This is a genomic window from Geobacter sp. OR-1 (genome assembly GCF_000813145.1).
Classification (GTDB): Bacteria; Desulfobacterota; Desulfuromonadia; order Geobacterales; family DSM-12255; genus Geoanaerobacter.
Window position 1 is genome coordinate 115,344 of sequence record NZ_BAZF01000012.1, and the last position, 50,688, is coordinate 166,031.

36 protein-coding genes and 2 pseudogenes (1 of these 38 cut by a window edge) are annotated in these 50,688 nt (G+C 45.0%); 22 read left to right on the forward strand and 16 right to left on the reverse strand.

Annotated features, from left to right (window positions below; genetic code table 11):
• The 9 genes and pseudogenes from OR1_RS13320 to OR1_RS13350 form a co-directional block, all read left to right on the forward strand.
• On the forward strand, positions 1-672 hold the 3' portion of the coding sequence (locus OR1_RS13320; RefSeq protein WP_041972377.1) for an HNH endonuclease domain-containing protein. 363 nt of this gene lie to the left of the window's left edge; the window shows 672 of its 1,035 coding nt (coding positions 364-1,035); its start codon lies off the left edge, out of view; the stop codon is at positions 670-672.
• A 21-nt stretch (positions 673-693) separates the two neighbouring features.
• Positions 694-2,562 (forward strand): DEAD/DEAH box helicase, encoded by a 1,869-nt coding sequence (locus OR1_RS13325; protein ID WP_041972378.1) that lies wholly within the window; start codon positions 694-696, stop codon positions 2,560-2,562.
• Between the two features lie 275 nt (positions 2,563-2,837).
• Positions 2,838-3,011 (forward strand): hypothetical protein, encoded by a 174-nt coding sequence (locus OR1_RS22330; protein ID WP_160295250.1) that lies wholly within the window; start codon positions 2,838-2,840, stop codon positions 3,009-3,011.
• Positions 3,012-3,222: 211 nt separating this feature from the next.
• Complete coding sequence (locus tag OR1_RS13330; RefSeq protein ID WP_152609894.1) at positions 3,223-4,131, forward strand: hypothetical protein; 909 nt, start codon at positions 3,223-3,225, stop codon at positions 4,129-4,131.
• Entirely contained in the window at positions 4,128-4,376 is a 249-nt protein-coding gene (locus OR1_RS22105) for a hypothetical protein (RefSeq protein WP_152609895.1), read from the forward strand. The genes OR1_RS13330 and OR1_RS22105 overlap by 4 nt, the downstream gene beginning before the upstream one ends.
• Before the next feature lie 32 nt (positions 4,377-4,408).
• Positions 4,409-4,591: a hypothetical protein gene (locus tag OR1_RS13335; RefSeq protein WP_041972380.1), complete on the forward strand. Its 183-nt coding sequence runs from the start codon at positions 4,409-4,411 to the stop codon at positions 4,589-4,591.
• The gene (locus OR1_RS13340; RefSeq protein WP_041972381.1) at positions 4,591-4,851 is read left to right on the forward strand and encodes a hypothetical protein; all 261 of its coding nucleotides are present in this window, start codon (positions 4,591-4,593) and stop codon (positions 4,849-4,851) included. The genes OR1_RS13335 and OR1_RS13340 overlap by 1 nt, the downstream gene beginning before the upstream one ends.
• 17 nt (positions 4,852-4,868) lie before the next feature.
• Positions 4,869-5,093 carry a hypothetical protein gene (locus OR1_RS13345; protein WP_041972382.1) on the forward strand — a complete coding sequence of 75 codons (225 nt, stop codon included), beginning with the start codon at positions 4,869-4,871 and terminating at the stop codon, positions 5,091-5,093.
• 4 nt (positions 5,094-5,097) lie between these two features.
• A pseudogene (locus OR1_RS13350) lies at positions 5,098-5,710 on the forward strand (PolC-type DNA polymerase III).
• Positions 5,711-5,921: 211 nt separating this feature from the next.
• On the opposite strand, the gene OR1_RS13355 reads toward OR1_RS13350, so the two are convergent.
• From OR1_RS13355 to OR1_RS13370, 4 genes are all read right to left on the reverse strand, one after another.
• Complete coding sequence (locus OR1_RS13355; RefSeq protein WP_052440448.1) at positions 5,922-6,713, reverse strand: metallophosphoesterase; 792 nt, start codon at positions 6,711-6,713, stop codon at positions 5,922-5,924.
• A 196-nt stretch (positions 6,714-6,909) separates the two neighbouring features.
• Entirely contained in the window at positions 6,910-7,875 is a 966-nt protein-coding gene (locus OR1_RS13360; protein ID WP_052440449.1) for a tyrosine-type recombinase/integrase, read from the reverse strand.
• A gap of 513 nt (positions 7,876-8,388) precedes the next feature.
• Positions 8,389-8,583, reverse strand: a complete 195-nt coding sequence (locus tag OR1_RS13365; RefSeq protein WP_041972383.1) for a hypothetical protein — start codon at positions 8,581-8,583, stop codon at positions 8,389-8,391.
• Between the two features lie 137 nt (positions 8,584-8,720).
• Positions 8,721-8,984 (reverse strand): hypothetical protein, encoded by a 264-nt coding sequence (locus tag OR1_RS13370; protein ID WP_041972384.1) that lies wholly within the window; start codon positions 8,982-8,984, stop codon positions 8,721-8,723.
• A gap of 156 nt (positions 8,985-9,140) precedes the next feature.
• Here OR1_RS13370 and OR1_RS13375 point away from each other — a divergent pair, with 156 nt between their 5' ends.
• The 13 genes from OR1_RS13375 to OR1_RS13430 are packed head-to-tail and all read left to right on the forward strand — an operon-like array spanning position 9,141 to position 31,929.
• Positions 9,141-10,664 (forward strand): sigma-54-dependent Fis family transcriptional regulator, encoded by a 1,524-nt coding sequence (locus tag OR1_RS13375; protein WP_041972385.1) that lies wholly within the window; start codon positions 9,141-9,143, stop codon positions 10,662-10,664.
• A gap of 47 nt (positions 10,665-10,711) precedes the next feature.
• On the forward strand, positions 10,712-11,413 hold the full coding sequence (locus OR1_RS13380) for a VWA domain-containing protein (RefSeq protein WP_041972386.1): 702 nt from the start codon (positions 10,712-10,714) through the stop codon (positions 11,411-11,413).
• Positions 11,414-11,424: 11 nt separating this feature from the next.
• Positions 11,425-12,996, forward strand: a complete 1,572-nt coding sequence (locus OR1_RS13385; RefSeq protein WP_082002951.1) for a hypothetical protein — start codon at positions 11,425-11,427, stop codon at positions 12,994-12,996.
• A gap of 1 nt (position 12,997) precedes the next feature.
• On the forward strand, positions 12,998-15,130 hold the full coding sequence (locus OR1_RS13390; protein ID WP_052440450.1) for an AAA family ATPase: 2,133 nt from the start codon (positions 12,998-13,000) through the stop codon (positions 15,128-15,130).
• Positions 15,131-15,141: 11 nt separating this feature from the next.
• Entirely contained in the window at positions 15,142-16,902 is a 1,761-nt protein-coding gene (locus OR1_RS13395; RefSeq protein ID WP_041972388.1) for a Card1-like endonuclease domain-containing protein, read from the forward strand.
• Positions 16,899-17,477: a VWA domain-containing protein gene (locus OR1_RS13400; protein WP_041972389.1), complete on the forward strand. Its 579-nt coding sequence runs from the start codon at positions 16,899-16,901 to the stop codon at positions 17,475-17,477. The genes OR1_RS13395 and OR1_RS13400 overlap by 4 nt, the downstream gene beginning before the upstream one ends.
• A complete protein-coding gene (locus tag OR1_RS22580; protein ID WP_202812056.1) occupies positions 17,470-17,892 on the forward strand; it encodes a protein phosphatase 2C domain-containing protein in 423 nt (140 codons plus the stop codon). Before OR1_RS13400 ends, OR1_RS22580 begins: the two co-directional genes overlap by 8 nt.
• Positions 17,852-18,199 carry a protein phosphatase 2C domain-containing protein gene (locus tag OR1_RS22585; RefSeq protein ID WP_202812057.1) on the forward strand — a complete coding sequence of 116 codons (348 nt, stop codon included), beginning with the start codon at positions 17,852-17,854 and terminating at the stop codon, positions 18,197-18,199. The genes OR1_RS22580 and OR1_RS22585 overlap by 41 nt, the downstream gene beginning before the upstream one ends.
• Positions 18,196-19,692: an LPS kinase gene (locus OR1_RS13410; RefSeq protein WP_041972390.1), complete on the forward strand. Its 1,497-nt coding sequence runs from the start codon at positions 18,196-18,198 to the stop codon at positions 19,690-19,692. Before OR1_RS22585 ends, OR1_RS13410 begins: the two co-directional genes overlap by 4 nt.
• A complete protein-coding gene (locus OR1_RS13415; protein ID WP_041972391.1) occupies positions 19,689-23,069 on the forward strand; it encodes an ATP-binding protein in 3,381 nt (1,126 codons plus the stop codon). The genes OR1_RS13410 and OR1_RS13415 overlap by 4 nt, the downstream gene beginning before the upstream one ends.
• Positions 23,066-25,201, forward strand: a complete 2,136-nt coding sequence (locus tag OR1_RS13420) for a hypothetical protein (protein WP_041972392.1) — start codon at positions 23,066-23,068, stop codon at positions 25,199-25,201. The genes OR1_RS13415 and OR1_RS13420 overlap by 4 nt, the downstream gene beginning before the upstream one ends.
• A complete protein-coding gene (locus tag OR1_RS13425; RefSeq protein WP_041972393.1) occupies positions 25,201-27,693 on the forward strand; it encodes a chromosome partitioning protein ParA in 2,493 nt (830 codons plus the stop codon). Before OR1_RS13420 ends, OR1_RS13425 begins: the two co-directional genes overlap by 1 nt.
• A gap of 3 nt (positions 27,694-27,696) precedes the next feature.
• Positions 27,697-31,929: a DUF2357 domain-containing protein gene (locus OR1_RS13430; protein WP_202812058.1), complete on the forward strand. Its 4,233-nt coding sequence runs from the start codon at positions 27,697-27,699 to the stop codon at positions 31,927-31,929.
• A 130-nt stretch (positions 31,930-32,059) separates the two neighbouring features.
• On the opposite strand, the gene OR1_RS13435 is transcribed toward OR1_RS13430, so the two are convergent.
• The 12 genes and pseudogenes from OR1_RS13435 to OR1_RS13490 form a co-directional block, all read right to left on the reverse strand.
• On the reverse strand, positions 32,060-34,873 hold the full coding sequence (locus tag OR1_RS13435) for a DUF262 domain-containing protein (RefSeq protein ID WP_082002948.1): 2,814 nt from the start codon (positions 34,871-34,873) through the stop codon (positions 32,060-32,062).
• A complete protein-coding gene (locus tag OR1_RS13440) occupies positions 34,842-36,221 on the reverse strand; it encodes a DUF262 domain-containing protein (RefSeq protein ID WP_041972394.1) in 1,380 nt (459 codons plus the stop codon). Before OR1_RS13440 ends, OR1_RS13435 begins: the two co-directional genes overlap by 32 nt.
• Before the next feature lie 130 nt (positions 36,222-36,351).
• Entirely contained in the window at positions 36,352-37,323 is a 972-nt protein-coding gene (locus OR1_RS13445; RefSeq protein WP_041972395.1) for a hypothetical protein, read from the reverse strand.
• A gap of 62 nt (positions 37,324-37,385) precedes the next feature.
• Positions 37,386-40,562, reverse strand: coding sequence for an exodeoxyribonuclease V subunit beta (locus tag OR1_RS13450; protein WP_052440451.1), 3,177 nt, complete (start codon positions 40,560-40,562; stop codon positions 37,386-37,388).
• Positions 40,559-43,225 carry a PD-(D/E)XK nuclease family protein gene (locus OR1_RS13455; protein ID WP_160295251.1) on the reverse strand — a complete coding sequence of 889 codons (2,667 nt, stop codon included), beginning with the start codon at positions 43,223-43,225 and terminating at the stop codon, positions 40,559-40,561. The genes OR1_RS13450 and OR1_RS13455 overlap by 4 nt, the downstream gene beginning before the upstream one ends.
• Before the next feature lie 268 nt (positions 43,226-43,493).
• Complete coding sequence (locus OR1_RS13460) at positions 43,494-45,650, reverse strand: ATP-binding protein (RefSeq protein ID WP_052440452.1); 2,157 nt, start codon at positions 45,648-45,650, stop codon at positions 43,494-43,496.
• 107 nt (positions 45,651-45,757) lie between these two features.
• Positions 45,758-46,363 (reverse strand): metallophosphoesterase, encoded by a 606-nt coding sequence (locus OR1_RS13465; protein WP_052440453.1) that lies wholly within the window; start codon positions 46,361-46,363, stop codon positions 45,758-45,760.
• Between the two features lie 97 nt (positions 46,364-46,460).
• Positions 46,461-47,408: a hypothetical protein gene (locus tag OR1_RS13470; RefSeq protein ID WP_041972397.1), complete on the reverse strand. Its 948-nt coding sequence runs from the start codon at positions 47,406-47,408 to the stop codon at positions 46,461-46,463.
• Between the two features lie 81 nt (positions 47,409-47,489).
• Positions 47,490-48,494: a YafY family protein gene (locus OR1_RS13475; protein ID WP_041972398.1), complete on the reverse strand. Its 1,005-nt coding sequence runs from the start codon at positions 48,492-48,494 to the stop codon at positions 47,490-47,492.
• Positions 48,495-48,569: 75 nt separating this feature from the next.
• Complete coding sequence (locus OR1_RS13480) at positions 48,570-48,956, reverse strand: hypothetical protein (protein ID WP_041972399.1); 387 nt, start codon at positions 48,954-48,956, stop codon at positions 48,570-48,572.
• Positions 48,957-48,999: 43 nt separating this feature from the next.
• Positions 49,000-49,629 carry a hypothetical protein gene (locus OR1_RS13485; RefSeq protein WP_041972400.1) on the reverse strand — a complete coding sequence of 210 codons (630 nt, stop codon included), beginning with the start codon at positions 49,627-49,629 and terminating at the stop codon, positions 49,000-49,002.
• 3 nt (positions 49,630-49,632) lie between these two features.
• Positions 49,633-50,688: pseudogene (locus OR1_RS13490) on the reverse strand (hypothetical protein); the annotation flags it as partial.

Genomic DNA, 50,688 nt, shown 5'->3' on the forward strand with positions numbered 1-50,688 from the left:
GTTCCTACCCGATTTTTTGTTGATGAGCGCAATGAAAAATCGGGTATACGCCTTACTGACGATTTTTTTTCGCTTTCAGAAAATCCAACCATTCACGATCTTAATATTGAGACGGAAGCACGCTGGCGGCTGGTAGAGACTGCTTGGGACCTGAACGTATCAAGGCACGTTGTACAAATATCTCATGATGATACAAACAAGCTTCTTCATACGGTGACCGCCGAAAATCGCCGTGTGACGATTACATCTTCTCGTGATGCTCTGAATGGCTACCAGAAGGGGAGATGCTTTTACTGCTTCCGAAATATCACAGTTGATTCGCAATCATTTGATTTAGCAGATGTTGATCATTTTTTCCCCTACAAACTGCGGTTCTGCGCTGTTAATAAGCCAATTAATGGAGTCGCAAACCTTGTACTGGCTTGCAAAGAGTGTAATCGTGGCACATACGGGAAATTTGACAGGATCCCCAAACTTCATTTAGTGGACAGATTACACCGCCGCAATGAATACCTAATCAAGAGCCATCATCCTCTTCGTGAAACACTGATGCTACAGACAGGAATATCAGAGCCTGATCGTCGATCATTTCTCCAATCTGCCTACAATTGCTCAAAAACAACAATAATCTCCGACTGGGCTCCATCAGCCTGTGGGTCAGCAGTTTTTTAACATCCGTAAGGACAGGACAATATGCCCCTCATTATCCCCGACGACATAGAACATTACACCACCACCGGTGAAGAAGTCTTCTGCCGGTTTCTACGGAATGTCGCCAAGCCGGACGAGCGCTACATTGTCTGGTATTCGCCCGACATCAACGACTCTGAACCAGATTTTATCTTATATTGCCCAGATGTTGGACTTATAGTTTTTGAGGTAAAAGACTGGGCTATTAATCAAATCTGCGAAGTGAACCCTAAGACCTTTATAATCAAATCCGGTTCGAAGGAAGAATCCCGCACCAATCCCCACGAACAGGCGAGGGGATATGTTCACAATCTTCTGGAGTGCATTCGCAATGACGGAAAGCTGGTCAACAGGGATGGGTTCGCCCAAGGGAAGCCGAAGATCCCCATCTCGTACGGAGTCGTGTTTCCAAATATTAACTCATACGAATACAAAGAGCGCTTCTCCCACGATGGCATAATCCCGACCGCCAAGATATTCTTCTGGGATGACCTTGACCCCCATTCCGAACTGGGCGACCCTTCCGGAAGGGCTTTTCTGGATGCCCTCCGCGAAAGGTTTGAACCCAAGTTTCCCTGTCATATATCATCCAAAGAACTGAATCATCTCCGTCAGCTTCTCTACCCCACCATCAGGATCAACAGCATTGAGCGCGGCCCGCAGGATGAACTCAAGAATCACGAATACAATGTAAAACTGCTGGACCACCACCAGGAGGCTATTGCGCGGAGGATGGGCGACGGCCACCGGCTTGTCTCCGGCCCTTCAGGCTGTGGCAAGACACTGGTTCTGGTGCATCAAGCAATTTTTCTCAGGAAATACAATCCCTCAGTCAAACGCATCCTGTTTCTTTGCTACAACGTAACACTGGTGAACTACATCCGTCGCCTGCTGGCAGCACAGGGCGCACCGCTTGGCCCTGACGGAGTGGAAGTACTGCACTTTTACGATTTGTGTGAACGGTTGACCAGTGAAAAAGTCCTTCATGAAAACCAGGATATGGATTACTACAATATAGTGCTGGAGGATGCGCTATCAAAAGATTTGCCTGATTCACTGCGGTATGATGCAATCCTGCTGGATGAAGGTCAGGATTTCTCTGACCGGATGCTCCAGGTGGTAATGAAATGCCTCAACCGGAAAACTGACTTCCTAACCATAGCTCTTGATGAAGGGCAGGATCTGTACGGTCAGAAGCGCAGTTGGAGCAACGCAGGCATCAATGTGAAAGGTCGGAAGCGGCAACTAAATGTCATTTATCGCAACACGAAAGAGATCGCCGAGTTTGCCAACCGTTTTCGCAACAATAATTCAAAACCGTGTCAGGAAGACAACCTCCAACACAATCTCTTCCCAGATCCAAGAATCTCCAACGGCCCCTGCCCAACATTGAAGCAGTTTACTGATTTCGCCAAAGTCATTGATTATGTGGCAAAAGAGATTAAAACCCATGCCGAAGCAGGAGCGTTTCCCCTTTCCGAAATCGCTGTCATGTACACCATGAAGAAGCTTTCAAAAGAAAGCGGTAACACGATACCGGCCATGTTGGCATCCGCTCTTGACCGTAGAGGCATCCTCAACAAATGGCTTTCTGAAGACTACCGAGCCAAGCGTTCGCATGATATCACCGCCAACAGTGTAACCATCACTACCATCCACAGCGCCAAAGGACTCGACTTTGCCTACGTTTTCCTGATCGGGCTTGATTTGTTGGAACCGGGAGAACGCTGGCCCCGGGAGCAGATAGACAGCCTAGTGTATGTCGGAATCACCAGAGCACGGTATCAGCTTGAAATCCCATATGTCACTAACAGTGCTTTAATGGAAAGGATCGTGTCGGCTGAAAAGCCGTGCGTGAATAATAGACTCTGAAAATATTTTGCGGCATAGGGCGCTGGCTGGGGTAGGTCGGGAGTTATTCTGCCAATACTGAAATGTATTGAAGGAGACTCCATGGCACCTGACCTAGTTGAAGATCTTCTCGTGGTCATATTCGCCACACAAAAAAGTTGTGATTATTGTTCAGTCTGCGGAGCTATTCAGGAAGAGAATGGATGTGGAGGTATGTTCTGCCCTCAATGTGATTCGGAAAAGATTAATTGTCAGCCAAGCTAAAACTATTTCAGAAGGACAGGAAAGGTAATCTGATGAAATACAAACAAATTATCAAAATGTGGGATGAAATGTGTGATATCCCTTGGGATGAGCTACCAGAAAAACGCAAGGTTGAGTTTGCGTATGAAGAGGGAAGGCTTTCCGGATATATTGATATTGCCAAGATGGCTACAAAGATGAGTGAACGTAAAAATAAATATTTGTAGTAGTTATAAGGAAAGGACATTTCAAGCTAGAGGGTAGGAAGAAGGAAATAGCTCACACAGGCATAGTTTTAATCTCTCCGGGTAAATTCCCCGAAGCTTGCTTCGATGAGAGAATCAAATTACTGCTGTGATACCCTGTAGCTTGCTGCGGGGTGGTTCATTGTAAAAGAATAAATAATACAGATGCCATGGAGATAGGGGAGCAATCTTGTTGAGAGTTAGGACTTTAAGCATAACCATATTTATTATTGTGTATATCTCTGCTCATTATCTTGTTTCACCAAGCTATGGATTCATCACACAAGAGGAAATGGAACAATTCCCGTCTATAAAATTGAATGGGACTTCCGCTTCTCTTTATGAAGGTACAAAACTAATAATGAAAATATCTGCTGACTCAATGGGGTGGGCATTCCCTGTAGACGAGATAACCTTCCGTTGCGCAGCAGTCGGATATGTTGTGAATAAGGCAATGCCGTTTGCGTTCAATGACCCTGTGGAGATTAATCTTTCAAAATGGGATCAGAGTCACCCTCGGATTTTGTTCAATAGGGGGCCAAATAAAGAATATTTGGTGAAATTTAGTGATAAAGGTAATCAATCTCCATATATTGCTTTCGGATTTGGCCAAGAGTTGGGGCATGTATTAATTGACTATCTGAAGCCAGGCTCTCCTCAAATGTGGTTTGAAGAAGCTTTTTGTGAAGCGTTAGCTGTATGGTCGCTTCAACAACTAGCTTTGGAGTGGGAGAAATCTATAGACTTGTATTACTCAAAAGCATTTTCATCAGAAGCTAAATTCTTACTATATGATATTAATCCACCTACTGAAGGGTATCCACAATGGTTTGCCAAGAATAGAGGCTATCTAACTGGTAAAATTAATGATCGAGGCAAAAACAGTATTCTTGCCATTAAACTGATTGAATATGCGAATGCAGATCCAACCTTTTTTCAATCATTCTTCTATTTACGTAAAAACTACCCTGTAAAAGTAGTAGATTCCATGGAGTGGGTTTTGAAGCGATGGTGGGAAAACTGCCCGGATCACTTGAAATCAGGGCCAGAAAGAGTTGCTAAACTTCTTGGAATAAAATTCGCTGAGGAGATATATCGATGAGAAGAGATCATAATGAAGGATATCCTTGGGATCATAATATAATTCCAAATCAAGATGGTTTTATAAACTCATTGATTATGGATGGTAAATCGCTCAATTTATTAGTTGATGAGTTTGTTAAGAAATTTCCTGAATATAAAGGAAGTCATAGAGGCAGAGTCTTGAGACATGTCAATCATCTTGTGAAAGAGCATGATGATTTTCCTTATGTATTAGTTGAAGGCTACTTCAAAGTGAAAAACTAAATCTTGCACTCATATACACGGGGGAGTAAAAAATGGCGCTGACCGTCGAAATCAAAAATAACAAGCTCTGCATTGAAATCGACTTGGAAAATCCGACACCGTCAGCATCCGGAAAAACTCTCGTGGTCGCTAGCACCAGAGGGAATGCAGTAACTGATGCAATGGTTGATGGAAAGCCAGTTACCATCGGGTTGAATGCGTACATCAAACCGTAATGAAGGCAGAAGTCTATTCAATAACCTACCGGATGCCACTGACAAATACCCAGCAGGCCAAACTTGACAGAAAATGGCCTGATGGCTCGCCTTTCATCACCTACGAGAAGATTGATGCCCTGCTTGAGCCGCTTCCGGTAGAAGATGTCTATTGGTCAGCTCAGTCAGGGCAATTTCTCTACTTCACTGTTCGTGGAGATGATATAGAGGGTACGGTTGCAGAGATTATTTATCGCCTACAGGAAAAGCTTGGTAAGTAAAATCAGGAGTCAGTCTTATGGAAATCGATCGCCGCAGTTTGCGCAACCTTATAAGTAAACGAAGGAATGAGATTGAACAGGCTGTTGAAGGTACCGGTTATCTGGCACGTACTGTAATCGGTGTCGGAACCTTTTTGCTCGATAATGAAGTGAACCTCGATCTGCTGCCAGCAAAACAGCTGGCAACTTTTGAAAAATTCCTCAACCCTCTGCTGGAAAAACCCAATAACAGGACTGACTGATAACATGGGAAACTACACCACCATAATCATAGACTTTGAGACTACCGGGCTGTCACCGAATTATGGAGACCGGACGATAGAAGTCGGTGCTGTCCTTGTTTCCAATAATCAGATCGAGGAACGTTTCCAAAGTCTTATGAATCCTCGAATAAAGATATCAAGTTTCATCGAAGACTACACCGGCATTACCAACAGAATGCTGTCTAAAGCCCCGGATATCAACGACGTGATGAAGAAACTGAAGTCATTTATCGCGAGGCATCATCTCGTTGCTCACAATGCCTCTTTCGACTCAAGATTCCTTGATGCTGAGTTTAGTAGGATTAACCACAAAAGAGTCAATGAGTTTGCCTGTTCCATGTTGATTTCGAGAAGGCTCTACCCTAATGCCCCGAATCATAAGCTTGAAACACTTGTACGCTACAAAAACTAAAACAGACGGCATACATCACAGAGCGCTTGCGGATGCCGAAATGACAGCACACCTCTGGATCAATATGATTAACGACATAAAGTCAGACTACTGCCGAAAAGATGTCCCATTCGGACTCATGCAGCAACTGGCTAAGACAGCGAAAAAGAAAGTTCCCCAACTTTTAGCCGTGGCAGGAGCATAGCCTGACATGTGCGGACGCTTCGTCATCGACTTCAACCCAGAGATATTGACTGTAGTGTTCGGAGTTGCGGATCCCCCGCCAATTGCCACCGTTACAATATCGCTCCAACCCAAACGGCTCCATTCATTCGCAGTTACAGCGATAAAACCCTTGCCTCAGACATAAGGTGGGGGCTTGTCAGTTATATTAACATTAGAATGAAACCTTAAGACTACATTTCAATTACCAGCTGCCGGTCGTACTGCGGATTGACCTCCACATCCTTGTAACCATAGGGATTCACAACCACCCGGGTTTTGCCGAGAGAGTAGTCGAACGAGTTGTGGGTATGGCCATGAATCCAAAGATCGGGGCCATGGTCGATAATCTCATTGGAGAGATCGGTCATGAAGGCGCAGTTGAGGCTGTCTCCCCGGAACCGCTGATGAATCGACTGGGGTGATACGCCATGATGAGTCACCACGACCGTTTTCTTATCTCCGGCGATTGCCAGTGCCTCGAAGATATAGTGTTTTGATTTCTGAAACAGATTTACCGTCTCTTCCGGCATGAGTCGCGTTCCATCTGCCTTTTTGATCAAGACAAAGTCGTTCATGTTCTTCCGGGCGTACTGCATCTTGAAGAAATCTTTCCCGAGAAAATCAGTCCAAAGTGTTGTCCCGATAAACATGACACCATTGATTTCAACTGAATCGTTTTCAAGAAAATGGACGTTCTTGGGGAGCGACAGTTTGGCTTTCAGCTCCTCGATGCGCCCGAAAAAATCGTTGTGATAGAAGAAGTGGTTACCTTCGACATAGATGACGGCAAGGAAATGCTTGGCTAGGAGACTGACAACCTTGAGCCAGGTCTCTTGGCGGTGAGCCAGACCGATATCGCCGGCAACCAGGGCAATCGTTTCCTTATCAGTCGGCAGCGGTGGGATTACCATCTCCAGGATGCGGGGAATCTCGTTGGGCTTCCAGAATTCAGCATGAATATCGGAAAAGGGACGGACAAGCATTGTTCTCTCCAACACAATAAGCAGATGCCCAAAGTATCCGGTAATATACCTGAAAAAGGTGTGAGTTCTGGATAATTATACTAATGGAGCATGTCAGTCAAAAAAGCAATGCCGCATGAATGTACCATTTTTGTACTCGAAAATGCGGCATTGAGCAGCGTCAGTACCACCATAGCATATTGCAGAGACGGTATACTTAAATCACTACTTTAATTGCTTTTGTATGTCGTGCTTTTCGGCGTTCCTCAACATGACTGTACTTTGCCGCAGTTGCAGTATTGGAGTGTCGTAATGTCTCCTGCACTACCTTTATGTCTCTAGTTGCCTGATATAGCAGGTGACCGCAGGTGTGACGCAGTGCGTGGCAGGATAGTCCTTCTTTCTTTATCCCGGCTTTACGCAGATACCCGTCAATAACTGAGTTGACTCCGATCCGACTAATTCTACAACGCGAATTTCCACCCTTACTTATTGACACAAAAAGCGGCGTACCATCCGTGTCAGACTCTACATCGCCTAAATGCTCAAGATATTGGCTGATAACGAGAAGGGTATCCTCACATGGGTAGATGTAAGCATCTTTACCTTTGCCGTGAACGAGCATTCTGGCTTCTCCCGGATCTTCGATATGTTCGATGTCATCGATATTCGCTCGGGAAATTTCGACTCGACGCAAACCCTCTATAACCATAAGGGCAATCATTGCGCGATCTCGCAGCGCTCTGATGCTATCATCATGCGGGATTACCCGGAAAAGAAGTTCAGCCTCGCCGGCAGTCAAGTGGAGAATTCGCTCTGAGGCCTGACGTTCTCTTGGTGCTTTCACATCTGCCGCAGGGTTCGTAGCGATCAAGCCTCTATCCAAAGCTGCTTGATAAAAACGCCTCATTGTTGTCAACTTAAGAGAGATTGTCGCGTGTTTCGCGTCGCATCCCACTAAAAACTGCCGGTATAGCTTTGCATCTTCACGACCGGCCCGTCCAGGATCAATTCCATTTTCTCGACACCATTGAATCCATTGACCGATATGGCAAAGATATGTCTTTATAGTGTCGTCTCGGGCATCGCCATTGGCGACATCCAGCTTGAACCATTCCGAGGCAATGGTCATCAGCGACTTGCTTTTTGATTCGCCGAGTACGGGGAGCAGAATGTCTTGCATGGAATCTCCTGAAAATTACCCCTAAAAAAACGGCTTCCAAATTTGCCCTACAATCGATTTTCTCGGACTGGGTGTACCCTAGGTAACCCCCAGAATTTCAGCCAAGGTAATTTTGGACAATCAGATACCGATTTTTACGACTGTTTATTACTATACATAATTAACCTTATGTATAGTAATAAATAATCTATATTTGTCAATATTGAAACTGTCCGTGAATAAATGCATGCAATGTCATGTACTGTATGTACAGTACACAATCTAGCGATGTCGAATATTCTGTTTTATAATGCCAGTTTCAACTATACGGATGACAGGTGGTGTCGTTTTCCACCCAGAGTCAGATCGACCGGTGCATATCCGACAATACCCGCCGATATAGAGTCGTTGGAGTTTGGGTAGTGCCTCAACTGCCGGGTGCGATTCACCACCCGAACCGCATCCGGCAACTGTCAGTATCATTAACAGGACAACCCAGTTCCGGATGATAAGTGCTGCTTCAGCATAATAGGCTCATCCATTCTTAACCCACCTGAGCAGCCAATATCCGATCATGGCAGGGATGGCCGAGGGGAGCAAAAATGCCCCTAGGCGGAACCTCAACCCGAAAAGCATCAGCAGCATCCCGACAATCAGCAAGATGACACCAACAATCATGGCAAGTCCCTTTTTGGCTTTTTCCGAAAATATCGGTTCACATTCACTCATTGCAACTGCTCCGCCCCTATGGTCTGTGGTAAGCCGATAGCGCGATCATGGTATTCAATCCGGATAGTCACTTCGATATACGTAGGTTTGATGCACTCCTATTCCGATCAGCTGGCGATTGATAGTAACCATTTTTTTTAACATACAAGTACGCGATATAGATGCACGGAATGATTACAAATAGTCCTAACGGGAAAAAAACTGATTGCAGCACCAACTACAGCGAGGCTGAGGATTATCACAATCAATTTGCCTAGAAGGCCTAATACTGTACCAGTACAGAAAACGATGAATGAAACGGCAATTCCAGCGACACCCCAAAGTATTGCAAGTATCGATTTGGTAACAATGCCGATCAAGCCAAGTGCCGCAAGAGCAAGTATTACAAGTATGATATTCATATAGACACCTCCCATGTGTTTTGAGTAGGTAATATCAATTGTTGTGCCAAGTTAAAAAACCATTAAATATGGTAATATAGGATGCAGTAGGAATATCAAGCCTGTTTATGTATAATATAACTTGTATTAAAATAAATTATCTTATACAAGGTGCGTATGAAAAAAATACTATTCGCTTGGATAGGCAACAATGACCTTCTTGCAGCAGCAAACGACGGCAAAACAGGAATAGGCCCGATTTGCCAGGCTGCAACCACGCGAGATTTTGCCGAGGCGGTTTTACTTTCTAATTATCCGAAAGATAAAAGTGCGAATTATTGCGGCTGGCTCTCAAAACGTGCTGATTTACCGATTAAATTAAACGTAATCTACCTTGAAGATCCAACCGACTTTCGTTCGATTTATGATCATGCGAAGATGGAAGTACGAGCATACCTGGAAAATCAAAAGAATTCAGTAGAACTAACTTTTCACCTATCCCCTGGCACCCCTTCGATGGCTACAGTTTGGGTTATACTCGCAAACTCACTCTTTACTGCCAAACTCATTCAAACCTCGTCGGAACGAGGACTTAAAGATGTTGAACTGCCATTTGATATTGCAGTTGATTATCTCCCTGATCTAATAAAACGTAAAGACGAAGAAATTGGCGCGCTTTTTGATAGGACCGACCACGATGCCACGGAATTCAGCAGCATCATGCACCGCAGCAAGATTATGAAGCGCCTTATAGCAAGAGCAATGACTGTTGCCCCCCATTTCCTTCCAGTTCTTATCCAAGGTGAATCCGGAACTGGCAAGGAACTTCTGGCTGCGGCGATTCATAAGGCAAGTTTATTCAAAGGGGAATTCGTTGCAGTAAACTGTGGAGCTATTCCTTCGGAACTTGTCGAGTCAGAGCTTTTTGGGCACAAAAAAGGGGCCTTCACTGGAGCCACAAGCGACAAAGCAGGCTATATTAGGGCAGCTAAAGGAGGAACACTTTTTCTTGATGAAGTTGGTGAACTACCCCCAGCAGCACAGGTCAAACTTCTGCGGGTTCTTCAGGAGGGAACTTATTCTCCCGTTGGGGCGACAATTTCAGAAAAGACGGATGTACGAATAATTGCTGCCACTAACCGGAATTTAGTTGAAGAGATTAGTGCAGGTAGATTTAGAGAAGATCTATTTCACCGTCTCGCTGTAGCAATCCTGCAAATCCCGCCTTTAAGAGAGCGCGAAGGAGACATTGGACTTCTTATCGACTACTTGCTTGACAAGGCAAATGAGAGGCTTTCCGCCGGCAGAGATTACTCTCCGAGAAAGTTGACAGCTGCTGCCAGAACGATTCTTCTTCAGCACAATTGGCCCGGAAATGTTAGGGAGTTGCAAAACACCATGATCCGAGCAGCGCTCTGGGCCAGTAGTAATCTTTTAGAAAGACATGACATTCAAGATGCTCTGTTGCCAATACCTCAGCGAGATAAAAAAGGTGATGTTCTCGGACGACCGCTAGGGGAAGGACTTAACTTAGAAAATACTATGGGAGAAGTCGCCCGACATTATTTAGAAAGGGCCATGAAGGAGTCTGGGGGCAACAAGTCTAAAGCGACAAAACTGTTAAACTTCAAAAATTATCAGACATTGGATAATTGGCTAAAAAAGTATGGTATTGCTGTAACAGTAGATGAAGAAGATTGAATATTTCAATTAGTTATCCATAACAAGTCAATAAGGAGGCTACGCTCATGTTTGATCCCGCAAAATTTACAACTTCTGCTCCTAAACCCCTCCCAGTCTGCTTGCTTCTCGATGTCAGTGGAAGTATGTCCGGGGCCAAAATCGACAACCTCAATAAAGCTGTTGAGGATATGCTGGATACATTTGCGCATGAAGAAAAGATGGAAACCGAGATTCTCGTTTCCGTCATCACATTCGGAAGCCAGGTTGAATTGCATGTTCCTTATACCAAGGCTTCTCAGGTGCAATGGCAAGGTCTAAAGGCAGATGGTATGACCCCGATGGGAACCGCTCTCAAAATGGCCAAGTCTATGATTGAGGATAAAGAGGTCACTCCGTCCCGTGCCTACCGCCCAACTATCGTCCTTGTTTCTGACGGGCAGCCAAATGACAGCTGGCAAAAGCCTCTGGAGGACTTTATTTCCGAAGGACGTTCTTCCAAGTGTGACCGCATGGCAATGGCTATTGGGCGTGATGCAGATGAGAAGGTTCTTAAGCGTTTTATTGAAGGCACGCCCCATGACCTTTTTTACGCTGAAAACGCCGGGCAGCTGCATGAGTTTTTCCAGCGTGTGACCATGTCAGTGACTATGCGTAGCCAGTCAAAAAACCCGAATGTGGTACCGGCGTCAGTTGAGGTTGACGAGAATGTTGCATCAAAAATTGCAGCATCAATTGCTGTCGTAAATGATGAACAGGGTTATTGGTAGGAGGTTATATGATGGATAGGAATCAGGAACGTTTGAATTTAGCGAAGCTCATAGAAAATGAAGCATCTCGAGGTGAAGCTCAGGCCGATGCTTTATCTGAGCAGATTGAGGTTGCGCCAGAGGATGCACGAAAAACTCGCGGAGTCATAGGGTCGTTTATTCGTTCTTACAAAGACAAATCAGCTGATCTATCCAATAAAGCATGGCTCTGTATGGAATTCGCCAAATATCCGGAGATTTGGAGTAATGAAGATGAGCTAAATCAAACTGCTGGTGAAATTGTTGAGCAAGTGGAGCTATTTGATTCATCTCATCAAGAATTGGCAGAACATCACAGTAAAGGCCTAAGCACTAATAACTGGTTGGCTGAAAAAATTGAACAGGGGGCCTTTGCCAGTGGTGTCACCAATTTAGGGTCTTATGCGGGCGAGATCGATGTTGCGATCGAAACTGCAAACAAGGCAAACATCGACTTGATGTATCGAAATGATGGGCAATTGAATCAACAGCTGAATCTGGATGGTTTTATTGCCGAACAACACCATGTGGACACTTTCAATCTGGATGCCGCTGCTAAAGGCAGTGAATACCGGGCTGAAGTATTGCAACCCAAGCCGGGAGAATCATACGGGAAGAATTCTGTGGATGTAGTTATTCGAGACGGATCAGGGAAAATTGTTCGCCGTTATCAAGCCAAGTACGCAGCTGACGCTGATGCCACAGACACTATGCTTAAAAAAGGCGACTACCGTGGTCAGCGCAAATTAGTTCCCAAAGGACAATCAGAGGATATTCCCGGAAGTACCGAGAAAATTGAAATTGATGGTGTCGAGTCTAAGCCTCTTTCCAAACAAGAAGCAAAAGAAAGACAACATAAGGCGCAGGACAAGGCTGAGGCCAAGCAATATGACTGGAATGAAGCCAGCAGAATAGATATTGCCAAAAACATAGGTAAAAAAGCTGGTGCTGCCGCTTTGTTATCGGTGGGATTTCAAGGAGCTCGCATACTTGGTCGGCGGATCTGGAATGGTATTACCGGAAGAGAAAATAATAGCGCCGATGAGGATTTGCAGGAATTTGTGCAAAGTTCTCTTAAATCTGCAGCAACCTCTGGATTAGCTGTTGCTGTAACTGGCGGAGTGACTGTCGCTGTAAAAAGTGGCTGGTTAGGTAATGTTCTAAAAAATACACCGGCAGGGAGAATTGCCAACGCTGTTTGTATCGGCATTGAAAATACTAAAATTCTCTATAAATATGCAACGGGTGAGCTCACCGGTGAAGAAGCTCTTGATCAGGCAGGCAGTGCCACATGTAGCCTTGTCGGAGGTTTAGCTGGTGGTGCAAAGGGTGCAGGCGTTGGAGCTGCTATTGGAACTGCGTTGGGGCCAATTGGAACAGCAATTGGAGGAATTGTCGGTGGTGTTGTCGGCGGAATTGCGGGGAGTACCGTGGGAGAAGCAATATACGAGGGTGGCAAGAAAATTGTCACATCCGTTGTTGATACCATTAAATCTATTGGTTCTACAATTTATGAAGGTGTCTCTTCTTTTTGTAGTGGCCTATCATCAATGATTGGGTTCTAAAATGGATTCTAAGGGAATTGTTGAAACAATTCGTTCAGGAGTCTCTGGCATTCATATTCAGGGACAAGATTTTGTCAGAGTGGATGAAGAGATCGAGACGATTGCCGCCCAATTGAACTTTAGGGTTAAGGAGTGGAACTGGGGATATGGCTGGGTAGACTTTAAGACCAAGCGGGCATTTAAGCCAGATCAAGAGGTTTCTCTCTATCATGACCTTAAGGCAATTGCTGATGATGACCCTACTAGTAGAATTTATGTAATAAGGGATGCTTTCTCTGCATTGAATAATGACTCTAGAGCTGTTGCCCGACTGCAACAGGAATTGCTGAGAATAAATAGGCATTTTAAAGGCCAAGCAGCAATCTTGCTGATCGCGAAAGAAAATATTGTTTTTTCAGAAATTGTAGACTTGCTTGTTCCTTTCCATTGTCCTCCTCTTGCATCAGATCAAGTTGAGCAAATTTTTCACTCGCTCCTTACAGAACACTCCATTGATATTAGCACAGCAGTAAAGACCTCACTCATATCCATATTCTCAGGTATGGAACGAGGCATGGTTTTTCGGATTTTTGAAACACTGAAAAATATCTATGCCAGTTCTTTTCCCAAACAAGCAGTGGAAGATGCTTTAGCCTTGAAGAAGAAAGCCCTATCACAGTCGGGTTTGCTGGAGTTGGTTGATAGTACAATTAGTATCGATCAGGTTGGCGGATTGGAGCAACTCAAAAGATGGTTACGAAACAAGAAACACATTATTGACAATTTGTTGCTCGCTCAGCGCTTTGGAATTTCTGCTCCTAAAGGAGTCCTTTTAGCTGGTATGCCAGGGTGTGGAAAATCAATAAGTGCAAAGGCTGCCGCTTCATTATTCAATGTCCCTCTCTTTCGCTTAGACATTGGTTCCTTGATGGGGAAATATGTGGGCGAAAGTGAAGCCAATATGAAGACAGCTCTAAAGATTGCAGAACAGGCAAGTCCTTGTGTCCTATGGATTGATGAACTTGAAAAAGCTTTTTCAGGGGTCAACGGCACTGGAGGAAGCACGGAGATTACAACTCGACTTTTTGGTTACTTTCTAACATGGATGCAGGAAAAACCAGGTGCTGTCTTTGTTATAGCAACAGCAAATGACATTACCACGATCCCACCTGAACTATTGAGGCGTGGGCGTTTTGATGAAATTTTTTATGTTAATTTACCTATCGAGCGTGAGCGCAAGCAGATTTTCAATGTTAAAACAAAACTGTTAACCCCCCTTCCTGAAAGGCTTGATCTTGAAAAGTTGGCTAAGATGTCTGATGGCTACTCTGGGGCTGATATTGAATGCATTATCAATGATGCATTGGAGGAATTATTCCGCAATCACAAATCAGTTTTAACTCAAGATGTACTTGAAAAACACATAAAGCTCATTACGCCCATAAGTGTTGTTCTTGAAGAAAAAATTGCGATTTACCAGGAATTGTTTAAGAAGTTCAGCCTCAAAGCAGCCTCACTAGCGGAAGAAGATATCGACAGTATCGACTGTAGAAGTGAAAGTCTTGACTCATCAGAAAGAGAATTTGCCGCATCAAGTGAATTTATTTCAACTGAAAAACTTATACAGTTAATACATGACGATAACTCAGCAGTGCGTCTATCCGCACTAAAAAACCCTCAATGCCCAATTGAAGCCTTAAAAGATGTTGCCAATGCCTATGAGCCATTTGACTTCAGTAAGCCCGGCTCCTGGAGTGAAGGGCAGGTCGCAAAAGAGGAGTTTGATTTAGCGTTACAGCATCCCAATATGAGCGGAGAAATAATTCTCGACTTCTATTCACGGAATATCATTGATGATGAAAAATTATTGTCGCTGGCTCATAAGCTCGATTTGGAAGAGCGAAAAATGGCCTTTAACACTGCAAAAGTAAAATTATCTCGGTCTATTGCATCAGGTACCGTCCAGAATGTCCGTTGCCATCCAGGCGACATTGTTAAACGTGACGATATTCTTATTGAGATAGATAATGAGGGCGGGAACACTCAACAAGTAACAGCCTCTGTTAATGGGTTTGTTGCCAAGATATGCGTCAAAATAGGTGAAACCATAAGCGCAGATAAAGAAATAGCTCAACTGCTCATACCTAAAAAATAAGGAAGCGCGAATTGAAAAAATATCTAATGACCTGGTATGGGATGACTGATTTAAGGGCCGCACTCGGACTGGAACGGACTTCCGGTCCAGTTCTGGGGGCATTACTGGCGGAAGACTACACAGATGTAATCATCCTTGGATTTACGCAACCGGATAAAACCGATTACAGAGCTTATGAATTTCAGCAAAAAATAGCAAATGTTGCAGGTTCTGATCCTGCAACTGCGAGACCATTTCTTGACCTGTTTGCAAATACTGCTGAAGCACACAATCATTTTAACCAATGGCTTGAAAAGCAACTTCTGGATGCCGGTAAAAAGGTAGATGTGAGCTTTCACTCAGTGGATCTAGAGCATCTTAATGACACCGAAGGCATTTATGAGGCTGCTACTCATTCTCTGAATGCGGTAGCAGTTTTAGGAGGTGAAAAGCTGGTTACGCTCTATCTGAGCCCGGGGACTCCTGTTATGGCTTTCGTCTGGGCTTTCGCAGCCTTGAGATACCCGAACTTAAAGAAACGCCTCATTGCATCATCTCAGCCAGGGCTGCCTCCAGAAATAATCGTATTACCGAACGAATGGCTGGAATGGCATGGGAAACAGGTCTGGACAACTAATACGGATTCTGAACAGTATGATGTCATTTTTCACTTGTTTGGTGAACAAAGAATGCCCAACCTTCTTGGAGTGATCCAGTTTTCATCCAGGAAGCACATTTTTTTGAATTCAGCGCAATTCCCAGCCGACGTCATGAAGCAGTTTCTTGGGGAAGCAGAATACGGTGAAATCGCCGTGGATCCATACGAACCGGAAAATGTTCGTTCCACGATTCTGGACCAGGTAGCAAATATGCCAGCCAATGCGATGATTGGCTTTAACCTGACTGGTGGCACTAAGTTGATGTATGCTGGTGCTCTTGCCGCCTGCAAGAAGGTGAATGCTACTCCGTTTTATTTCAACAGCCGGAATAATCAAGTCGTTTTTCTCAATAACTTCAAAACATTTGACACAAAATCGATTCCGTCTGTAGAAACATTCATCAAGCTAAACTGCGACAATCTGTTTATCTCGAACGCAGGTAACTGGAATGACATTCCGGGAATTCAATCCCCATACCGAAAAAATCTGACCAATGAGCTCTGGCAGGCTCGTTCTAAAATAACGAGACTCTATAGAGAACTATCCCGGTATAATGACCGTTTCCAGCCTTTTGAGCTACAATACGGTGATATCCAAGCCAAGCTATCGAAGGATAAAAGCGCGAAGATAAGTATCGGCAAAAAAGACTTTGAGTTTACGGAGTGGCCGGATTTTTCCAAATATCTCTCTGGTGGTTGGTTTGAAGAATATATCTACATGAACCTTCAGCCCCTTGTTGATTCCGGTCTGATCAAAGATATACGCATAGGCCTTGAGGTTTCATTCAAAGAAGATGCTGCAGATAAAGGCTCGTTAAGCTTTGGTGCACAGCTAAGCTGTCTGTTTGGGGATACCTATCAGGAGCTTGATATTGTTTTCACCGATGGAAAGCGTCTCTATGTTATCGAATGCAAAGCTGGCAATGTGAACAGCGAACACGTTATGAAACTTCAGAACATTGCTCGCTATTTTGGTGGAGTAGAAGGCAGGGCAATTTTAGCCTCATGTTTTTATCCAAATAACAAGGTTGTAAAAAAGAAAATCGACGACTCGAAAAACCTTCAACTAGTATCTGGAAACAATATATTCAAGCAACTGAAGGAAATGATTCAACGTGGAGGGAGTGATCAATGAAAGTATCCCTCTATATCATTGTTGATATTTCTAGCAGTATGAGTGAGATGGGGAAAATTCATCTCCAGCGGAATTTGTGTCGTTATGCAGTTCAATTGCTATCCATAGATCAGGGAAAATACGCCGATATTGACCTCCGTTTCTATCAATGGGCACAAAATATTTCCGAGATCTCTGTACAAAGCGATAGGGATATACCTGCACTAAAGACTGAAGGTTCCACCAGTATTAACGTACTATCCGATTTCATATCACAGAGTATTAATGATACTGAGAGGCAGATGTTTTTAATTCTGTCTGACGGTAATATCGCTAATTCAGATATATTGAACTATCAGAACCAACTCAAATTATTCCCAGACCTGATTATTCGGACTGTCGCAGTCGGTGCAGATGCTGACCTGCTGAAGTTAAAGAAGCTTTCCACAAACAACAGTGTTCACCTTTCAGAGAATATCTCCTCTGCAATTGATAGCACAATATTTGGGGCAGAAGAAGATGTGGCTGCTCCGGAATCCACGACTCAGATTCTTCGAGCCAAACCGACTGAACCAGTGGAGGATTGGGATGCTTGATCAACTCTGGAACAGTTGGGGAGCCACAGCAATCGGCCCTCTACATGTTAAAGCCGGGATTCCCAATCAGGATTCTTGGATGGCACGCCGGTATAAATGGGGAAATGTCGTTGTTGTATCGGACGGCTTGGGCAGCAAGGCGCATTCAGATCACGGTTCAAAAGCCGCATGTCTTGCGGTTTTTGATGCAGCCAAGAGCTATCAGAGTAACCCTGAAGCCAGCATCATTGACGTTCTGCGCCTCATTCATGCCAACTGGCTTGTAAAAATTGCACCATTCGCTCCATCAGACTGTTCAGCTACATGCCTTTTTAGCGTTCAGATTGAAGGACGTATTACGCTGGGTCGCCTCGGGGACGGAATGATTGCTGCTTTTGGGGAAACTGAAAAAAACGCACCTTATCCTCAGCGATAACAAACAGAATTCCTTTTCTAATTACACAAACAGCCTTCAGCAGGAATTTAAACCCAGCCAGTGGGAAACTGCGACGATTGAAAGTACCGATTGCAATGCTGTTGTGCTTTGTACAGACGGAATATCCGATGACCTGTTACCCGAAAAGCAGATGATCTTTGCACAGGAGCTCTACTCCACTTATTCAGACCTGGAAGCGGAAGAAAGAAAGAGGGATCTTAAACGCTGGCTCAATGAATGGCCGGTCCCGGGGCACTCCGATGACAAAACAATTGCCTGTCTGTTTAAAAAAGGGAGCTCCCAATGAGCCAAAGGTTTAATGAGTATGTAGACGAATATCAAAATATACACATTCAGGACAAGGTGCTTGGTCAAGGTGGCCAAGGGGTCGTTTTCCGTACCAAAGACCCTGATCTGGCGATCAAGCTTGTTACAGATGAAAGTGGAAATCCTGTTACTGATGAGGAGTCGGTAGAACGGTATTCAAAGCGCTTTAAGCGTGTCCGGATACTTCCACTGCCAGACAACCTGAATATATCCGTACCTGCAGCATTGCTTCAGAATAATGCCGGTTATGTTATGCAGCTTTTGAGTGAGATGGTTCCATTTAGTCATTTCTGGCTCGATGGCAACACCGCTGAAAAAATTATGCCCGACGATATCCCTCCATGGCTCTCGGCAATGCCTGAGAGCGAAGCTAAAAAGATCATCCATTATTACAAAACCGGAGGACTAAGGCGCAGGCTTAATGCCCTCTATAAGTGCGCGTCTCTGCTGGCACGCCTTCACGGTAATGGCATGGTCTATGGTGATATATCACCCAATAATATTTTTATTTCAGAAGGGCTTGATGACTCATCGGTCTGGCTGATTGATGCTGACAACATTCGATTTGAAGTTACCGCAGGTGGCAGTGTTGTTTACACACCAAAATACGGAGCCCCGGAACTGGTTCAGGGCAAAGACGGTGGAAGACCTTCAAGCGATTGTCATGCGTTTGCTGTTGTAGCTTTTTACCTTCTTTCGTTGATTCACCCTTTTGTCGGGAAAAAGGTTGACGGAACGGATGAAGGCGACTGGGCTGATGACGAAAATGACGACGGGGATATTGAAGATAAAGCCTATGCTGGATTGTTCACTTGGGTTGATGACAACAGTGATGATTCAAACTCTTCCGACAGCGGTCTGCCAAGGTCTCTTCTTCTCACTGAGAAACTGACCTCCTTATTTGAAAGGACATTCGGTCCGGGAAGGACATCTCCATGGTTACGGCCGACTATCTATCACTGGCCCGAAGCTCTTGCTCAGGCAGTGGATATGACAGTCGCGTGCCCTGGTTGCAGCATGAACTATTACTTTGACTTCATTCACCCAGAAACTGATAGTCACAATTGTCCTTACTGCACAACTCGTAGACCGCAGATTCTCATTCTTGAGTCTTATCGATGGAATGGACCTGATAAACCATTAAACTCTCCGTGCTGGCGTTTTATTCGGGAAATCTCTCTCAATTCCGAACTGACGATACCGTGGCGAGTCTTTGACGACTTTCGAGTGCTTGATTCGGATACAGCAGAGGTGCTCATCTTTTCATCCGACAAAAGCATTCTGATAAAAAAATCTGATTATGGCAAAGCCGAATTGTCCGTTGCTGCTGATAGACATCCGCAAAGTGGTTTTCAGAAGCTCTATTCACAGATGAAGATAGACTTAGTAGCGCCAGATGTTCAGTTTTGGATGTTCGCACATTTGAGTAACCCTCGACTTGTTAAATGTTCGATCAGCGGAGGTGGGAAATGAGGCTGATGGACATAAATGCTGAAATTTCCTTTGAATTATGGATGAAACCGGAGCTATCCGGAGAGTCTCCGAATACAGGTGTGGGGTATATCGCTCCAGACAATGGTGGACAGGGGTACAAATTAAGAATCGATGGAAAGCTCTGGAAAGTGCTGCTACGGGAAGCCTCATCCGGAAAAGACCTGAATTTCCATTTAAAAAGAGGTTGTGCACATCTTGCCGAGGTAATGCAGGTTGCCAAGGATGGCAGTGCGCTCGTCAAGATCATCTTTTTTAATGGAGAAATTGTTGAAATTGGGGACGTGGAAATCGGTATTGATGAGCGCATTGAGGCAACAGCCAGAAGAAATGGTCTTCGTTTCAATGGGGCCGAAGATCTGGGCAGCGTATTAAACGAAAAATGTAAAATTAGTGTTGATGAGGAAGAATTCTTTCTGCTTGTGAGCGGTCCGGCTGCCAAGGCTGACTTTGAAGCGGATAATCAGGAGGATGAATACTCACCAGATTCTCAAACAGTTGTGCAGGAAAAGTTTCGGGAATTCTCTATTTATGGCGAGAGGATTCGCATCCCAGTTGAAAGGCGCAATGTCGATAAGGCAAAGGATATCTTTTTTGCAACCAAAGCGGTCTTTATGGATAACCAAAAGAGCGAAGGGGCGTTACGCCTTGCAAGGGGTTCCGTCTTATTTTCTGACTACACCAAGACTGGTCGTATTCGTGCCTTAGCCGCAGGTGCAATGAGTCAGCTTACCAGGGAAACCGGGAGCTACTTGAAACAGTGGGATCAATACGGCGCGATAGAAGGTGAAATGCTGCTGGCAAGGGCAAAGGCCGTCGGCAGAATAGACTACCATGGTACAGAGCAGACAAAAAAAGGAGTTAAGTTCTTTGTATCGTCTATTCCTGATCAGCTTAACGAGGGTGATGAGATAGAGATTACTTCCGAGGTACCTTTGTATATCAAAAACCCTAACCTCACATGGGAAGAATACAGTAAAGCTCTGGAAAACGAATTCGCTTCAAAGAAGGATCAGAAAAAAAATGTTGCTGAAAATAATACAGCTTCTGTTTATGCCCCGATCCTTAATCTCTCGAAAACAAGCATAGAGCTGGATTTGCCTTCAGTTCCGGTTGGCCAGGTTTTTCTGATTCTGTCCATCAATGGGGACAAGATTCAGATTGAAAGACGAATGCGGGCTCGATCAGCCATATTGGAAGGAAGGTGTGCAAATCCGCTTCTCGGCCTGCTGATTGAAGAAGGAGGAACTCTTCCAGACATACAGCGCGTCACGAAATTAAAGCCTTTGACGTCATTCGTGAAAGAGAAGATTTTTAAGCACCCTCCCACAGATAGGCAGATAGAGGCTATCGACGTCGCATTGAACACCCCGGATATAGCTCTTATTCAAGGGCCCCCAGGGACAGGAAAAACAACAGTTGTTACAGCAGTTCTCGAAAGGCTCAATGAGGAGTATGACAAGACCAAGTCGATAAGAGGACAGATACTTGTCTCAGGTTTTCAGCATGATGCAGTCGAAAATATCGTTGCGAGGTTGAGCGTTAATGCTCTTCCGGCAGTTAAGTTCGGCAGAAGATCCGGCGATTCGGAATTTACGGAAGATGCCGTTGCAGAAAAAATCAATAAATGGTGTTCCAATGTCGCAGAGAATATCCGTAGCAAGAATCCTCAAATTAATCAGACTGAGGATCAGGTACGACTTGCGGAGCTGTTTGTTGTATATTCGTTGTGCCCATCTAAAAACAACACAGTCAATTTAATGGAACGTATTCTCGATTTGCCCAGAGACGTGATTCCTGTCGCTATTACCAATGAGGCTGAAAAAATCATCAAATCCTTGCAGTCGGGACTGAATCCGAACGATCCTTCCACTTTGCGACTCATTCGAGCCCTGCGTGTCAGTGAAGCTGCCTTTGAAGACGATGGTGCAGCAAGAGCTGTTGATTTGCTGGATAAGATCGAAGATGAACCTGCCAATCCGGATTTAAGCGCTCTTGAAAAAGCGGCACGTTGGCTTAGAGGTAAACCGCTAAATTTCCTCCCAGAGCTAAAGGAATTGAAAGAGTCGCTGCTCTATAAATATTTACCTTCGCCCGATTTCAGGACCGAAAAGCCAAGAGTAGATGTTTTGAGATTGGTGACGACGGTTTCTCAGCTTCTGGGAAAAAAACTCAATTCAACCAATAAACGGGATGCAATCTTGGCAGAGTTTTTACATGAGCTTGAAGACAATCCGGACGGAGTTCGTGAGGCTATAGAAGATTACAACTTTGTGTATGCGGCAACAACTCAGTATTCAGGCTCTGAATTCATGGCCAAAGTTAAAACAAAATTCAAAGGTGATGTAGTTAAATACGACACCGTCATTATCGATGAAGCAGCGAGGACCAGTCCGAGAGACCTACTTATACCAATGTCTCAGGCTGAAAAAAGGATAATCCTTGTAGGCGATCATCGGCAGTTGCCTCACTTGATTGATGAAGAGGTAGCCAGAGCTTTAGAAGGTGATGATTCATCCGATCCGCAGGTGAATGTCGATTTTGTTAAGAAAAGCATGTTTGAGTATCTGTTCAATCGCCTGAAAAAACTGGAGGAGAAAGATGGCATCAAACGAACAGTGACACTTGATGCTCAGTACCGGACTCATCCTCTGTTAGGTGATTTTGCCAGCAACAACTTCTATCGAAAATACAGTGAAGGTTATCGGTCTCCATTATCAGAGAATCACTTTAAGCAATACCTTCAGGGAATAGAAAACAAGGCTGCTGTTTGGGTCGATGTGTCTCATAGTCAGGGAAAGGAAGATGTATTACCAAGCCGAAGCAGGCAAAGAATTTCTGAAGCGAGGGCTATAGCTGAATACGTGAACAAATGGATTGGGTCTGAAAAAGGCTTTGGGCTCAGCTTTGGTATAATCAGCTTTTACAAAGCTCAGGTATATGCAGTTTACGACGCTCTGCAACAATATGGCATTACGGAACGCGCACAGGATGGCACATGGCAAATAAGCCAGGAATACCGGTTTCTTGAAAATGGCGAAGAGCGCCTTCGAATCGGCACTGTTGATGCCTTTCAGGGAATGGAATTCGATATTGTGTTTCTATCAATGGTGAGGTCTCAGAATATTAAAGCCTTACCGCCTCATATACGCAATGAGGAGGATTACAAAAAGAAGCAACAGAAAATTTTTGGCCACCTCATGTCTGAGAACCGCTTGTGCGTGAGCATGAGTCGTCAGAAGAAGGTTTTAGCCATTGTGGGTGACGGAGTTCTCATAAATACCCAGATAGCTGCTGATGCAGTCCCTGCTCTGAAAAATTTTTATGATTTGTGCCATGAACATGGGGTGATCTTATGAGTGCAAAACCAAAAGATCATCGTCCTAAAGTGCTCAGTTTCAGACCAACATTGGATGGATTGAACATTGCGGCCAGACAACATGTTCTCTGGCCATGCCATGCATTCAATATCTCTATTCCGCATAAGAAAAAGAGCGGTCTCAATGTTTTCGAAGAAACTGTCTTAAAGATTACAGAGATTGAATCTGGGGATACAGAAAAGATTGCACAGTTCACTTGTCTGGAAAAGGAACTGGTGGCCTTCATACAGAATCGTCTCAATCAACTTAGTCTTTTGAATGATCGCTATGAACTGTCAGAACGCGGACGGGAGATTCTGAACGAATGGCAGAATAAATCAGACGGAAATGTGGAATATACAGTGGCCACAGTGCTTATTGACCTGTTGTCAGGGAAACTTCTTCCATACGTCAGTACAGAACAACTGAGCTATAAAAAAATCTCAAGGATTGGTGACAAAGGATTTATTGACTTTCTCACCAACCCCACCAACGAGAAATCGAGAGTTAGCGCCAGAATGATACGCCCTGCAAAAGACTCTTTCTGGAAAACTGTTCCGGACTCCAATGATATCATCAGAGCAATCAGGGATTTTCAGAAGAAATATAAACGACATGCTCTTTTGAACCAAGATGTCGATCTGTATCCGCCACCGGTTCCAAAGGCTGAAGCCATATCATTACATGAAAATCCGGAACTGGTTTATTTGCACTGCCGTGTTCTTGTCCAGATTGGCAATTCTGACCTTCTGGTAACAGATGGATGCGGCTTTGGCTTCTCAGAAAGCTTTGCTAATTACCTCACTTCTCAGAACTGGCAGTGGATCATTGACTTGAAAAGTAAAGGTGTTGTTGACAGGCTGACCCCTGATCAAAGCAATGAAGAAGATGAGGATGAATTTTCAGCATCCGGCGGATTGGATAATTATCCGAGTATAGCACGCCCACTTCGACGCGCACAAAAGTATCTAACAGACGCAAAAAATATCGACGTTGATTCATCCAATGATGAGCAGGAGTTAGCCCGTTTGACCGGCTTGGCAGTTGTTTCCTTATATGAAGCCATAGAATGGTCGCTGCGATTTGTTGTCTCTGACAACCCCGTGGCTCACTGGGAACACTTGTTTTCATCGCAGTCCTACCGGGAAAATGACAAGATACTGCGCTTGTTTGCGACCAAAATTGGGTTTGATGCCTCGGGTAGTGTGAAGGTCCTACTTCAGGTGAAACCCGGCAAAATTAGAGCCATTGATCGTGGAGTACCCGAGATGCAGCCGCTATTGGCTCTGGCAATAGCTGGAGCGATCGACGATCCCAACCATCCGCTTCGCCATTTGGCCGTTGAAGACTCTGGGGGTCTTAGTTTTATCAATATTCTGAAAGAAGTCAGGGACCCGGTATCTCATGGAAACTCAATAAATTTTACACTTTCGACGGAAATCCTAGAGTGCTATCGCGACAGAACAGTTCGGCTCATTCGGGCACTAATACCGGAGATAACCGAAGGGAAAGATCCATACGTATCAAAAACCAAATATGATCGAGATATTGATCAGATCAGACTGAAGGCTAGGATCGAACTGGATAAGTCGTTGGGGCTTGGATTTGTCCAAGCTATTTCTCCTGCACTTCGAGAGGAACTGATCAAACTGACAATTTTAAGTCAGACACCTGCTTTGGATAATGAGCAGTTACAGCGGTTTATAAATATGCTTGCGTCCATTATGCAACTGTCGCTTTTTGAAGTTGTGAAAGACCGTAAGTCGTCAGTCATAAACCAAACAACCCTAAGAGATGAGGCGATTGAAAAAATCGTTCAATCCGGGTTTTATCCTGCTTCCAATAGTATTCCTGAGCAAATAAGTACGGTTAATACCAAACGAATCTATTTAGCTGTACAGGGCTCAAGCACAACGCTGGGAGCTCAACTTCTTGCAGTATTCCTGTTGGGATCAGAAAGTGAGCTGGTTCAGCTTCAAAAATCTGATCCCGCATTCGTTGATTTTGTCGCGAAATTGATTCGACTGCGTGGACACGGCAATAAACAGCAATCAGACTTTTCACGAGGCGACATGGAGCCGTTGAAATACAAGGTATTTAAATCAATCAAGATAATAACGGAGGTCTTCTAATGGGCAACAAGAACAAGCAGAACGCCCAGTCTTCTGCAGGTAACAAACTTGCCGATCAGACTTATAAAGTTATGGATGTCACAGAGGATGACCTCCTGAATAAACAGCAAGAGATAAAGGATTTAGAATATTCCCTGGACCAAAGAGAAACGGCTATTGCCCAGAAGGAACTAGAGCTAAAGGCCGCTAAGGAAGCGATAACTAAAAAAGAAGTTGAAGTGAATGACAAATGTGTCCAACTGGAAGAGATGGAGCTTCAGGCAAAAAATGATTTTCCAAAACTCTTTGAGGAAAAGTTTGCAGCTTTTAAAAAACAATTGGAGCAGCGGGAAGCTCAGTGCGTAAGCGAGTTGGCGTCACTTGAAGCCGAAAAGGAGAAATTGAGGCAGCGAGAACTAACAATTCAAAAGGATGAAATAAAAAGAGACAGTGGTTATGCAGACGACAGGGCAAGACTTGATGACGAGTTCTTTAAACTTCGTAAGATGCTGGAAAAAGAACTGGCGTCAAAACGGGCAGACGCTCTGGCTGCCATTGAAAAAGAACTTTCGGAGGAGAGGGCATCCAGAATAGCAAACTTGGAGAAAGACATAGCTGATAGACTGAAGGCTCACGAGGCGGCGATTCAACAGGAAAAGAATGAGCTGGAACAAAAAAGAAAGGTGTTCCTGAAGGATCAGGCTAAGCTTGATGAACTCAAGGATGAAATTGAGTATCAAAAGCAGCGCCTACAATCCAGCAAAGATCGCCTTGAGGAAAGAGAAGCTAATTTGAATCTTGAGGTGGATCGTTTAGTTGAGTCGGAACGAGCTCAGCTTCGAAAGAGTATTGAGCAAAAAGATCGAGAAATCAAAAGATACATTGAAGATTCAGCATCACTTCAAGAGTTGCTTAATACATACAAAAAGCTTGAGCATGATCTTGGCGAAGATCCACAAAAGGTGAAAGATGAGTTGGCAAAACAAGTTGAGACAATTAAAAGCCTTCAGGACGACCTTGCGAACCGGCCGTTATTGGCTCAAGAAGAGTTTAATAGAATAAAGTCCGAAAAGGATTCCCTCGAGCAAGCTTGCAGCAGACTATCTGAAGAAAACAGATCTCTATCTACTATCCGAAAAGGACAAGAGGAATTAGAAGAAAATATTGCAGATTTGGAGAGGCGAAACAAAATCCTGAGTGATCAAAGGGATTATATTGAGGCTTATAATAATAAGATCCAAGAAGACCTTGAAAGATTACAAGCATCCTATGAACGAGGAGAAGAAAGAGAGGAGAGAATAAAGCACATCGAGAAGCCACTTGAGCAAATTTCATACAAAGAAAGGGTGTCTGATGATGATATTTATGAGATACAGTGGCTCAACGATATTCAGGGTAAGTTCGATTTGGTTGGATTCAATTTTCCAAGTCGCATCCTTAAAGCTTTTCACACATCACTAAAGACAGCTGAATGGTCTCCGATAACTGTGTTGGCAGGTGTCAGCGGTACAGGAAAATCAAAATTACCTGAATTATATGCCCATTTTGGTGGTTTGAACTTTCTTAACACACCTGTTCAGCCCAATTGGGACAGCATGGAATCTATGCTTGGATTCTATAATTCGATTGATAACTACTTTGATGCTCAGCCGGTTTTGCGCTTTCTTGCCCAAAGTCAGCTTCCACCTTCTGAACACTATCCAAATGGTCTTTCTGACGTAATGAACCTTGTCCTTCTTGATGAGATGAACCTTGCGCATATAGAACTATACTTTGCGGACTTTCTAAGCAAATTAGAGGAAAGGCGCGGGAAAAAAACTGTGCCTAACATTCCAGTGAAAATTGGGGCAAAGCAAGATCCATATTTGATCCCTATGGGACGTAATGTCCTATGGGTTGGAACAATGAACCAAGATGAGACAACAAAGTCATTATCCGACAAGGTACTAGATCGAGGTGTGGTTATAAATTTCCCACGGCCAGAACGGTTGGAGCGGATGAAGAAGCTCTCGGATCCTTCAAGTCATGCTTCGAAACTTATTACCAAAAAGCAATGGGGACGTTGGTGGGCGGAGAAATCCAGTTTTAATGATGACCAAATCACCCCGTATAAATTATTTGTTGAAGAAATGAACACCTCGCTGTCCAAGGTTGGCAGGGCTCTGGGGCACAGGGTGTGGCAATCCATCGAATACTACATGTTAAATTATCCCGATGTGCTGGAAGCTCAGAGAAACAATGATGACGCAGGCTTGGTCAAAGCAATGAAAGTCGCCTTTGAAGATCAGCTTGTTCAGAAGGTTATGCCTAAGCTGCGCGGCATTGAAACCCGAGGCAAATCCAAATCGGACTGCCTTGATAAGATTCGAACTCAGCTGGTGAATGACGACTATACAATAATCAATGACTTTGATCTGGCTTGTGAGTTTGGCTATGGCCAGTTTATTTGGAACAGCGCCAATTATTTAAAGGATGATGAACCGGTAAATAGTCAGGAAAACGCGGAGAACTGATAAATGCCGGAACCGCAAAAATATAAGCTTACAGCAAGACAAGAACGCATGTTGTCAGATTACCATAAACGTCAGCATGCGGCCGCCGAGTCTGTTGAATCATCCATAAGTGCTATCGAATCTATAGAGTCTTTTTACAAGGCACTAAATGATCGGGATGTGATAAAGGAACAGGCTTTATTGATGCTAATGCTTCGCAGCTGGTTGACGAAAGTCTCAAGCTTCGATCCTGCTTCCGGGCAGGCCTTGCATACCAGCATCGTCGATTTTATGGGTGTTGTGGCCAAATCAAACAGGGAGGAACCTTTTGAATGTGAAAGAAAAGACCGCATTTATCGAATAGTGTCTCATACCAAGGAGGCAGTTCTGGCGATTATGGAGCATACTCGGAATAAAATATTACGAGAGTATGCCATGCTGCCAATACATGCCGCAAGGGAAGTTGACAGTAATACCGTTCAATGGATCAGTCGCCAACCGGGCAGAACACTTCGAGAGAAGCTGTCCGGCAAACCCTATGTTAAAGCAGTCAGGCGGAGATCAAGTGTTGATACGTCAGAAAACCGGCTTTTAAAAGCCTTTCTTTTCCGGCTTGAACAGATTCTCATTGAAAGGCAGAATGCTTTAGCTGTAGCGACTGAAGAGACGTGCGAGGGATTTCTTGTCGCCATTCAACGGTGGCTCAGATCTGAAGATGCCGCTGAAATCGGAACTTGGGGGAATTTGCCTCCTAATAACACACTTCTTCAGGATAAGCGTTATCGAAAAGTTTGGGATGGTTGGCTCTGGCTGCAGAGTATCGACGAGCACATCATAGGAGACAGTAAAAGATCCCATCGAGATGTTCTCAGTGTCATTTGTTGGAATACCCTATCTTTGATTAATCATACTGGTCGCTATAGGACCGTTCAGCAACCGGTCGGTATTGATTATGACGATTTTTCGATATCCCCAGAATTACCAGTCCGAGGATATTTGTTTCCAGCATGCAACTCAAAGAATAAGGGGAAAATAAAATCCATAAAACCCGATAAATCATTCGGATTTATAACCTCTGAGGACGGACGAGGCTTATATTTCAGCCCTTACAATCTATCTCGCAAATTAGACATCAATTCATTGTGCCCTGGAGATGAAGTCTCTTTTGTTGTTGGAAAAAACCGACAGGGGGAATGTGCAGACGATATCACTCTTATAACAGATATTATTCCTGTAGATTTCAGCTTCATGGGCGATGAATTGGATATTCATGTCGGCGAGAATAAATATTCACTACAGATTGGTTCCGATCATCTTATTATTCAGAAACCTCAGGGTGGAAAAAAGAAATTTAAATTAGAGGCAGCAACTCTCAAAGAAATCCCGAAAGCGATATTCTCAATGATTTCTGACGTTCCTTTCGGATACTCTAAACCCGAGAGTAATCAAAGTGACCCAATTCGGATGGATAGCTCTGTTGTGGATCTATGCTCTACTCGCCCAAAGTTTACGAACCAGTCTGGCGTTCAGGCGCTTCTTCCATTCAGGTTGCTTCAGCAGCACTGGCCATTGAATGTTAATGACGGATTATTGATAGACTGTGGTTATGCAAAATCCATCGTCTTGCATCCTGATATTGAAACGGTCAGCATGAGAAGCCTCTTTTCACATTACTCAACACTTTCAGATGCAGCCAAAAGCAGCGCATCGATGTTTTTTACTAAGAAGTTGAGTGATTTTATCACGGTAGACAGATTGACCTATCTTATTCCTGATTGGGGCAATGACTTTGATCTGGAGGGAATTAGAAAAAGCGTCAATTTTTATTTTGAAGAGTCGACACCACTTCCCAAAAGCATCGCTGCTATCTTTGCATGGCAATCGTCGAAGAAATTTGTACAGGATAATGTCCAAGTGAATGATTTTGTGCTGGTAGTCGATTCATTTGACAGCGGCATTTCAATAACCCCTGTCCAAGCTATATACCAAAAAGAGCTGGGCTCAATTTTACCTGAAACGCAAGGCATAAGCTGGGAAAGACACCCAACGGTTATTGTACCAAACAGAAGTATTCATACTGACATGGCTCGCAACCTTGACCATAATGGGTGCCAGGCATCTGAAGAACTTATCCAATTGTTCGACTTCGACGGGTTAGCCAGTGATGCTGGTGAAGTGTCCTTTGTGAAAGATGCTCACTGGTATCATTTGCCGGGTTCTATTCGGGATGCTCTGAATCAGGATTTAGATCTCAACATATTATCAAACTATACCATCGGTGATTGCCTAAGTTCGACAAACAAGGACTGTCTAGGAGTTAATGTATTTATCCTGCCTCTTGAGGATACAATCAGGAAGCCTGATTTGCGAAAAGATTATAAGTGGCTGGGGTCTGCATGGTCATCAATAAAGGGATGTCAGACTTTAAATAGATGGCAAGAGGAAGTTGATGACATTGCTCTTTGGCGTGATCATCTCCCAGAGCTGTCCTTTATAGACATTCCTCAGCAGATTACTGATAAGTTTTTTGGGTGGGCCGATTTTAATCTAGTTAAGGATGTATCCGTAATTCCTAGGAGAGGTAAAGCTACAGATATTCCCATCAATAAGTCTTTCGCTTTGCCTGTTAACCCAAAAGACCCTCAAGACCATTACCGTTTTAGATTGAGTCTGGGTAAGGGGAATAAGGAATTGCAATATGACGCATATCTAAAATCGCCAGCCTTCCCATTGAAAGAGACTACTGCATGCAAGCTGAAGATGACCTATACCTATGGAGCGGATGATCCATACGAATTGAAATTCATTCCTTTTGATTCAGAGAAAGCAGGTTTTAAATCGATTCGAGTTGAGTGGCGCTCTTCATCAGAAGGCAAGACTACTGATCATGAAAGCTTACCGGTTCCAGATTTTCCAGCTCGCAAGACCTGGTCTGATTTTCAGAAATTACCTAAAGTTGATGGGACGGGCTTCTCTGACCTTCTTGATTGGTGTTGTTCAAAGCTTGCAGGTTTGGATGACCTCCTCTCATTCGATTACGAGCATGAACTCCAGACTGTTTTAAACAGGAGGAAGGTCGGCTATTGGAAATGGGGTAAAAACGATCGTGTGGGGAAATACTGCTGTTGGGTCAATGTTGAAGGAGAAAGTGTTTTTTGCCACAGCTCTAAATTTGTTGAGACAGTGGATGAAAGCACCCTGAATGAGGGGTCCCCAGTTTATCTGGATATTTTGACAAGCGGGAAAGGACCTTCTGGGGTAAATATATCATTTTCTGAGAGGTTTCCGTTAAAACTTCAGAAAGAAGTGCAGAATGCTATCAACCAAAAATTTTCAAAGATAATTGATTTTGTCGAAAAGGGTATTTTAAGTCTTCGTTTCCCAGTATTAACTATCTGGAATCATGGTCACTCTCTTTCTGAGTCAGATGTGCCCGACCAATTCAGAAGCAAAATATTAGAAGGCTCCCAAAAGGCCCTTTCAATTATTGAATCTGAAAAAATGTCTTATGAGCTTAAAGAAAAGCTTTTCTTCTTTCTGTGTTGTCTGCATAGGGATGCTCCTGGGATTGTGGGAGACCGGCTCCTTGAAGCAACAAAAGACGAATGGCTTCTAAAAAAGAATAATTTAAAGATAGCTTTTGCTATCGGTAACGCAGAGTTGCCATGGCAACAACAGTTATTAAAAACAATGATAAATCCAGATTATAGCGAAGGTTTAATCAGATCTATCACTTTGGAAGATTTAGCAATAGCTTTTTGGAGATCTAAGGAGTTGATATTTACACTGACAGAAATGGATTTAATAAAAATATGTAATGACCTGTTTAAGTGCCTTCAGTTTGATATTCAACAAATTGCTTCTCCTATCCCCGAGCACCGTATGCAATTTAATCTCAAGAATGGAATCGCTAAATCTGAAGCTGAGAAGAGGGAAAGAGGCTATCAAGCCAACACCCTTTGTAAACACTTGGAACTTCTTCTTGCGCTACTAAGAAGCCGAGCTCACGAAGATGAAAATATCAAATTTATTCTAGCTCCGGAGAAGGAGTTGACTAAAAAATTTGTAACCTTGGTAGATGATACGGCAAAGATAGTGACCGATAACGATATTGAACTTAAGTCACGAATAAGCCTTCAAATTGAGAAGCCGGAAATGTTTCACAACACACCTGATCTCCTATATGCTTTGCGGATGTATCTGACCGGTCACACTGGAGCTAATGCAATCTCGATTTCAGGGATAATTGATGAGTGACTGATAACTGAACCGGCGTCCAAAAGCCAGAATTGAAGTTAATCATTTCGAATGCAAAGAAAGAGTTCCAGACCGCAGCTCCCCGGCAAGTTGTTAGAGGAAGGCAGAAGTCAATTTTTTCTCACCCTCCTCATTCAATCCCAAGCCCAGTATTAATGATGGCTTCTAACCGTTTCTTTGCTTTCTGGAAGGTTTCTTCGTAGCTATCGCAGCGGGTCGCTAGGTTAGCAGTGTTGCCTCTCTGATAATAGCTGTTCTGAGTATGCCTCCAGCCATATTCGATCAAGCTTTTCACGAAAGTGCTTCGTTGGTCGTTACGGTAAGGTTTGACATGACAGGTTAATGTTCCTCCTTCGTCCCTTTTTATTAATAATTGACCACTTCCATCTTCTACATCGACAAACTCGAAACATTCGTCTGAATTATTGTACGCAAGATCCACGTTGAGATATTCCCTGCTGTACTCAACGCTCGCTTCGTACCTCTCTTCCATCCATGATCCCAATAAGTGTATGTACACATCGCGAGTTAATGCCGGTGTGTTTTTTTCTCTTTCATGTAACAGGATAATCTTACCGTCATCAACCCAGCTGAAGAGCCCTTTTTCGCAATATCGCCAAATCTCAGGATGTAAAATATAGAGCATACGATAGTGGTCGGAGTTAAGGACCGTGTCGTTGGTTAGTCGATCTTGGATTAATGCTTCCAGGCTTGCGGGATCGTTCTGCTCAATGTATTTCTCGAATTTCTCATATGCAATCGATGTCCTTATCTCTTCCCATGCATACAGCGAATATTTTTTGTGTGACATATTCATGTATTGGGATGATCCTTCCTCGGATGCGATGTCGTCGAAGCACATCAACGCCCTACCTAGCAGTTGCCTTTCTTCTCTATCAACACTGTACCTGTTAAACCAGACTAAAGATTTGCTCAATTCCTCTGCGTTATTGGATCGATTATTTGAGATGCAAGGATCGTATGCAGAATCCATATCATGAGTCATAATGGAAATCATCTCTGATTCATGCTTGGCAATGGTGTCCTCATCCCATGCATCGGGATTAAAAGTCATCATTAACCACTGCTTTACGCTGTCTAGATCCTGAGTTTTATAGTGGCTTTTTTTAGCAATGGGCGGTTGGTTACTTAGACGCGAGTTTTTACTGTGACTTATTAGGCACAGGTTGCCAAAGGAGTCGAGGTATTCAGTTTTGAGCGACTTGTAGCCAGGCATGGGGTGTCGCGGGTAATAATGTTCGACTGAGCTGCGGAACGAAAATTCGTATTTACGAACCGGATCTCTAAGCCTGTGCTTTTCCCAAAGCAGATAGTCGAGATAATTAAATACTAAATTGTTTTCTATTCGACCAAAACTCAACTTACTCTTATCTATTTGTTCGGGAACTCTTTTGATGGGCTTTTCGGTTCTATAAATTATGTCGAAGTATCCTTTGGGCTCACCTATACATAGGAAACGATCGAATACGAATGAACGTGCGATACCTAAAAGATAATTTTTGTAGGATGTTGCATCTATGCCGTCGTTCTTTGAAAGTACATATAGCAATGCAGCGTTAAGCCAGTGTTTGTACACAAGCGTAGGGGTGGATACGTGAAACATTGAGAGTAGCATTAATATGGATCTGTTTTCTTTGTCTAGATCGTCATCCGCTTTACCGAACGTGTTTGAGTAGCTGACTTTGTTCTGTTTGCTCCACTTTAACTGTTTGAGGCTCCACCGATCTTTACCTCCAACAAATTCACGCTTAATTATGTACTTGTCAAAAAGGAATTTGCACTTGAGAAGATAGTATGTAAAATCCTGTACGAATTTCACCTCATCTTGCTGATCCTTAATCACATTCTCGAAGATTGGGATAAGGCGCTTGTCATCAAGTTGCACGTCCTCCCGCTGGGTTTGGAGACGCAGCACTTGAAGTAGAAAATTGGGGAAATTGATCACCGAATTGAATCGTTCAGGTATGTCATCCGACTCCCCTGATAGATGAGAAGTCCCTTCAACCCTACTCATTTCGAGTAATTTCGATAACGGCAAGCTCATCATCTGAGACTTTTTTTGGGATTTCTCTATCACGACGTTCAATTTTTCTGACAATTCGCTGAAGCTCGATGGTATGAGCTTGCTCCATTCATCTTTGCCGAAAATCGCATGTCTCTGTTCAGGTCCGAAGCCGGCCTGAACATATTTTTCCATATTAGCACAAGCCTCCCACACGGTATTGAGGGCATTTAGTGCCATACTTCGCTCCGGCTCATCCATCGATTTACTAAGTTTGCCTAGTAGCCTTGATTTGAGAATTTCATGTTTTTCCAACTGCTCCCCACGATTGTTCATAATTTCAAAGTAGTGATTGAGATTGGTGTCTTTGGGAACGCTTACCTGGAGTATCTCTACCGAGTTAAAAAAGTACGTTGCAAATGTCTCCATGCTAAGGCCGTGTTCAGACAGCTTTGCGGGAAGAAGTTTGTCGCACAGCTTGTATCCATTAACAATCCCTTCGTTCCATGCAAAGTCTGAACTAAAGTCATCACCATTGTTATAAATATGTTCAAGCGTATATGAAGCTGCCTTGCGATTGGCAAATTCCAGATTAACTCTTTGAAACCATTGCGTCGCTTCCTTCGTAATCTGGTGCCTGATAACAGAGGCTAGCAAGGTGAGAGTTGTAAGCCTTTGCTGCCCATCAATGGTTTCATATACCGTCGCGGGCCCTTTTATCCTTTCGAACACCACTAGTGTTCCTAAGTAGTATGATGGAGAATCTTTCAAGTTGATGTAATCCACGATGTCTTGTATCAGAGCACTAATCTCACCTTCTTGCCAGGCATAGTTTCGCTGGTACTCTGGAATACTGTACTGGAAGTCACCGTTAAGGAGGCCTTGAACTTTAAGTTGTAGTATTTGGTGTGACGTCGGCATAATATTTAAGTTCCTTAAAGAGAGATTCGATTTGTTCGGTATTAGTTGACTCGTTCGAATGTATTGGTGCAATGTCTATTGCTAGAAATTCGTCAGGAGTGATAGCATCTTTGATAACCCTGAAGATGTTAGTTTCAAGTACATAATTATCTACAGATGCTAGTTGGACATTTTTATAACCTAGCCTGACCTTATAGGCCCAGATGAAGATTTTTTCTATTGCCCTGTTCATGTCGCTACAACCAAACCTATCGACGTAATACAGGAGTGCACAATCAAATATCATCCGAACGTAGGAATCGCCGATACGACGACGACCTTCATAACTAGATAAAGTATCTAATATTCTTCTGCCGATACCCTCCCCTTCCAATCCATAACTTTTCCCATTATCTTTGTGATAAGCGTCAAATACTTGCTTATAATGGTCGACCATTTCGAAGAACCGTCTTCCGTTAATGATTGGCTGATCAACTTGAAAAGGGTATTCCATTTTGGAGTTGTCGATGTTTCGTTCAAAGTTGTTGTTGTAGTTGTTTACGAAATGGTGGGAGATCCGTAGCGGAACTGCATAGTTGAATGACCCCAGAGTATCTAGGTTGACCCCTTTAAATAGGTCCGTGTCATTTTTTGTAAAAAAACGCGCTGAATTCAGTTTGCTCCAACTCCTGACCCGAAAGAGAAAGTCAGCAAAGAGCTCCGAAAGATCAGAAGTCTGCATTCCTTCCCATGCTTCAACTGTTGCTGACTTTAAATGTTCTTCTTTGGTAGAAAATTCTCTTAGGTGAAATGCTTTCAACAGATCGTGAGGTTCCAACTCCTTGCCACGGGCATTCTGTGCATCGAAGAATTGAAACGCTTCCGAAACTTCACTTAGCACGAACTGTATCATTTCACACTTTAGAAGTAGAAAACGGATTAATTCTTCATTGAAGGTTGCTACAGCCCGTTCTATAACCATATAATTCTGCCGTATATTGGTCACAGATATGTGGTTGTTGAACTCAAAATCCACCATATTGGTGTTGAGATCATCAAGAATGGTTTTTATTTCTGAGCTTCTTACTTTGTGCGAATGGTGTTTTATGATTGCACGTACAAGTAATTGAAGTGTCACTAAGCGCTGCTGACCATCCACAACATCATAATGAGGGTGGTCATCATGGATTACCACCGTTCCCAAGCGGTACGCTGATTTATCTCTGAAGGTATAAATATCGTTCAACAGTTGCTGTACGTTTTTTGCCGTCCACTTGTATGGACGTTGGTATACCGGTATTCGCAATTGCCTGTATTGAAGCAACTTACCTACAGGCACTACTGCTCTTTTCAGGTTATCTGTGCTCATTTCAAAATTTCTCCGTATTACTATTCAATAATCAGCGCCCTAATATAAGATATTCTTAAATTTAAAAACAAACATGCATAGCCTAATGAACGATAATTTACAGTATGCTCCATAAACAGTTTGTCAATTATCATGTCATCCCATATTTTCTTTTGAAATCGAATATCCAATCACCATGTATATTCTGTTTCTCTATCTCTGCGACCAATTCCTGTATAGTAATTGATGCAACTTTGCTGCGAAGATTGTCCGGCAAAAGTTCCGTCAAGAATGGCAACAGTCCCTTTTCCGTTCCATTATCTGATTTACATTTGAATACAGGGCTTCTTTCATCGCTTAGCAAAACAAATGTACCTCCTTTTTCGATGGCCAATAAAAATTCCCTAAAAAATTGGTAGTGCGCCATGAATATGCAAAGGTGATCTTTGCGTAAAGAACTCGTTATTTCATTTTGTTCCATCATGTTCCAGTACTGTCGACCAATAAAATGAAGGTAACAGCTATCTAGGTTTCCAATCGGATTTCTTCCGTCGCAATCGCCATCTTTGAAGACAGAACAGCCACCGAATTCTCTTTCTTCAAATTTGCTTTCTATAAAAATTATTGAGTCGCCTTGTGAATTATTAAGCACAATATCTATAGATGTTGGTTGCCCCGCATCTTCATTGAACCTATTTACGGGATCTTGATACTCAAATATTGCTTCTGTTATATCATCGGCCCCATAAACATTCTTTGACTTAAGAAGAGCAGCTAGAGGGGAGTAATCACCGCGCAATATGAGGGGGCCTATAAGATTGAATGCCATCCCCTGGCTGCTCATCCCATGGTGGAGGTATTTGTGCAATGGGAATGATATTTTCTTTTTTTTTGCAACATTGCTCTGCATCTCAATATACTCAGCGACTTCCTTCAAAATTATGTTGCGTTTCCACTTTTGCTCACTACCAACTAGGCCTTCATCGCTAAGGCAATATGGCATTTTAGGATGCGTTATGAATCCCTTATCTTTGAACCAGTTAGCAGCAGATTTACGTAATGCACTTGAAAACTCCTTATGCCGCGCAAATGGCCACTGTTTTGCTTTTTGTCTGCTGTTCATTATTTCTCCTTTAATATTGCCTTGTTGAACCTATAGAAATGTTTTCATAATTGATAATGAGGTTAACTAACTGACTTTATTGCATTCAAGCTTACCTTCCCATGGCTTGCCCAGTTTACGACATACCCCATCAGCTTCTTTGCTGGATAAATCGACTTCATCGCCTGACCGTAACATTCGAGTTGTGACTTATAGAATGCGAATAGGCCTTCCAGATCATCAGACTGATCTGACTTGTGATCAATGATCCAAAGCCCGTCTTTTGTCTCAACCAAGAGGTCAATTGAGCCCGCCAGCACCGAACCATTGTTGTCTTGAGCGAGAATCGGCACTTCCGCATGGTTTTGTAGAGGATTTAACTTATTCTCCAGCCAAATCTCGAAAGAACTCACAGCTGTTTCAATAGTGGTAAAATCTTCCTCGTTCAAATTAACTTCAAGTGAATCAGCAACATACTGCAGTTTTTGCTTATCGCCACTCCCGATCTCGAAACACCGGTGGAAGAATGTGCCTCGTTCGAATCCCTTAATCCCGATATCAAGGAGCAAAGGTTCCCCGTAAGTCTCTACCAGTATGTTGTCTTTCATCGCTTCCAATATGCCGTGTAAAGAAGATGGAACGATGGTTTCAGGTGTTAGCGCTGCAGGCATTACAGCTGCGTTAATCGCTCTTCGCCCGGTAGTGGCAAGCGTTGCTTCTGGGGAAACAGCTGCTCCCTCGAATTCTACCGGAGGATACTTCGTTGTCTGTATTACCCGACAGTCAAACTTCTTCCCTTTTACCGTCATCTTATTGCCAACAATATCGAGGGCTCCGGCTTCCTGCAGAATGGTCCAGAAAGAAGTGGTGTCAGGTTTTTGATAGCGATGGCACTCCAGGATAACTTTCTCTCTCGCTCTTGTAAGAGCGACATAAAGTAACCGTAAGGCGCCTTGACGCGCTGGTTCCAACAATGGGGCTTCGAATTTCTCCTTAGTTTCGGGGGCAATAAAAGCCGGGCTGATCTCGATCCTCGCTTTTTCGAGTACATTGGTGAGATCTTTGAAGTCCTCGTAGACCACCCCCATTTCGGGGAACCTCGGCCCTACATCTAAGTCTGCAGAGCATACCGCAACAATTGGCCATTCTCTCCCCTTGGAGCTGTGCCAGGTGGCCAGAACTACGGCATCTTCATCTCTAACTCTTGGGGCTGGCTGTTTGTTGTCACGCTCAGCTTTACCCCGAAGCCAGGCCAGAAAAGTCTTGAGCCCGGAACCATAATATCTGCCGCTTGCCAAGGCTTCACGATTTGCCGCCATGAATTCTCGTGCTTCCCCCTGTAACCGAAGCAGATTAGCTCGTGCTGAAGCGGCATCAGTCCAGGCACTGCATGTGCCATAGAGATCTAATGCTTCCAGAACTGCAGATACTACTTCACACACAGTCGCGTCTGGAGAACATGCCAACACCTGGTCGAGCTTTGCCACGATTGGCTCATCAAGGAGTTTCCCCTGGAGGAGCTCCGCAACAGCTTTCTCCAGCTCATATTGCCCTAATTCGGTAACTGCCAGGTAAAGGACGGCATGTCGATCATTCGGGTCGGCTACGTAGCTTAGTGCATGATAGGCTATTTGTATTGCCCGCGACTGGAACCAACCTTCCTCCTCAATACGTGTCTTGATGCCGAGAAATCTCAAAGCCTGGGCGTGTTTCTCGAGGCGTTTGTGTGTTGGGCAGAGCACTGCTATGTCCCCTCCGCGGAGACGACGAGAGGTTTTAGTGTGTTTATCATAGACCAGCTGTTTTTTATCACCGAGTAGATCCCGAATACGGACCGCGGTATGCTGGGCGGGAATTGCGGCATTGCCATAGTATGGCGTCTCAGGAAAGTTGATGACTTCCAGCGGGGTTTGCGTGCTGGGAAAGGGTGCTTTGGGAGTCAGTTTTGTGTAGTCGACGCCAAACAGGCCCTCTCCTATCTTGTTAACCCAATCCATAACAGCTGGTGTGGAACGCCAGTTAGATGTCAACGGTACAGAGTGTTTTTTGTTCTGCTGGATCAGGTTTTCGAGAAGGCGAGCATCTGCATTCTGGAACCCCATGATTGCTTGCTTGAGGTCACCGACAATGACCGTTGGGACTCCTGCTGTGAAAAGCGACCACAGTAATGCGAACTGAAGTGGGTTGGTATCCTGAAATTCGTCTATGACAAGGCAGTCCACCCGCGATGTCAGTTCTTTCAGCACATCCGTTTGACCGGAGAGCAGTCGTTGGCTGATAGCCAGCATATCGGTATAATCAACCAGTCCTTTCCCCTTTTTCCCATCTGCGTACTGATTTAGCGAGTCCATGCTTGCGCACAACAACCCCTCAACATGCTTGAGAGCTTGCGTCAACGGACCTGGATGTAATGGTAACGCACTGGCTGCATCCATAACCTGAGTGGCCAATTCATCATACCCTGCTGGAGTGCTGCTCCCTCTTTTGGAAAGCCTCATTTCTCGGAGGCTTTGCCAAAGCTTCCAATTCTGGCCGATATTATCAGCCTTTGACAGTTTATTAAGGTTCTTGAAATCTGCGTGAAATGAGTCCATCGCCGATTTGTTTCCTTCAAACAGTTCTGACAAGTCTCCTGGAAACTTGTCCTGTAAGTTCTTCACCGCCTGCAACAAGGCCTTCTTTAATAGATCAGCACTCTTGGTAGGCCCGTACAGTTCAGTGACTTTCTTGATCGCGTGTGATGTAATTCGCTGGTCTTCTTCCAAGCGGCCTATGGATCGCAATTTCCCGATAAGTTTCAAAACTCGGTCTTTAAACTGATCCTCTGCTCCCTTTCCGGATGAATGATCGTAACTATAGCCATATGAGGTTAAATCACCCATAACCTCTTCAGCCCGACTGCATGCTGACAACGCAATGCGAATCAGGATAGCCTCCTCATCTTCACTGAGCAGTCGTGGGGCAGGCGAGATACCGGCATCAAATGCGAACTCGCTCAACACTCTAAGGCCGAAGCCATGAATCGTTGAGATATATGCCCGGTCGAGTTTCAGTGCATCGTCCAATCGCTCCTGGGAGACCAATTCCGCGCGAATCCGATCACGTAGTTCCCCAGCCGCTGCTTCGGTGAAGGTTACGGCTACGATGCGATCCGGGGCAACCCACCCTTTCTTCACCCAATCGGCTAAGGTTGTCTGCAAAGTATAGGTCTTGCCCGAGCCGGCACCCGCCGGAATTATGGTAAGTGACGGGATAGTCATTTTGCACCCCTCTTTGCCTGTTTTTTTGATTCCTGAGGTGTGCTTTCACAAACCTGGTCGTCGGATGTTTTCATGAATAGTGCAATGAGAGGGCTGTTTTCGAGGGCGTAAATGGTAACGGCGGCGTTCTTTTTGTACCAGTCAGGGTCGTCTTCGTGGTTAAGTTTCACATTGCCGGCTCTCAGCTCGTCAATTCTCTGCCGGATGAGACTCATGGCGTTAACTGCAATCCCAGTCCCTAATTCTTCCATTCCGGTCACACTTTTCTTCACCCAACCGTTACTATCTGCTAAAGCAATCTGGTCATTCAGCATATAGTAGGCGACGCTGATCTCGTTGGCCCCTTCGATAGCTTTTTTCAGAGTAGCGTTAGCATCTTTTCCACCGCCACCCGTCTCGATCATCAGCCGGTAGAGCGACGCTTGACTATCGTACCCTTTTCTCATTCGGTCCCGTCTTGGGCCACTGCTGGCTTTCTTATAGTCGACCACATAGAGTCGACCCTTAGGGAGTTCAACAAGGAGGTCGGCACTCCCATGTATAGGAAGGGTATCCAGTTTCCCGCGCAACCAAACCTCGTTGCCGAGAACTTTCGCACCCATCTCCTGCAATAGTTCTTGCCAACGGAGTGCAGCAATTTCAATATCTCGCTGAAGATGCCGGCGTTCCACATGCCACTCCTGTCCAAGCAGGAATGGTTTCTTGCTAATGATCGCTTGATTGAGCAAGGCTGGAATTTGAGCTTTAATCTCAGTAGCTTTCGGCAAAGGTTTGTCTGGGCGAAATAAATGTTCAAAGACATCGTGAGCAAGAGTTCCCTTGGAGGCAACATCCAGGTCCTCCGGAGCCCAGTCAAGGGGTTGTAACCCCGCACGGCTTAGCAGCCAAGCGAATGGTGAAACCATGAGAGTATCAAGACTGCTGGGGGACTGAGGTTTAGGCGAGCCATCGGCGTAGCAGTGTAGTGCAAGAAGGTCTCGTTGGAGAGAGAGATCTTGCTTCGTCAGCAGCCTTGGCGTCTTTGGGGAAGCAGTGGTGGCTACGGCAATCCCCCGAGCCTTGGCCCGAGCAGTGCTACTTTCCAACTCCAATATCAAGTCTTCCGGATCGTTAACTCCAAACAATTTGGCCATGTAGGTGAGAGACTGCGAGGGGCGTAATTCCTTTCCGAAACAATCTCTGCGAGGTATCAAGAAATTGATCCGTTGAGAGGATGCATATAATTGCTGTTTAAAGAGCTCTCTTCGTCGCTGGGCTATTCCCTCTGAAGTCTCAAGGTCATATCCGCCTATTTGTTGCAGACAAGCAAGATCGACATCAGAGAAAATGGCAGATCGGGACGGATCCCCGGGATAGCGGCCATTGCTAAAACCGAGGACGAAGAGCTGCCTCACCTTACGCCAAGGTTGCTCCTGCTCTGTGAATATCGCAATGCCTTCGCGCGTGATCGGGCTAGATACTGAAGCAGATATTGCTTCAGGGGAGGCAATCCGCATTAGATCGCCCCACGGGATTTCTCCCGATTTAGAAAGACACTCTTTCCCTTTTTCTAAAGTCGCCAGAGCACGGGCGAGATGTCCTTCCAGTCCTTCAGTCGCTTGCAACAGAGACGCAAATTGAGATAGAGCATCCCGTAAGACCGGTGAGCTATCAGCCGTCTGCCGTATTAATTTAAGCATCCTTTTGCTGTTAATTGAGAGCTCGTCAGTGGCTTTCAAGTCGAAACCGCCATCCATGATTTCCTGTGCATACTGTTTGCCGACCTCTGCTGTCCATGGCATCAATGGGGAAGACAGGAGTGTGGCTAAAGCCATAGCCGGGGCAGGTCGACGGCACGTCAACAGAAAGTAGAGCACTGCCTCCTTGCCAAGATCACGGGCCTCCTTCTCATCAGGAAGCCCCGAAAGGGGCAGCCCGGCGTAGTTACAGACGCTTCGTAGCGCATCAGTATAGGTTTGGTCAGTTGGCACTAAAAAACCGATCTCCGAGGTGACAAGCGATGGGTCATCAAGAAGTGCTTTTTGAGCCATCCCCACGGCTACTTCTATTTCTTCAAGGAAATCTCTGACCGCTAACCATTGGATGGAGTCGTCCCTAGTTGCCACCTTGATTTCAGACTCGAATAGCCCCTTTTGAAGATGGGCAAGGGCTCTCCCCTTCTTCCCGGCAGGTTCATGTAGAACTGCTTTTGCATAAAGAGCATCAAGATCTGGGGATCTTTCACCTGCATCACTGCCTAGCTTCTCAAGCAGAGCCCTTTGCCAGGGGTTCAACCTAATTTCTTTGGCAGAATAATGGACGGAGACAACGCGCACAGCACGAGCTTTAGGTGCTGCGATAATGTCTGCCATGGCAGCTAAGTGTGGGGGCAAGACGAAATTAATCGCTTCATGAAGACGAGCAAGGTCAGTCAGGTGTCGAGTCGCCCGTGCAGAAAGCTCCCCTGGCGATGGAGTTTTAACGCGACCCTCCCGCCCTGCTCCTTCAAGAAGTAAGGAAAGAGTGCTGCTCAAAGTCGCGGCGGTTTCATCCGGAGCGATCAGGAGACTATCAGCCCAAAAAGAATCTGGGATGTTTGCGGCTGCTTCGGGCAGCTTTTCTCGCCAATCAGAGGATGGTTCTGCTAACAGATAAGCTTTTTGTGCCTGGTCGACAAGTTCCAACCAAGTACCCACGATCAATCCGAGTGCCCCCCCCTGCTCGGCAATTTGACGACGAACTCGTCGCGCAGATGTTCGGTCAGGAAGGAGGAAAAAATGTATCGTGGGCATAGTCGTGGCAGACCTTAATGGTGTCATCATTTAATGTCCCTGTGCAACATAAGGAAGTGATCATAGTCAAACATATATTCCCCTCTCGGCGGAACTCGTAAGCTGCTTTAATTTATAACAATTAATCAAATATTTGCCAGTGCTTAATCCACTATAACGATTAAAATCCGATTCTACTGGTCGGGCCACCTTTTACCTCACACTCACGACGAAGCAGTTCATACAACTCGCCAGCTGTGGGGCCTTCACCCCAGAGCTCAAACTGACGGTTTGCAACGGCGAAATCACCCGGTGTTAGTCTCTCCAAACGTCTAACTTGAGGTTCCCATTCTTCAGCATCGCCGATGTTGCCTCCAAGCCTTCCGAGCTCTTGACAGAAGAGTCCCCAACGCTGATCCGGTTTAAGAACTTCAAACCTAACTTTAAATGAAAACCTACGCAGGCTCGCTTGGTCCAGTTTGTCCATAAGGTTGGTCGTGCAGACGAATATTCCTTCGAAGGCTTCCATCTGGGTAAGGAGCTCGTTCACCTGAGTTACTTCCCAACTCTGGTGAGCCCCCCGTCTATCTGCCAAAAAGCTATCCGCCTCATCAAGCACCAGCAATGCGTTCTGCTGCCTTGCCTCATCGAACATGTTGGCAATATTTTTCTCGCTCTCACCGACATATTTGTCGAGAAGGTCCGAGGCTCGTCGAACTATTACAGGCAGGCCAAGTTCATCTGAGATGTAACGAGCCAACTCGCTCTTGCCAGTCCCGGCTGCCCCGTAGAAGCAGAAGTTGCCGTGTGGCCGCTTCTTCAGTCCTTCAATCAGTCGAGATATATCACTGTCAATATTGAGCCAATCGAGGTTATACCCCGTCCAGACACGGTTTCGTGCCGGCATCCGACGCTGATCAAGGAGAGTGATGCTTCGCTGCAATGTCTGCTCTACCAGCTCCCTTGCCCGCTGATTGTCATTTGTAGCAGCTACACTTGCAACTTTGGCTGCTCTCTCCAGCTGTGCTGGGGTGAGTTCCTCATTGCCGGCGATTCGCTCAAGCCAGTCAATCGGCGGATCAAATACATCCAAGTGATGCTGGGCAATAGTCATACGCACTTTTTTGGGCGGAACCGGGAAGTTTATGGAGTAATCGAAACGTCGGCGATAGGCATGGTCGATCTGCCAGGTACGGTTACTAATCCAGATAGACGGGACCTGGTTCTGCTCCATAGTCCTGTTGATCCATGCTTTGCCGCCAACCTGTTTCCCGCCCTCGTCACCGCCGCCGCCAAAAAGAAACTTTAAGAAGCCAAAATCATTAGGGAAGACATCTTCCACTTCGTCGAAAAGCAAAACAGCATTGCTGGAATTAGTGAGCAGCCGCTGACAGAAGCTGTATGCTCTAAGTCGGCTTTCGCCTCGTATCGGGTCACCGTCTGAGTCAGAATAGGCGATCTCATAGAGATCAACCCCTAACTTTCTTCCCAGAGCTTGAGCGTATTCCGTCTTCCCTACACCCGGCTTACCGGAAAAAAGAATGTTTACCCCCGCAGTCCGGTGCTCTACTGCGTTCCCCAGGTAATCAAGTAAAGCCGAGGTGTCTGTTCCAAGGTGAGGGAAGTTTGCCAGTGTAAGTGAAGGGACAGACGCCTTCCGCAGGAACCGGCTGGAAAGCTCTTCCACGCTGTCGTGTTGGTTAAGCAGAACCCCATTTAGCCCCTTGATCATATCGATCTTGCCTTCGAGATCTACTGTGCCGCTGTTTATCTTGAGCAGCCCGGCTGCAGTGAGTGCTCCATCATGGCTGCATACAGTCTTGAACTCGGCTTCAGGTATGCCGGTGAGTCCGTTCAGAATTCTTAGGAAATGGGGGTTAGAGGTTTTTTCGCATCGGCTGGATACTGCATCCCTAAATGTGGGGAATAGGTCGAATAATGCCGCAAAGAGCAGTAGAGCCTGTCCTGACTCACCTAGGTTGAGCAGTTGATCAAATAGTGCGATGTTTGCAAAGAGAGGCATGTCGGGCGACAGCTCCTCGTTCTCCAACACCTGCAACTGCTCAAGAAGTATCTTGCGACACTGAGACGTTGTGGGGCGTCGCCGTGAGTTACTTTGAAATTCGTCTTCGTCTAAACCGACAACGGCCAGAAAATCGTCATCATTGAAGATGGAAGGCCAGCCCTCACCTTTGCTGGGTTCATGCCAGTTAAGCAAAAGAGCCATCCTGATGAGCCAGGAACCGAGCAGCGGTCGATATTCACACAGTGTGGAGTCGAAACGAGAGGGGATTGGTTTGTGATTTCGCGTTTGGGTAATGAATGCAGGTAATGGCATGATGAACCTCCGTCTGTGTTGACTTCTTATAAATCCACAGTAGCAGAGGCGTACGTCAAAACCTGTCGTGTTACACACAGTAAGTTAGATCACTTCTTTTCAATATTTCACACGAATAATATTTCATGGGCTGGAACTGCTGAGCCATGCTGTGCTCCTGGATTTATAATTTCAATACCCAAAAGGCAATCTCTTGTTGACGATGGCTTTTCGACATGACCACACAATATATATCGTGGTCGGAGAGATCCTTCTGCTAACGCACGATACAACTCCTCGTCACCCCAATCTGCGGTCTTACCTGATACCACAGACTGTGCGGTTGCCGAATTACGCGGCGGGACATGTGTCAGAAGAACGTCGCAGTCGCTGAATTGATGATAATTTGCTCCCAAATACGGTACGCAGCCAAATCTGATTCCGTTGAACAGCTTTTTCTGATTATCTCTGCATATTTTTTTACTGCGTAGATTGGAAAGCCAACCGCACTCTGCCAACGGGTCAAGGTCATGATTACCGCTACAGATAAATATTTGCACTCCCAATTCTTGCATCCAGTTGGCAACCCATTCGGCCTGTCGGATGAAATCGTCAGAAGTACTGTCAAGGAAATCACCTGTCAGGCACAGGCAGTCATAGGAGCTTTTTTGATCTGCGAGCCACTGAAATTGAGTTTTGTTAAAATGCAGATCACCAGCTACCAGAATTTTCATAAAGTTACTTCTTTACCAGATTAAATTTGTGTTGTCCGTCAAGTAGATATGAACTTAATGTGTAATTAACCAGTGCGCCTTATTCTACTTACGCGTTTTACATGGGGTGCTCTACTGGCTCCGTAGCTATTATCGTCACCCTGACATTTGCCCCCAAGGTTTCATCAATTATCAAACCACAAATAATATTTACATCATCATTGCAAGCACCGTGAATGGAACAACTCGCTTCTTCAAAATCTTGCATAGTAATGAGAGTAGAGCCCTCGATAAGTGCAAGAAAACCACTCGCTTTTAAGAGATCTGCCCCCTGCTCCCTTACCCTGGCTAATGCGTTCTCTGCCGCAAAATGCCCTTTGTTAGCCCCACCGGCAACACCAATACCGAGACATGCATATCTGTCGGCCCCCAAAATACTCTTTATATCGGCAAAATCGACACAGATCATGCCACGAACAGTAGTCAATCGAGTAATGGCAGATACCAGATGACGGGCCGAAAACTCCCCAGGAAAACCTTTTGTAAATGCTCCTGCACCAATAGATGCTGTATTGTCGACCAAGCAGGCATCAGAAACATTCAACCAACAATTGTAAGCAGTGGTACAATTCCAGTCTTGCCTTCTACTACCATCAGGAGAATGGATGATAGAGACAACCAAAGCCCCTGCTTCTCGTGCTGCCGTGCCTAAAGCCTCTTTTATTGCCACAGAGTTGAATGTATCAAGTGCGGAAACCAAGAAGAGGAGGTCGCTTGCTCTTGCGGCTTCAAACACAGAGGCAAGGTCTGGTTGAATCTGAGTTTTGGGGTCGAAAAACACTTCGAAACAGTGCAAGTGGAGTTGATTATTAGTCAACGGGCGTATTATTCTGGCCCCGATTGCTCCAATCCCTACAACATTGATGCGGGCATTTTCTTGTTCAGGGTCAAGTATCAACAGTGGATTTGCGTGAGCGCGCACTATGAGATTGGTCAACATCTCCGGAATGATCAGAACGCCGAGCGACCCGATAGTAAATCCTTTGATAAAGTCACGTCTGTTCATTCCTGGTCTAACCTCAACATCTGAATCACTGCCTCACGAACTAGTATTTTTCACTTTGCGTACCCTCTGGAGAAAGAGAGGTTAGGATTTTGCTGAACAATACCTCTGTGCCATTCCTTTAGCCGTCTCTATCATCTCGTCTCGCAGTTTTTTTGGCTTCAATACCTCAACCTGATCTCCAAAACCTAGCAACCACCAGCGTAGTTGTGAGGTGTCGGCAACCGTAGCGGAGACGATGACTTCGTCTGCAGATTTATTCTTGATCTCCTGATCATTAGAAAGAGGGGTTTCCCGGAGATGGTAGGCTGCCCCCGGAGAAAAACTCGCTACCAGCTTAATGTTCCCCTCGCTAAGCGGGAAGTCCAACTCCTTCTGCTCCTTAACGTATCGTTCCAGTGAGAAGCCGTTGATTTCGCGTGCTTCTGTGTCAAGGGGTGATGCGGATTCAAAACGATGCAGCGGCATCAACTTTATATCGTCGTAATCCCAGAGGGTGCAAACTAGATAAACCGTCTTATTGACAAAGACCAGCCCGAGCGGATTGACGGTACATGGATCCATCATTGTCCCGTCCCTTTTGCAGTATGCCGCGGTAAAGCGACGATCGTTGAATAACGCTTGATACACCACCCCCAACACCTCTTCGTTGATGGTCGGGGGGAGAAGGGGTTGGCCTCTCTGTATGATCTGGACTTTTTCCAACCAAGCCTGATGATGCCCCTGCGGATCTTGATTGACCACTCTCGCGGCTTCCGTAAAATGTTTTTCGGCGGCCATCAAACAGGCATTGGGGATTAATGGTCGCATGAATGCCTGCATCAAGCGGAACGTAAGCGCGGTATTCAGATCCATCCCAGGCAGGAGCACTGTTGCATCTTTCGACCAACACCAGCCTCGGGGGCTTTTCTCATCACCGTCAATCTGAAAATCTTTACTCAATTTTGCGAGATCCCGCTGGATAGTACGTAATACTCTTTCGTCTGCGCCTAAACCATGCAAGGCTTTTTGAATATCAGTGGTAGAAGTGCGTTTAGGATATGGTTTTAGTAATCTGAGAATGTTGAAGTAGCGAACGAATGTATTCATTGGGTTTTCACTCCTCATGGATGGATTCTAGTAAAAGTGCGAGACAGCATATTTCATGTTCTATCAGCCCCCCCTTTATTCCATATAGTGACGATTGCACGATGCGCAACTGTAGTGCTCATCATTCACTATTTCAATCTCAACCTTATCATGCTCGAAGAAGTCGAGAATCGTGTTAACGATATCATCATCCAGACAGCGGTCAACGTATAGCCTCGCCATCTGTCGCTTTGGGAAATAAACCAGTCGTCCCCGCGGGTAATAGTCATAGGCATGTGATTTAAACTTGCTTTCCGGCTTATTGCCGGCATGCAATCTTTCCCAGAACTCATAATGCCCGCCATACTGCAACGCATCTCCGTACGGCTCTGCATCTTTGAGCGCCACAGCTTTCCCCACGATGTCTTTGTCCACGAACCAGTAGATGCCTACCTTGATGTCAGGTGTCAGGTCTTCATTCATTCTGCGGTTTCTCCATTTTCCTCCTCTTTTCAGCCAAAGGTCGTTACTCTTCTCCAATTTCTCTAGAGGGATTCCCTTCGGATACAAATGCTAAATGCTTCTTTTCCTTGTCACTCAGCATCCACGACCAGGTTCGAGTCTCTTGATACACCGCAGCAGAGGCATTCCCCTCTGCATCGTCCTGCAGCACCACAAGTCCCCTATGAAATCCCTGAGCCATCCATTTGTATAGTCGACAAGGATGACCGTAGACAGTCAGCTCATGGATTCCGTCAGCGATCTTCTTCGGTTCCCTGTCGATAAAAACGTGCATCTGCTTACCCAGGTCAACCTTGAACCGCTCTATGCCGATCTGCCTGATCACTTCTATCAGCCGACCATGGAACCAGATGCCGTAGCAGTCCTCATAACCTACCTTGGTGTCATCAACCTCCTTTTCCTGCTCTTCGCCGGGGAAATTCTCTATACCGCCTTTTATAACACTTGCTCGTTCCCGGTCTTCTTCAGAGGTCTCTACAACAACTGACTCCTTTGGTTTTCGAACTTTGGCTGCGGCTTTACGACGAGTCTTTTCTGCTTCTTCCTCTGCCTTTTTCTTTGCTTTCAAAGCTTCTTCTGCGGCCTTGACAGCTTTTATTCGTTTCTCGAAGTCAACGATACAAATGGCTTTCATGTTTCATCCCTCCCCGAACAGGACGGGCCTGCTCTTTTTCCGGCGATACTGCGAGATTACCTCTTTCACGCCATCAAGAGTTGGCCTGCCGCTTCTCCCCTTGATGACCGAGCGGATTGCCGCTTGGTGTGTAATGAATTGGATCTCAGAGGCGTGCATCGGGTACTGTTGAACCAGAGATGACAATTCATGTTGGTCAACAGTTTCTCCGAGATGATAGAGCCATTCTGCTTGCTGAATTTCGTTTGACGGATGTTTGATGTCGAACCTGAGATTGAACTCCAACGGAATAGATGCTGTCTGCAGTGGCTTTGTTACCAGGCAAAGGAAGCCGTTAAAGCCACGGAGTCCACTCGTGAGATCGGAAAGGATGAATTCCTTTGAGATCTCCTTGGTATCTTGAAGGTAGAGCCTCATATCCCCTTCATAATCGACTAATATGACCATCATGGCATCTCCCTTCATTGGTGAGAGAGCATAGCTGAGCAACGAAACCTTGCGCTGCGAAACTGGATCAATAACCCTGTACTCCTCACTCCGCGAGCAGACATGGCTGAAGTCAAACATCCTGACTTTAACCCCGGAACTAGTTGCAAGGGCTTCGGCAGCGGCGACCCCGGCTTTTACATCGTCGCAGGTTAAAAGCATGGAAAGACCCATCCCTTGTGCATGCAACCGTTTCCAGGCGCTTGCTGTGTTACGGATCTCCTCTTTTTGCTCATCGTGAAGCATAAGCGAATCAACCGTTTCGGTCGGACTATAGATCTTACAAAAGCCGCTTCCGTCGGTAAGAGATTGTGATTGATATGCTGCCCCCTTCTCCAGCATTGGAAGGGTAACAACCGGTGATTCAGGGTCATTAGCGATGGCGGTATTCGCTGCCATAAGAATTACGTTCTTTATTAATCCTCCGGTGAAAAGATACCTCTCGGCAAGTGCCGGAAGATCTACATTGTCCTCAATCGGGATGGTGGTGGGCAAAAGCGACTGCCACATTCTTAGGCGCTGGAATGAATCTGGCAGCTGGAAGTGAACTTTCAGAGCCAGACGCCGTTCCAT

What these genes read in the sequence shown, in the direction of transcription:
- OR1_RS13325 (WP_041972378.1), top strand. Translation starts at nt 694, where the DNA reads ATGCCCCTCATTATCCCCGACGACATAGAACATTACACCACCACCGGT.
- OR1_RS22330 (WP_160295250.1), top strand. Translation starts at nt 2,838, where the DNA reads ATGAAATACAAACAAATTATCAAAATGTGGGATGAAATGTGTGATATC.
- OR1_RS22105 (WP_152609895.1), top strand. Translation starts at nt 4,128, where the DNA reads ATGAGAAGAGATCATAATGAAGGATATCCTTGGGATCATAATATAATT.
- OR1_RS13335 (WP_041972380.1), top strand. Translation starts at nt 4,409, where the DNA reads ATGGCGCTGACCGTCGAAATCAAAAATAACAAGCTCTGCATTGAAATC.
- OR1_RS13340 (WP_041972381.1), top strand. Translation starts at nt 4,591, where the DNA reads ATGAAGGCAGAAGTCTATTCAATAACCTACCGGATGCCACTGACAAAT.
- OR1_RS13345 (WP_041972382.1), top strand. Translation starts at nt 4,869, where the DNA reads ATGGAAATCGATCGCCGCAGTTTGCGCAACCTTATAAGTAAACGAAGG.
- OR1_RS13355 (WP_052440448.1), bottom strand. Translation starts at nt 6,713, where the DNA reads ATGCTTGTCCGTCCCTTTTCCGATATTCATGCTGAATTCTGGAAGCCC.
- OR1_RS13360 (WP_052440449.1), bottom strand. Translation starts at nt 7,875, where the DNA reads ATGCAAGACATTCTGCTCCCCGTACTCGGCGAATCAAAAAGCAAGTCG.
- OR1_RS13365 (WP_041972383.1), bottom strand. Translation starts at nt 8,583, where the DNA reads ATGAGTGAATGTGAACCGATATTTTCGGAAAAAGCCAAAAAGGGACTT.
- OR1_RS13370 (WP_041972384.1), bottom strand. Translation starts at nt 8,984, where the DNA reads ATGAATATCATACTTGTAATACTTGCTCTTGCGGCACTTGGCTTGATC.
- OR1_RS13375 (WP_041972385.1), top strand. Translation starts at nt 9,141, where the DNA reads ATGAAAAAAATACTATTCGCTTGGATAGGCAACAATGACCTTCTTGCA.
- OR1_RS13380 (WP_041972386.1), top strand. Translation starts at nt 10,712, where the DNA reads ATGTTTGATCCCGCAAAATTTACAACTTCTGCTCCTAAACCCCTCCCA.
- OR1_RS13385 (WP_082002951.1), top strand. Translation starts at nt 11,425, where the DNA reads ATGGATAGGAATCAGGAACGTTTGAATTTAGCGAAGCTCATAGAAAAT.
- OR1_RS13390 (WP_052440450.1), top strand. Translation starts at nt 12,998, where the DNA reads ATGGATTCTAAGGGAATTGTTGAAACAATTCGTTCAGGAGTCTCTGGC.
- OR1_RS13400 (WP_041972389.1), top strand. Translation starts at nt 16,899, where the DNA reads ATGAAAGTATCCCTCTATATCATTGTTGATATTTCTAGCAGTATGAGT.
- OR1_RS22580 (WP_202812056.1), top strand. Translation starts at nt 17,470, where the DNA reads ATGCTTGATCAACTCTGGAACAGTTGGGGAGCCACAGCAATCGGCCCT.
- OR1_RS13410 (WP_041972390.1), top strand. Translation starts at nt 18,196, where the DNA reads ATGAGCCAAAGGTTTAATGAGTATGTAGACGAATATCAAAATATACAC.
- OR1_RS13415 (WP_041972391.1), top strand. Translation starts at nt 19,689, where the DNA reads ATGAGGCTGATGGACATAAATGCTGAAATTTCCTTTGAATTATGGATG.
- OR1_RS13420 (WP_041972392.1), top strand. Translation starts at nt 23,066, where the DNA reads ATGAGTGCAAAACCAAAAGATCATCGTCCTAAAGTGCTCAGTTTCAGA.
- OR1_RS13425 (WP_041972393.1), top strand. Translation starts at nt 25,201, where the DNA reads ATGGGCAACAAGAACAAGCAGAACGCCCAGTCTTCTGCAGGTAACAAA.
- OR1_RS13430 (WP_202812058.1), top strand. Translation starts at nt 27,697, where the DNA reads ATGCCGGAACCGCAAAAATATAAGCTTACAGCAAGACAAGAACGCATG.
- OR1_RS13435 (WP_082002948.1), bottom strand. Translation starts at nt 34,873, where the DNA reads ATGCCGACGTCACACCAAATACTACAACTTAAAGTTCAAGGCCTCCTT.
- OR1_RS13440 (WP_041972394.1), bottom strand. Translation starts at nt 36,221, where the DNA reads ATGAGCACAGATAACCTGAAAAGAGCAGTAGTGCCTGTAGGTAAGTTG.
- OR1_RS13445 (WP_041972395.1), bottom strand. Translation starts at nt 37,323, where the DNA reads ATGAACAGCAGACAAAAAGCAAAACAGTGGCCATTTGCGCGGCATAAG.
- OR1_RS13450 (WP_052440451.1), bottom strand. Translation starts at nt 40,562, where the DNA reads ATGACTATCCCGTCACTTACCATAATTCCGGCGGGTGCCGGCTCGGGC.
- OR1_RS13460 (WP_052440452.1), bottom strand. Translation starts at nt 45,650, where the DNA reads ATGCCATTACCTGCATTCATTACCCAAACGCGAAATCACAAACCAATC.
- OR1_RS13465 (WP_052440453.1), bottom strand. Translation starts at nt 46,363, where the DNA reads ATGAAAATTCTGGTAGCTGGTGATCTGCATTTTAACAAAACTCAATTT.
- OR1_RS13470 (WP_041972397.1), bottom strand. Translation starts at nt 47,408, where the DNA reads ATGAACAGACGTGACTTTATCAAAGGATTTACTATCGGGTCGCTCGGC.
- OR1_RS13475 (WP_041972398.1), bottom strand. Translation starts at nt 48,494, where the DNA reads ATGAATACATTCGTTCGCTACTTCAACATTCTCAGATTACTAAAACCA.
- OR1_RS13480 (WP_041972399.1), bottom strand. Translation starts at nt 48,956, where the DNA reads ATGAATGAAGACCTGACACCTGACATCAAGGTAGGCATCTACTGGTTC.
- OR1_RS13485 (WP_041972400.1), bottom strand. Translation starts at nt 49,629, where the DNA reads ATGAAAGCCATTTGTATCGTTGACTTCGAGAAACGAATAAAAGCTGTC.